The organism is Arthrobacter sp. M2012083 (assembly GCF_000281065.1).
GTDB lineage: Bacteria > Actinomycetota > Actinomycetes > Actinomycetales > Micrococcaceae > Arthrobacter.
This window is the reverse complement of record NZ_AKKK01000031.1, coordinates 1-45071: the sequence shown is the minus strand read 5'-3', so window position 1 is coordinate 45071 and position 45071 is coordinate 1. Positions and strand designations below refer to the sequence as shown.

The following is a 45071-nucleotide window of genomic DNA, read 5'->3' as shown; positions in this document are numbered from 1 at the left end:
CCCCCCTGCCATGGGTATGCCTTATTTGAAGCTGGCTCCGACCAACCCGCGGGTGGCCGCCACGAGCTTCATGGGGTCCGCAGAACCTGCCGGCGGAATGTACACAGCCACTGATTCGGCGAAGTTCAGAACCATGCCCGTAGTGGTTTCCTTACCACCGGCGAAGACTGCGGAATCGTCCTCAAGCACAAGCTTGTCGCCTGCCGCCTTGGGCGTGCCTTCGAAAGCAAAATCCAAACGTCCCACAACAACGGCGCCGCCGTCAGCTGTCCGCAACACCACAGTCTGGTTGGTGACCGGCGTATGCGTGAACTTGAAGTTTGCGCTGGTTCCGTTCTTCACAGTGTCCGCCTGGTAGGCAAGTGCCCCGGCGATGTAAGGGGAAGACTGCCCGTCGGCCAACTTGCTTCGGTTGGGCGAATCCGGGTTCGTCAGCATTTCACTCAGGATTTCCAAGGCCTCATTACCGCTGTAGGCCAGGCCTGTGCTGTCACTCGCCGGCACAGCCTCAGTTCCGTTGCGCGGAATGGGGAATGACGGGAAGTTGGTGCCGGGCTGCAGCGGCGCGCTGCCCCACAACTTGTAGTTTTCACGAGGCGAAAGCTGCACAAGGGTCAGGACCTGCGGCACCACGTTTCCTTCACCCTGGGTGAGGGCGAAGACGGTTCGGGGCCAGTCCCGCTTGGTGCTGATAACACTGCTCTGAAGCTTGGTAGCCCGCACCGGCATGCGCGGCTCGTACGCAGACACAGCGGACCGGATCTTGTAGTTCTGGGTCCGGATCTGGAGTTCCATCTTGTCCACGCGCGGCGCCAATTTAGCCGCGTCCTTGGCAGCGTCCGCCGCATCCACAGTGCTCGCTACCTGCTCAAGGATCCGCTGCAGCTGGGATTCCAGCATGACAGGCGTCCCGCCTTCGGCAGTTGCCGCAGCGGACGAGGTCGTGGTGGCCTCGGGGGTGGTCGTGGCTTGGGCGGCGACTGCCGTCCCTCCGACCAGGACGGCTGCCAGCGTAGCGGCGAGAGCCGTGACGCGGAGGGCTGGACCTTCGGTGCCGGCACCGGGGCGACGGCCTCGGTCGCCAGCAGGCGGCTGAACTGTGGGCGACTGGGTAGTGGGCGACTGGGTAGTGTGCGCCTCAACGCCCGGCGACTTAGCAGTAGAGGACTGCACCGGGAGCGTGGTGGTCTCTCCGCCATCGCGCGGCTCGTCGTCGTCGTGCTTGCGGCGGTTACTGAGCGCTTTAGCGATGAACGGCAGCGCCGCTCCGATCAGGATGATGATGATGCCCAAGACAATCAGCGGCACTGCCCAAGGGGTGGTGGCGTTGTTCGGGAACGTCATGGAAATCGACGACGGCGCAGGTTGGGTACCGTCGCCGGCAACCAGCAGGGACCACTCACCATCGGCGGGAGGGTTCCACGTGTAGTCCAGATCGCCGCTGGCGTCCTCCGTGCTGACCCACAAATCGGATCCAGCCGGGGAAGGCGCCGTGGCCTCGCCATCGGCAGAGGACACCTCCAGCGACTTCTGGTCCGCTGAGACACCGGTCAACGTATTGTGGGCAGTCTCGCCGACCCAGGCTTGGACGTCGTCCGGGCGTCCCGTGGCAACAATGAAGTTGCCTTCACCCTGGATCTTGATCTTCACCGGCCCGTCATGGAGGGCGATCAACTTTTGGTCGATCACGGTCAGCGGGGCAGCTTTGGTATCGCTGGGAACCGAAGCCGTCACGGTCTCGGAGGGGGCCCAAAAAGTCAGCTGGCCAATACCGGCCAGCATCGTCAGCAGGCCCAGCAGCACCAGCAAGGCTGCAGTCTTCAAACGCACAGGATCACCTATCATCAGCGGTCGTTGAACTTCAAGGGTAACCGTTTTGTTATCAGAGAGTCAGATCGAGGTGATCTCCCCGACATCCCCAAAAGCCCGCCACCGCGCCGCTGCAGCGCCATTCCGCGCTCCTGATAGTGTGGCGATGATCATGATATCCGGGCCTTCCAACGCCTAAGTCCACTCCGTACCACCACTGAAAAGGCAGCTAAACCGCGTGAAAGACCACATGGAGCCCCGTCCCGCCGATGAGCCCGGGGCAAGTGCGGTGGATGCCCCTTCCGAGGGCACCTCCGCAACGGTGCCGGCTGCTACGGTTCCGGTCCGTACCGGACGCCTTGCTGCTATCAGCCGCAGGCTCAGGCAACCCATCCCCGGCGCCCGGAACCGCGTACGTTTCGAGATGCCCCCGGAAGCTGAATCGGATGAAGCCCACGAAGGCTTCCGCCCCGAGGACGACCACGGCTTCGGAGCCCCCGGCCCGCGGATGTCATCCCAGCACCCTGTGTACGTCGGATTCATGGGTACGGCAGGCGTCGGCATTGCCCTTGCCGTGTTCTACATCGCCAGCAACACCACCCAGCTCATCTTGTGGATCGTCGCGGCACTCTTCATCGCCCTCGGGCTTGATCCCGTGGTCCGCTGGCTGGAAGGGCGCAAAGTGCCCCGGCCCGCCGGCATCCTCATCTCCGTCTCAGCCCTCGTGCTTGCGGTGGCCGGCTTCTTTGCAACGCTGATTCCCACCATCGTGGAGCAGGTATCGGAAATCGTCCGCCAAGCCCCGGAGTGGATCCGCAGCTTCCTGGACTCGGACTTCTTCCGCAACGCAGACAGCCAATTTGGCGTGCGTGACCGCATCACCACTGAGCTGGACAAGTTCGTCAAGGATCCCGAAGCGATGGGCGGCATCTTCGGCGGTGTGGTCGGTTTCGGTTCCACCGTGGCCAACGGCCTGTTCGGTTCCCTGATCGTCCTGGTCCTCAGCCTTTACTTCCTGGCAGCCCTGCCATCGATGAAGAAATGGGCCTATCGCCTCGCTCCCCGATCCCGCCGTCCACGTGTTGAGGCGCTTTCCGAAGCGATCACAGACTCCGTGGGCAACTACGTCATAGGCCAGGTTTGCGTTGCCCTCCTGAACGCAATTTTTGCCTTCATCCTGATGACCATCCTGGGCATCCCCTTCAGCGTCCTGCTTGCCTTCGTCGTTGCCCTGTTGGCGTTCATTCCCCTGGTAGGCGGCATGATCGCGGCAGTTGTAGTCATCCTGGTAGCACTTACCGCTGGCTGGCAGACAGCCGTGATCTACGCAATCGCCTACTTCGCCTACCTGCAGTTCGAGGCGTACTTCATTTCACCGCGCATCATGCAGCGCGCAGTAGCTGTACCGGGGGCCGTGGCGGTGATCTCGGTGATTGCCGGCGGCAGCCTGCTCGGCGTACTTGGCGCACTGATCGCGATCCCAACGGCGGCAGCAATCATGCTGCTGATCAAGGAAGTATTCATCGTCCGCCAAGATCGGCACTGAGTACCCGCGACCGGGTCAAGCACCCGCGACCGGGTCAAGCACCCGCGACCGGGTCAAGCACCCGCGACCGGGTCAAGCACTCGCGACCGGCCCCGCCCACTCGCGTGGCAGGCCGTCCACTCCGGCACCTGCCACAGTGACGTCGTCGACGATTTCATCCAGGACGCGGGCCGCGTACTTCTCGCCCACCCAAAGGTGTTTTGCACCGTCGACGCCGACAAGCCGGGCTTGCGGTACAAGACTGAACCGCTGGGCTGCTTCAGCAGGCTGCAGGTAGTCGTCGTGTTCCGGCACCAGGACCGTCAACGGCTTCCCGGCGGCTGCCCACTCCTTGAGGTGCACGTCCGTGGCGCGGTGCAAGGGCGGGGACAGTAGCACCGCTCCTTCGATTTGCGCTGCCACAGGCTCCACCGCCCCGTACATGAGGGCGAGTTCGGTGCCGAAAGACCACCCGACGAGCCAGCGGTTCGGGAGCCCGCGTTCCACAGCGAACCGGACGGCAGCTTCAACGTCGTAGCGCTCACCAATGCCTTCCTCGAACTGACCGTCGCTGGTGCCCCGCGGTGACGCCGTGCCCCGCGTGTTGAAGCGCAGGACTGCAACTCCCGCCAGCGCGGGCAGCCGGTAGGAGGCCTTGCGGTATACGTGGGAATCCATGAATCCACCGTGTGTGGGCAGCGGGTGGAGCGTGATCAGCGTTGCGGTTATTTCCCCTGATGCGGGGAGTGCGAGCTCGCCCAGCAACACCTTGCCGTCCTCGGTGGTGAACTCCACATTCTCGCGCAGGGCGGGGAGAACCGTGGAAGCACGAATTTCCGATGGTGCGTCCTGCGGGGTGAAAACGAACGAGGCGGGGTCGAAAGTCATGCAACCAAGCCTAAGGGAATCAGCGGTAGCGGTACGTCCGGGATGTCCAGCAATTGGTATGCCAGTGCCTGCGTTCGGCCAAGCCCGCGGCTTGCCCGAAGAGATGGCTGTCCGACCACACCACCAAGTGGGCTATGCCCGGCAGGATCGCGGTGGAACAACCAGGGCAGATGTATTGCTTTTCTGCCTTTTTGGCCGTCATGGTCCGCACCATCCAGTCGCCGTCCGGTGCACTCTCACGCCGTGCAATGCCGCCGCGTGCCCGCTCAAGGTCAAGCTCCGGCGTCGGTTCCGTCCATTTGCTGCCACCGGCGTTGCCGGAGCGTGTGCTGGACGCGTTGCGACGAGGACGGTTGGAGCGGGGCATGCTTCCATTCTGCCCCAGCCACCCTGTTGTAGATGGTGAGACGGTAATGTGGGGCGGGTGCGACTCGTCATAGCCCGTTGTTCTGTTGATTACGTTGGCCGCCTCAAGGCCCATCTTCCCCTCGCTACCCGGCTCCTACTGGTCAAAGCGGATGGATCGGTGTTGGTGCATTCCGACGGCGGTTCCTACAAGCCGCTGAACTGGATGAGCCCCCCTGCGACCCTTCGGGTGACCTCGCCGGAGGAAACCGAAGTAGAGGAAGGCGTGGTGGAACAGTGGACGGTTCAGTCGGCCAAAACAGATGACCGCCTCATCATCAACATCTATGAGCAACTGCACGACACCTCGCACGAACTCGGCACTGATCCCGGCCTGATCAAGGACGGCGTCGAAGCAGATCTCCAAAGGCTGCTGGCCGAGCAAATCGAGCTCCTGGGATCCGGTTACTCCCTCATACGTCGCGAGTACTTCACAGCCATCGGCCCTGTGGACATCCTGGCAAGGGATGCTGACGGCGCCACTGTTGCCATTGAGCTGAAACGCCGTGGAGACATCGACGGTGTGGAACAGCTCACGCGGTACCTTGAACTGCTCAACCGCGACCCCCTGCTGGCCCCCGTGAGGGGCATTTTCGCTGCCCAACAAATCAAGCCGCAAGCGAAGGTACTGGCCAACGACCGCGGAATCGATTGTGTCACCCTGGATTATGACGCCATGCGCGGTGTGGATGACAGCGAGTCACGGCTCTTCTGAGTTATCCCCTTCGGGAGACTGTGCCGCGGGCCACTAGAATCGGAATCATGACTGTCGCATCCGGTTTTCCCTCTTCCTCCGCTCCGAGCCATCAGATCATCCGAGGAACGCTTGTTAGCGACGGGGAGGTAGTGGAAGACGGCCTGGTTGCCGTCGACGGGGACAGAATTGCCTACGCGGGACCGGCCAAAGGCTTCGATCCCCAGGAGTTCGAGGGCTTCCAGAGCGCAGTCCGCTTAGGGATCCCCAGCGGCAGCTACATTTTCCCTGGACTCGTGGACCTTCACTGCCATGGTGGTAACGGCGGCGATTTCCCTGGCGGCGAAGAAGGCTCGGCGCGTAGGGCAGTGGAATTCCTGCATCGCTCAGGAACCACCACGTTCCTTGCCAGCATGGTCACCGCTCCCCGGGCAGATCTGCTTCGAGGCATCGAGCTTTACGTGAAGCTCGTGGACGAAGGCCTCGTGGCCGGTATTCACCTTGAAGGCCCTTTCCTATCCCATGCCCGTTGCGGGGCACAGAATCCGGACTACCTGCTGGAACCCGACCTGGAACTCATGGACGAACTGGTGGGCGCCGCTGCGGGTAAACTCGCCACCATGACTTACGCCCCGGAGCTTCCGGGCGCTGCTGCCTTGGTGGACTTGATGACTTCCCATGGAGTCACCCCTTCCTTGGGTCACACGGACTGCGACGACGCCACAGCCGCCGCGTCGCTGGCTGCGGCCCGCGAGGGACTCGAGTCAGCAGGATTCGACGGCGTCAGCTCGCTCCCCACGGTCACACACCTTTTCAATGGGATGCCGCCCCTGCATCACCGTGCTCCTGGTCCCGTCGCGGCATGCCTCCGCATGGCCCAGGAAGGGAAGGCAGTGGTTGAACTCATTGCTGACGGAACGCATTTGGACCCCAGCACCGTGGCCACCGTCTTCCAGTTGGTGGGAGCGGGCAACATCGTGCTGGTAACGGATTCCATGGCCGCGGCAGGACTGTCCGACGGCAACTACATGCTTGGCCCATCGCCGGTCACTGTCATCGATGGCGTGGCCACACTGGATGCCACCGGCTCCATCGCCGGGGGCACCTCCACGCTCTTGGAAGTCGTCAGCAAAACGGTGGCAGCCGGCGTCGCGCTTCCCGACGCAATTTGCTCGGCGACAGCGGTCCCGGCTGCTGTCTTGGGACTTTCCGACGAAATAGGCGGGCTCCGCCGGGGACTCCGGGCCGATGTCGTAGTAACAAACGAGGATCTGGAACTGACAGGCGTAATGCGCAATGGCCAGTGGTTGTCTTAGTTGAGCGACTGCCTTGGTTGTAGCGAAAAGGACTTTGGTGAATTGCAGAAGCCGACGTTACCTTCTTTTTACCGAAAATTTTCCTGAATTGCCCGAAACACCGTTGACCTCCGGCAGAGCTCATGAAAGTGTTGTAGCAGTCTTTGTGTAGGTGGTTTTCATGCTCGCAAGACCAGTTGCGAGCGTGAAGCTCCTGCGAATCAACCAAGCCCAGGCTTGTGCGGTATTCAGGTCTTCTCGCGGAGTAACAAACCCGGTACGAGGTGTATCGGACTGATGTTCCACAATGAGGAGAAATACATGGCACTGGGAACCGTCAAGTGGTTCAACGCTGAAAAGGGCTTCGGCTTCATCACCCCGGATGACGCGGATGGAGACGTTTTCGTTCACTATTCCGAGATCCAGACCGGTGGCTTCAAGACCCTCGATGAGAACCAGCGCGTTCAGTTCGAGATCGGTCAGGGAGCCAAGGGCCCCCAGGCAACCGGCGTTACGGTCGTCTAGTCTCACCCGTTGATCCCTGCTTGTCGCAGATACAACAAACACGTTGACCCCGGCTTTCGAGCCGGGGTCAACGCGTCTTAACCTAAAGAATGCCAGCCGCCATAAATGGCTTGTCAACAAGACCTGTTACTAACCATGAAGAAATACCAAATGGGTCCTTCGGATAAGTGTTGACAATTCAACCAACCAAGCTCCGGAGCAGCCGCGCGGAATGCCGGACTGACAATCCCGGAAGATAGGCCCTGCTCAGCGCACGCCCAATTGCAGGAAGATGCAGCGGGTCTTGGTAGTACATGTACAACGTTCTGTACTCGGGCTGGAACCTCGACTTAAAGGACGCCAGCGACCTGAATCCGTAAACAGGTTCCAAAGCGTGCCCCACCACCTCCAGTAGTCCTGCCAAGCCTTTGGCCCGCTGCTCGATTTCGCCCTTCTCCTGGGCTAAAGGCGACCCGGACAAGGAAATCAGCTCCACCGAATCCCGCAGGTGCAAAACGGCCGAAGCGATCAGGAACTCCATGACCCCCGGGAAGGCATCGCCCCGCCGCCGCATGAAGTCCAGTGTCCAGCTGACAACCACACCGTCCTCATAGACGGGAAGCCAACTGGTGACACCATAGACAAAACCCTTGTCGTCCAAAGCGACGCAGCACAGGACGTCGTCGTCATCCAACTCGTCCAGGCCTCCCATGGTAAAGCCCATTTCCGGGATCTTCTTCTGGGCTGCCCATTCCTCGGAAACCTCACTGACTTGGGCACGCACCCCATGCGGGAGTTCGCAGTATCGGCCCCAACTGGCCGTGATTCCCATCTTCGCGGCACGGTTGAGGGAAGTTCGGACGTTTTGCCACTCCTTGCCCTTGAACTCCAGGCCCCGGATCCGCAGTCGAGTCTCTTGGGCAACCGACACCCGGCGGAAGCCGCGCGATTGCAGCATGGGCCAGAGTTCGTCCGTGCAGGAGTAGAGGCATGGCGTCAAGGCATGCTGCGAGCAGTAGTCCAGAAACCCTTTGGCGGTTGCCGCGTGGTACTGCCGCGCGCCGAAGGGGCCGGCCAGCGTCAATGCCACATGGCTGTGCTGCTGGTACGCCACGCCCCCTGTGCCCTCTGGAGTGAACCAGTATTTGTTCGGCTCCCAAAGGGCCATCCACGACAATGAATCTCCGCCCCGCTTCACCAGGGCGCGTGCTCGCTGACGTGCCTCGCGGTCAAGTCCACCCGTGTGATGTCCGCGGATCAGCAACACCCACACGCCAATCAAAGCAACAAGCCAAAACACCGTGCCGGAGTAGGAAAAAAGGAAAACTTCCAGCACATCACGCTCGGCGAAAACCTTGCGGTAAACGCCGGGAAGCGGAACGGGGAGATACTGGCGGGCGAGCTCAGCCACCAAACCCAGCAAGCCGCCGTCGCGAACCAGTCCACCGGAAGCCAGCCACACCCCTGTATACGCAAGGCTGAGCCCTCCCCCAGTCAAGCCGACCACCCAGAACACCTTTCGGCGAAGGTGGTCGGAGGTCACCACACGGAAGTGGCCCCGATACGCGAACAGGAGAAGCGCCAAAGCCAACGGGACCAGCACCAGCGGAATGATGTGAACCACAGCCGAGTTGAGCATCCCCACATGTGGGCGTCCTGCCGGCTGCGGCAGACCGGCAAACAGGCCAAGGTAGATCGTGGACAAGACGACCACCACCAACTGCACGCCGATGGCAATGCCCAACGCGAGCCGGCGTCCGCGCCTCATGCCGTCGGCGCAAATCAACAGCAGGACAACCGGCACCACGGCCAAGGCCAGGCCGAACGGCCCTGTGTAACCCTGGCGTGCGACCTCCAGGCAAGCGACGTCGATGGAGCCCCCGCAGTTGCTTTCCAGTTGGCTCAGGGTAGGCAGCGGGTTGAGGATGACGTCCCGCAACAGGGCCAACGGCCCGGATGGACTCTTGGCTGCCGCGGTCACGATGGGCCCCACGGCAAAAATTGCCATGGTGAGTGAGAGGAGGTTCCGGATTTCACGGCTGGTTGACCTATGAAGGTGGAGATGGCCTTGGCTGCTTTGCATCCACCATCCGGTGAGCAAGCCAATCAGCGCGCCCAAGAAACCAACAACTGTCTCTGCATGTCCTACATAGAGCACCAGCAACAGGGAAATGGAGAGCACCACTGTTCGCAGGCGACGCTGCCATAACGTGGGCAGGAGCGCACTCGCGGCCAAAGCTGTAGCAAGAACCGCACCGTAGGGTCCAATCAGCTGGGTGTCGGCCATCTCTGAAAGCCACCCGTCATCGACGTACTGCGCTACCTGGGTCACCAAGAGGAAGGCCGAAATGCAGCCGAACTGGCTGCCGAAGAACACTCCAGCCGTTTTGAGGGAGCCCAACTGCCGCTCTGCCAGTCCGAGCAGGAACACGATCATGAGGACGGCAGTGGCATAGGCCAACGGGTTGGTGGTGAAGAACAGTGACGTCCAGATGGACCACCATTCCCCCGAGCGCAACCCTTCCAGGGACACACTGGCCACCGGAAGCCACGACCGGGGTGGCCCCGTCAGCAAGCTCCAAGAGACCAATGACAGGCCAACAAAAACGGCAAGCACGAGCAGAGTGAACGGCGTTGCCCGCACATGCCGGCCCGCCTGCCTCAACGCAGGCTCCGCCACACCTTTGAGGGTAAGGCTCACCGCGGCAACCCCCACCGGTTGGCCAGGAAGTCGAGGCCGCCTGGCATTCCACGAATCACTGCATCCCAAGAGTGCCCGGCCTGAGGAATGGAATGTTCTTCCGTTTCAAAACCGGCGTTCCGTGCAGCACCCGCAAGCTCATGCATGTAGTCAGTGAACTCGTGGTCATCTTCGCCCGAAACCAGATACACCCCGCTGCCGGCAAAGGTGCGCTGCTGCATCAACACCAGAGGTGTCCGGGATTCGAAGTCTTCAACGTCGCCGTCGAATGAATCCGAAATAGTCTTGCTTCGATCCTTGGCCAGGGCAGGTTCCCTTTCTGCGGCGAAAGGCAAAATGGAGGCGAAGAGATCCGGGTGCAAGGTTCCCATTTGCATGGCGCACGTGCCGCCGAAAGAGAAACCGCCAACAGCCCATTGCTTGTGATCAGGCGTGACATCCAGGTTCTGCGTGATCCAGGCTGGCACATCCTGGGAAAGATACGTGTCCACCGAGGCGATCTTGCTGTCCATGCACATAGTGTTGGCGTTGGCCGATCCGTTGGGGTCGACCACCACTGTGACAGGGGCAATCCCTTGATGATTTTCAGCGAACTGGTCCAGCAGGGAACGGAGCTGACCACCAGTCAGCCAATCCGCCGGACCACCCGGCTGACCGGCGAAGAGCACCAGCACGGGCAGCGCTGGACGGGAGTCCGCCAGATAGGCAGGAGGCAAATAAACATACGCTTCCCGTGCATTGAAGCCGGAGACCTCACCGGGAATGTCTGCTCTGCGCAGGACGCCGTTTCGGGGCATGGAGTCCGGGGCTTTCCACACGGAGGGGGCCGGACCGGGCTTCGCATCCGGCGTGCGTTTGAGGCTCGCTTCGAGTGGCTGTATTCTCGCCACTGCAGTACCCAGCAGGTCCGAGACCGTGTTATTCAGTCCGAAATAGAGATTAATCTGGACCACGCATAAGAGCACAACGCCGAGCATCGCCACCACACTGAACGAGCGGCCGCGCCAAGAGTTTCGAGGGAAGCGCGCAGCGCACAGGAGAAGGGCTGCGACGGCGGGCACAGCCCAGGCCACGGTCTGAAACGGCAGGTTCTCAGAGAATGTGGCTAAAAGGTCCACCAAGATCCAGTGAATCAGCGCTACCACGCCTACGGCCACCAGTAGGCTGCTCACGACGAGCAGCGGCCAGGAACGTCGTCGACGCCATAGAAGGTATGCCCCTCCGGCCGCGCCACAGGCGATGCTCAACCAGAGGAACGGCCCATCAACCAGACTGACGTCCGAAAGAAAGTCCATGGCGCCTAACGCCAGGTTCCGACGCCGATGACCGGCCCTGCTTCAAGCCACGACGACAATCCCGCGTAGGCATCGAAATTCATGGCGAGCATGAACTTCTTGCCTTCGTACTGCAGTTCAACCACAACCACGCCAGGCTGGATCCTGACGAGTTCTTCTTCCGTGGGCTGGCGGCGGCCAAGCAGCTCAAGTGAGCTGCGTGTGAACCTGTGCTTGGGGATGACGCTTAGGGACATCAAGCGGAACCACTCAAGCTCATTGTCCTGATAACGACAAACCCCCATCTGCCAGCTGTTTCCAGCCATGCAAATGGAGGCGTCGACCGTGCCCAGGGCGCGCCGCAGATTGAAGCGGCGCACCCCGAAAAGGCACAGTGAAATGATCAGCAACGTAAACGCTGTTGCCAGGGCGATGAACGGAATAAGGGAATCGTCCATCAAGGTCGTGCTATCGGATCCCCGCTGTAGCCGCTTCGCCCAATTTGGCGTTGTCAGCAACAATGACCACGCGATCGTTGTCGACGGAGAAGAATCCGCCGTCAACAACTACTGCAATGCGATCACCGGAAACCGGCTGGATTGCCAGCTCGCCCGCGGCCATGATGGCCAGAAGGGGCGAGTGGCCCGGCAGGATTCCGATTTCACCATCACTGGTGCGGGCCTTCACCATCTTGGCCGCGCCGGACCACACGAAGTGGTCCGCTGCGACAATCTCAACCTCGAGCTCAGCCATACTACTTGGTCTGTTCCTGGATCTTGGCCCACTGACGCTCGACGTCATCCAGGCCGCCGACGTTGAAGAACGCCTGCTCTGCAATGTGGTCCAGATCGCCGTCACAGATGGCCGTGAAGCCTTCCACAGTGTCCTTGATGGACACGGTGGAGCCCTCGACGCCGGTGAACTGCTTGGCGGTGTAGGTGTTCTGGGAGAGGAACTGCTGGATACGACGTGCACGCGACACGACGATCTTGTCCTCTTCAGACAGTTCGTCAACACCGAGAATGGCGATGATGTCCTGGAGTTCCTTGTTCTTCTGCAGGATCTGCTTAACACGAACAGCCGTGTTGTAGTGATCCTTGCCGATGTACTGGGGATCCAGGATACGGGACGTGGACGTCAGCGGGTCAACGGCCGGGTACAGACCACGGGAGGCGATTTCACGGGAAAGTTCCGTGGTCGCGTCGAGGTGTGCGAAGGTCGTTGCCGGAGCCGGGTCGGTGTAGTCATCAGCCGGCACGTAGATGGCCTGCATCGACGTGATGGAGTGACCCTTGGTGGAGGTGATGCGCTCCTGGAGCAGACCCATCTCGTCAGCAAGGTTGGGCTGGTAGCCCACAGCGGACGGCATACGGCCGAGCAGCGTGGAAACTTCCGAACCCGCCTGCGTGAAGCGGAAGATGTTGTCGATAAAGAGCAACACGTCCTGGTTCTGAACATCGCGGAAGTACTCCGCCATGGTCAGGGCAGACAGGGCCACGCGGAGACGCGTTCCCGGCGGCTCATCCATCTGGCCGAACACAAGGGCGGTGTCCTTCAGAACGCCTGCCTCTTCCATTTCAACCCAGAGGTCGTTACCTTCACGGGTACGCTCGCCAACACCGGCGAATACGGAAGTACCACCGAAGTTGCGGGCAACACGGGTGATCATTTCCTGGATCAGAACGGTCTTGCCAACGCCGGCGCCGCCGAACAGGCCGATCTTTCCACCCTTGATGTACGGGGTGAGAAGGTCGATGACCTTGATGCCGGTCTCGAGCATCTCCGTGGAGCCCTCGAGGGAAGCGAAGGACGGAGCCTTACGGTGGATCGGCCAGTAGGCGTCAGCCTTGATCTCGGACTCTTCGACGTCCAGCGGCTTGCCGAGAACGTTGAAGATGTGGCCCTTGACGCCGTCGCCGACGGGCACGGAGATGGGAGCGCCGGAGTCCCGCACAGTGGTGCCGCGGACCAGGCCGTCGGTTGCCTGCAGGGAGATGGCGCGAACGAGGTTGTCACCCAAGTGCTGGGAGGTCTCGAACGTGATGGTCTTCGTCTGGCCGTTGAGAGTGATCTCAGTGGTCAGAGCGTTGTAAATCGAGGGGATTGCGTCAGCCGGGAATTCGACGTCGACAACCGGACCAATAACACGGGCAATGCGGCCGGTAGCACCGGCCGTAGCTACGTGTTCGGTAGCAGTGGCAGTCATCTCTCTCACTTCACTCAGTAGATGGCGTGGGTTTAAGTTTATCTGTTTGGTGCAGGTGCGGCTTTTAGCCGAATCCGTTGGAGGCTAGGACGCGAGGGCGTCTGCGCCGGCCACGATTTCGGAAAGCTCCTGCGTAATCTCGGCCTGGCGGGCCGTGTTGCGAAGGCGCGTGTACTTCTTGATCAAGTCGGTAGCGTTGTCACCGGCCGACTTCATAGCGCGCTGGCGGGCTGCGAGCTCGGAAGCTGCGGCCTGCAGCATGGCTGCGAAGATGCGGGACTCGATGTAACGCGGCAGCAGTGCGTCAAGCACCTGCTCTGTTTCCGGCTCAAACTCGTACAACGGCAACAGCTCGGATTCCGAGGCTGCTTCCTCTTCGACGACCTCCAACGGGAGCAAACGGATAACCGTCGGCTCCTGCGTCACCATGGACTTGAAGCGGGTGTAGACAACGTGGATCTCGTCCACGCCGCCCTCTTCGAAGTCAGTGGAGAAGTCTTCAAGAAGTGCGGCTCCGACTTCCTGCGCGGTTTCGAATTCCGGTGCGTCCGTGCCACCAGTCCATACGCGGGCGTAGGACCGGTTGCGGAAATCGAAGTACGCCTGCGCCTTGCGGCCAACCAGGTACGCCTTGACTTCCTTGCCTTCTGCGTGAAGAAGCTCTGTGAGACCTTCAGCCTGCTTGAGCACGCTAGCGGAGTAGGATCCTGCAAGGCCGCGGTCCGATGTAATGATCAGGACTGCGGCGCGGCGGATCTGCTCCGGCTCGGTGGTCAGCGGGTGGTCGATTTCGCTCTGAGTTGCGACAGCAGAAACGGCGCGGGTAATCGCGTTCGCGTAAGGCAGTGAAGCTGCTACGCGGGCGCGGGCCTTACCGATGCGCGAGGTAGCGATCAGTTCCATCGCCTTGAAGATCTTGCGCATCGACGTCGTCGAGCTGATCTTCTGACGGTAGACCCGAATCTGGGCTCCCATACTTATCCTTTCCTATGTTCCCGATGTGCTGTCCTGCCGGGGCCCTTTCGGACCCCGGCAGGACAGGTAATCGGAACTAGCGCTTCTGCTTGACGATCTTTTCCTGGTCGACGTCGCCGCCGGAGATCGCTGCGTGCTCTTCATGGCCGGCGCCAACCAGGTGGTTGTCGCCTTCGCCGAAGAAGCCCTTCTTGAAGGAAACAATTGCTTCCTTCAGTGCTGCAGCGGTGTCGTCATCCAGGACGTTGGTCTGCGCCAGCGTGGTCAGGATGGAGGACTGGTGCTTGAGGTGCTCCAGGAACTCGGACTCGAAGCGGCTGATGTCTTCAACCGGAACATCGTCCAGGTAACCGTTGGTGCCGGCCCAGATCGAAACAACCTGGTTCTCGACCGGGAACGGTGAGTACTGGCCCTGCTTCAGCAGTTCCATCAGGCGTGCACCACGGGTCAGCTGCTGACGGGAAGCGGCATCCAGATCAGAGGCAAACATGGCGAATGCCTGCATGTCGCGGTACTGGGCCAGGTCGAGCTTCAAAGTACCGGAGACCTTCTTCATGGACTTGACCTGTGCAGCACCACCAACGCGGGAGACGGACACGCCAACGTCAACAGCGGGGCGCTGGTTGGCGTTGAAGAGATCCGACTGAAGGAAGATCTGGCCATCGGTAATGGAGATCACGTTGGTCGGGATGTAGGCAGAGACGTCGTTCGCCTTTGTCTCGACGATCGGAAGACCCGTCATCGAGCCGGCACCGAGCTCGTCGGAGAGCTTGGCACAACGCTCCAGCAGGCGGGAGTGCAAGTAGAAAACGTCACCCGGGTATGCTTCACGTCCCGGCGGACGGCGCAGCAGCAGGGACACGGCGCGGTAGGCTTCGGCCTGCTTGGACAGGTCATCGAAGATCACCAGAACGTGCTTGCCGCCATACATCCAGTGCTGGCCGATGGCCGAACCTGCGTAAGGTGCCAAGTACTTGAAGCCAGCGGGGTCAGATGCCGGGGACGCCACGATGGTGGTGTACTCCAGAGCGCCGTGATCCTCGAGGGTCTGACGGACGGCTGCGATGGTGGAAGCCTTCTGGCCAACACCCACGTAGACGCAACGTACCTGCTTGGTGACATCTCCCGAAGCCCAGTTGGCCTTCTGGTTGATGATGGTGTCCACGGCGATGGCAGTCTTGCCGGTCTGGCGGTCACCAATGATCAGCTGACGCTGGCCACGGCCGATCGGAATCATGGCGTCGATAGCCTTGAGGCCGGTCTGCATCGGTTCGTGAACCGACTTGCGTTCGGTAACGCCCGGAGCCTGGAGTTCCAGTGCACGGGTGGCTTCGGCCTTGATCTCGCCGAGGTCGTCGATGGGCTGGCCAAGGGGGTCGACAACGCGACCCAGGAAGGCATCGCCCACCGGAACGGACAGGATCTCACCGGTACGGTGAACTTCCTGGCCTTCTTCAATACCGGTGAAGTCACCGAGGATAATGACACCGATCTCGCGGACGTCAAGGTTCTGGGCAAGGCCCAGCGTGCCATCTTCGAAGCGAAGCAGCTCGTTCGCCATGACCGAGGGAAGACCCTCAACACGGGCGATGCCGTCACTTGCGGTGGTCACACGACCAACCTCTACGCGCTCTGCGTTACCGGGTTCGTAGGACGCCGCGAACTCGTTCAACGCATTACGGACGTCGTCGGCGTTGATGGTCAATTCGGCCATCTGCAGTCCCTGCTCTCCTGTTTTCGTGATCATCGTTGCTCACGATGACCGGGTTTTATATCAGTTAAGTTGTGCTTTGTCTTCGCTAGCCAGCGAGCTGGCGACGGAGTTCGGACAGACGGGCGATGACCGAAGCGTCGAGCACTTCGTCACCCACCTGGACCCGTATTCCACCGATCAGTGCAGGGTCAACATTGACGTTGACCTTCAGTTCGCGGCCGTACAGGGCATCAAGCCCGGCCTGCAGACGGCTGGCCTGCGTTTCCGTCAACGGACGGGTAACGCTGACAGTTGCAATCCAGCGCTGCTGGCGCTTGGCTGCAAGCTTGGCGAATGACTCGACGAGCTTGCTCGGCTTGACACCGCGTGGCTGCGTAACTGCCTGGCGGATGAGAACCTTTGCTTCCTCGCTGCTGCCAGGAACAAGTTTCTCGGCCAGTGCAATCTTCGCCGCAGGAGATGCCTGCGGTTCGGACAGAGCACGTTGTACTTCGTGGCTGGAGGCGACGGCCTGGTTGAAGGCAAACAGATCGTTTTCCAGCTCTTCCAGCCCCGTGATACCGGAGGCAGAAACGGCCGACTTGTTTTCAGCTACGGCAATGACAACCGTGGCGGCAAGCGTCTCGAGTGCATCGCCGATATCGCGGGCCGATGCCCAGCGCGAGCTGGCCAATCCGCCTGCAATCTCAGCAGCATCAGCGGAGACTTTTCCGCCAACCAGCTGCTTGACCAGCGCCGACTTCTCGTCACCGGAACGGGACGGGTCAGTCAGGGCGCGGCGCAAGCCAGCCGAGCTGTCCACCGTTCCCAGGATTCCGAAGAGGTCCTTAGCCAACTGCAGCGAGGCGAAGGGAAGCTTGGCTTCCAGCTGCGCCAGCGCTGTGGTCAGCGATTCGCTCGATATACCTGCCATTATTTAGCTGCACCTGCGCTCTGGGTCTCCAGATCTGCAAGGAAGCGGTCCACAACACGTGCGGCGCGCTGGTCGTCGGTGAGTGCTTCCCCAACGATGCGGCCGGCCAGCGTGGTGGCCAAAGTGCCAACCTCGGAACGAAGCGAGACAACAGCTGCCTGGCGCTCCGACTCGATGGCAGCGTGTGCCTGCTCAGTGATGCGTGCAGACTCCGCTGCAGCCTTTGCCTTCAGGTCCGCGAGGATCTGGGCGCCTTCGGCGCGTGCTTCTTCACGGATTCGGTTGGCTTCGGCACGGGCATCAGTGAGCTGCTGCTTGTACTCTTCGAGAGCAGCAGAAGCTTCTGCCTGTGCCGCTTCGGCCTTTGCAATGCCACCTTCAATTGCTTCGGCGCGCTCTGCGAAGGTCTTCTCGAACATCGGAACAATGAACTTGATCACGATGTACAGGAGGACCGCAAAGCCGACGAGGACGACGCCCATTTCCCAAACATTGGGAACGAGAGGGTTAGCGGCCTCTTCGCCTTCAGTGGCGGCTGAGATGATCAGCTGATTCATATTTCACCCGTCCTATCTACTCGGTTGCGGAATTCGCTTGTTCTGAATCCGAAGACTAGAGAACGAACGCGAAGACGAGACCGAGGATGGCGAGAGCTTCGGTCAGTGCCAGACCAAGGAACGCGATCGGCTGCAGCACACGCTGAGCTTCCGGCTGACGAGCAACACCGTTGATGTAAGCCGCGAACACGAGACCCACACCGATACCACCGCCGATTGCGGACAGACCGTAACCTACGAGGTTGAGATTGCCTTCCATTTTTTTCCTTTCAAGATGCCACCCATGTGGCAGGTTGTTTGGTTTACTTCAATCCCCACAAGGGGAAGTTTGGGAGCCTAGTGGCTGTCGGCGTGCAGCGCGCCTTCGATGTAGATCGCGGTCAACAGAGTGAACACGTAAGCCTGCAGTGCCATGATCAATGCTTCGAGCATGTACATGGCGATTGCCCCGACCAGTACCAGGACCGAGGTGCCCTTCAAGAGGACGTTCTCCTGCATCACCAGGTACTCGATACCGGAACCGGCGAGCATGACGATCAAGTGACCGGCCAGCATTGTTGCGAACAGACGGAGGCTGTGCGTGACCGGGCGGACCAGGAAGTTGGAGATGATCTCGATCGGTACGACGATCGGGAGGATGTACCAAGGAACACCGGAGGGAACGGTCGCGAGCTTGAAGTACTTCAGGCCGTTCTTCTTGATACCGATGATGATCCACGTGAAGTACACGATGCCGGCCAGCACGTAGGCGCCGCCAACGTGCGAGAAGCTCGGGAGCTGGATCACCGGGATTGCGCCGTAGATGTTGTTCACCAAGATAAAGAAGAACAGGCTGAACAACAGCGGGACGTACTTGATGAAGTCCTTGCCGCCGATGATGTCCTTGGCGATGCTGTTGCGGACGAAGCCGTAGGCCATCTCGCCTGCGAATTGCAGCTTGCCGGGAACCAGCTGCTGCTTACGAGCAGCGAGGATGAAGAATGTAGCGATAATGACGACCGAAAGGATCACCAGCAGCATCTGCTTGGAGAATCCGTCGTGTGCACCCCAAGGCAGGATTGCCGGCAGGTGCATTTCGTCGATTCCGGGTGGGGTGAATGACCCCGAATCCTGGGCGGGGAGCGCAAGCGCGATCAACGCGTTTCCTCTCTGCTGTGTCCATCATTGGGCATTGGTTGGAATCCGAACGCGTTGGACGCATTCACAATCCATGTGAAATTATTTGGCATTACTGTCCCCGTCCGTGGACGGACCGCTGTCTGCGTTGCTCTCGCCAGAAGAATTGGAGCTTTGCCTGGTGAGGCCGTGCATATGGGAAAGATAGAACCCTCCTGCGGCTCCCAGCAGAGCGCCAAGGAGCACAATCCAGCGGGTCCCCCACAGATTATCCAGACCCCAGCCTATCAAACTCCAGACAATGATCCCGCCAATGATGTAGCTGAAGACAGCGATGCCGGCGTTGTATCCGCCGTCGTTTCCGGCTTCGGCTGATTCATTGCGGTTGGCAGCTTGCCGGGCATTGGCAACCGGGCGTGAATAACGCTTACGCGGAGACATCCGGGCCACCCTTCGGTTCTGCGGGATCGTTGTAGATCTGGAGACGGGCCTTGCTGAAAGCGTAGATCTCCGCGGCCTGCCAGAAGACGACTGAGACAACCGCCCCAATGAGGAACCACCGGCCTTGGAGCCAGTCCGGCTTACCAAGTACAAACAGCACTACGGCGAATCCGATGACTTTGATGAAGTAAGTCGCAACAAAGAGTCCGATCGCGCCGGAAGGATTGTTCCGGCCAACGAAATGGCCAATCAGGAGACTGATGCCAAAGAAGAGCATCACCAGCATGGCACCGAGAGCAGCCGATAGTGCGCTCTGCCCGTCGGCCACGAGGGCCGCGATGACGCACGTAACGGCGGTGGCTGCAAGTGCAGCAAGGACGCTGAGAGAAAGCAACCGGAGCCAGAGATTGGTTGTCTCACCGGAAACTCCAACACCACGTTTACCGGACGGGCGTCCGGTTTCGGCGTTGGATGTCATGGGGATACCAATCCTCGTGGCACAGGTGCCATATTCTCAAAGTGGGGTTACGGGCGAGTGACTGTCCGCAGAAAGAATTCTACATGAGATAGAACTGTGACCATAACCGGCCGTCACAACTACTCCCCCGGACGCGTGGAGTTCCGGGTGAAGTAAGGCCATGCCGTCACCGCGGCCATGACGAGCGCTGCGGCTATGACCACGATGAGCACAATTTGCCAGGGGAACACGGCAAAGGCGACGCCGCCGAAGGCAAGAATGCACGTCCACACGTAAAGCATGACGACGGCGCTGCGGTGCGAGTATCCGAGGTCCACCAGCTTGTGGTGGAGGTGCCCGCGGTCTGCCGACCAAGGCGATTGGCCCCTGGCTGTCCTGCGGACAACGGCCATCCCCAAATCAAGAAGGGGAAGGGACAGCACCGCGAAGGGCAGCAAGATGGGAACGATGGTGGGGATACCGTTGGCACGGTCGTAGAGACCGGAGCCGATCTGCCCCGTGGCAACGACGCCGGCTGAAGCCATCAGCAAACCAATAAGCATGGCTCCGGAGTCGCCCATGAAGATCTTTGCCGGAAACCAGTTGTGTGGCAGGAAACCGATGCAGCTCCCCACGAGGATGGCCATCAAGAGTGTTGCGAGGTCAGAGTTGTCAGTGGATGGATTGTTCCTGTGCACCCAATAGGCGGTGAGGAAGAACGCTCCCCCGCCAATGATGGCTACCCCGGCAGCCAGGCCGTCCAGTCCGTCGATAAAGTTGACGGCATTCATGGTGGTGACAATGAGCCCGGCGGTGAGCAAAATCTGCACGACTTCGGACTCAAGGAAAATCGGTTCGGGAATAAAGGGCACCACAGACATCCGCACACCCCAGATAGCCACGATGAAGGCGGCTGCGGCCTGGCCCAGGAGCTTGATCCACCAACGAATGTCCAGGATGTCGTCCGCGACCCCCACCGCGACAATCACGACGGCACCAGCGAGAATCCCCCAAGGCGCATCGTTGTGCCTGAAGATGTCCTTGACGAAGAAGGAGTTGCTCGCAACCACCAACGCAGCGAAGAAGCCCACAAAGATGCCCAGTCCTCCGAGTTTGGAGATCAGGGCCGAATGCATGTCGCGGCTTCTGATGGGTTGGTACAAGCGCAGCTTGTTTCCCACGACCCGTGCACCCCACGTCCCGGCGTAGGACACCACGGCCGCCGTAAGGGCCATCAGCATGTACATGATCATGACGCGGCCCCGAACAGCGGCCTGCACACCACACCGAAAGAATGGATCATCGAATGCAGCCGACGGGTTTGATTGCCGTCTGGTTGTGGGCAGCTCAAGGTGTGGAATTCTGTCTTTGGATAAATGGAACTACTCCGTCGCCATGCCTGCACCGGCTGTGCCGAATGTTGCGGGATTACTGTGGACTCTAGTCACGATACTAATGCCAAGGGCCGTGACCACCTCGTGATGCAGCCGCCAAGCCCCAGCGTGTTTAGCTGAGGCTCAAGCCGCGTTGCTGCTACCGGACGGGCTCTTGGACGTTACGCAATTCGTAGATCCCTTCGAGCACCTGCGCGTTGGGGCGCGGAGCTTTCAGGCTGTGGCGCAGGCCCTTCACAAGCCCCGCCAGAAGCACTTTGCGATTTGGAGAAGCGGCAATTGTGCGGGTCCAGTTGCGCAGCGAAGCGCCGGTAAACAGGATCTTTTCCCACGGTGCCAGGGCGTTCGATCGGGTGTAAACCCAGAGCTTGTTACGCACTTCATAGTAGAAGCGCGGGCCGGGATCCGCTCCCGCATCACCAAAGACCTTCGTGTGGTGGTTGGCCACCGATGCGTTGGTAGTCAGGGCGATCCCGCGGCGGGAAATCCTCGCGGTATATTCAAGGTCATCGTTCCAGATGAAGTAGTCCGCAATCGGCAGGCCATGCTGCTTGATTTCTTCAGCACGTATCAGCACCGAAACGAAGGAAGCACTCCGGATCTGGGTGGCACCCAGTCGGGCAGCAACGCTGCGCTCTTCCTCGCTCGCACCCATTCGCGGCCGCATACGGTTCATCGGGTGGTCACGGCCATCAGTCCACACAACACGGCTTGCGATGAAGGCCGGAGCCTCGCCCGTTTCCTGTTGGTAGGACTCAGCGGCGTCCAATGCTTCATGAAGGGCATTCGGTTGCGGTTCCGTGTCGTCGTCCATGATCCAGACGTGGTCCGCAGCGTGGTCCAGTACGGCCCGTTCCATACCAACGACGAAGCCACCGGCACCGCCCACATTCGTGTTCAACGTGACCACATCAAGGGTCACCGGGCTTTGGTACTGCTGGAGGAACTCTGTGGTTCCGTCTGTGGAGGCGTTGTCAACGATGACCACGGCGTCCGGTACCCGGGTACCTGCAACAATGCCCTCCAGGGTCGTCTGGAGGAGTTCACGCCGGTTATAGGTCACTACAACAGCGACCACGACAGGGTGGGACGTCATTTACTTGCCTTTGGTCTTGGATGGTTGGAAACGGCGCCGAATCAGCAGGCCCGCCAGCTTCCAAGGTTCAAGGAAAACCCTGTAGGCCACACGGCCGGGATGAAGGACCAGCCGCCAGGCCCATTCGAGCCCCAAGCGCCCGAGCCAACGCGGCGCCAGTCTTTGGATGCCCGCGACTTGTTCAATGGCACCGCCGACGGCGCAATAAAGGGCAGGCGGCAACTGCGCGAGCCTACGGTGAAGGACTGTTTCCTGCAGCGGCATCCCAAGTCCGAGCAGGACCAGTTGCGGACGGAAATCGGTCAGCCAGTTCACCACCGCGTCCTCAAGGTTGCTGTCCCATCCCTCACCAGGCATTCCATCCACCGTTGCACCGGGAATGATGGAGCGCAGCCGGGCGACTGCCTTGGTATTAGCGGCCCGTCCGGCGCCGACTACGGCCACACGTTTCAGGCCGTTAACCTTGCCCAGCTCCGGGATCCAATCCATGGAACCCAGCCGGTAGGCCATGGTTCCCTCACCCAGCGCCTGGAGTTGACGCTTGTGGGCGAGTCCCCAAAGCATCGCAACGGGAGCACCATCCAGGAGGACGATCGAGCTGTCCTCGTACAAAGAACGCACATCCGGGCGCGAATGGAGCAGCGTGATGCTGTGAAGATTATGTCCAAGCGCGGTGGCGGTTGTTCCGGCAGAGATCAGCCCGCCCATTGCTTCAATCAGCTCATTGACGCGCATCGGAGTGGCGTCGACGTCAAGGACGGGGACGCGTTGGCGCTCCGGAATCATTCGGGCTTGGCTTCGCTTGGGGCCTCTGGCTTCACTGACTCTTGAGTTGAATCCACGACGGCGGACGCTTCCGTTACTTCGATCGGCGCATCACCCGGTGTTGCCATGGCGTCCTCCACACCAGGCGCCTCCGCAGGAATGGTTTCACCAATGCCCAGGATCGAAGGAACGATCTCGCGGAGTCGCTCCAGCTCGATGGCTCCTTGGCGCACTACCCGGAACGGGGTGGAAGTGGCATCAACAATAGTGGAGGGCAGGGCAGCAGTCCCCTTGACGGGACGGAAACCGCCCTCGAGGTAGACCTCTACGGACTCCGCCAGTTGGAGTCGCGCTTCGGAAGCCGTCTGTGCTGCTTCCTGGCCCGTCCGGTTGGCGGAGGAAACCGCCAACGGACCTGTGAGCCCCAGGAGTTCCAAGGCAATCTGGTCATCGGGCATCCTGAGGGCGACGGTTCCCTTGGTTTCGCCGAGGTCCCAGTCCAAGGACGGCTGCGCATGCAGGATCAATGTCAGCCCACCCGGCCAGAAGGCCTGTGCCAGCGCCCGGGCATCGGCCGGGATATCGGCGGCCAGCCCATCCAGGGCATTAACCCTGGGTATCAGGACCGGAGGGGGCATCTGCCGGCTGCGCCCCTTGGAGGCCAGCAACATGGTGACGGCCAAAGGCGAAAAGGCATCAGCTGCAATGCCGTAGACGGTGTCCGTTGGCATCACGATGCACTTCTTTTCGCTGATGGCGCGCTGGGCATGCTGAAGGCCTTCAGTCCGCTGGTCATCGGAAGTGCAGTTATAGGTTGTGGTCACAGCGCTATTCTTTCACTCATCGGGAGACGGGCTTGCCAGGAAAGCGCTGGTGGCACGTTCCTTGCCGTTCAGGTCACAGTGCGTGGTCACGTCTTTCCAACGTCCGGTTCGTTGCAACATACCGGCGATCCATCCGGCTTGGACTTCGGCATGTTCCATCACGAAGTAACCACCCGGTTTGAGCAGACGGGCCGCTGAGGCCGCTGCCGCCGTCGGAAGTTCCATGCCGTCCGCTCCCCCACCGTACAGTGCCTCCGGCGGATCGTGGAGGGCTACTTCCGGCTCTGTGGGAATCGCTTCGGCCGGGATGTACGGCGGGTTGGATACGACGGCGTCGAAAGTTCCGTTGTGCTCCGGGAGGGCATCCCGAAGATCGCCTTCAATGAGCACGACGCCCAGCGGTTCGAGGTTCCTGGCGGCCCAAGCATGGGCAAACGTACTGTATTCCACCGCATGGACCTCAGCGCCCGGAACCTCTTGGGCGATGGAACCGGCAATTGCACCGGATCCTGTTCCGAGGTCCACCACCTTGGGTTTCGGCATTCCAGCGAGGTGATCAATGACCAATTGAACTACCGATTCCGTTTCAGGACGCGGAATGAAGACGCCAGGACCGACGCGCAACACCAAGTGACGGAAATAGGCGACGCCGGTGATGTGCTGCAGGGGGACCCGTCCAGCGCGTTCCTCCACCAACTCCCGGTAGCCGTCGGGAGCGGGAGCGTCGCCGAGCAACATGGCACGCAGGCGGCCAAGGCCAACACCGAGCAGGTGTTCAGCAAGTAACTCGGCGTCGACACGTGGGCTGGGCACACCGGCGTCGGATAAGACGGCAGCAGCCTCGCGAACAGCGTCCGCGAGGCTCTGGCCTTGGTAAAACGTCATGGATGAACTCTGCTGTGGTTGTTGTCCGGCAGCGCTATTCGCCGATGGCGTCCAGGCGCGCCTGCTCGTCAGCTTCAATGGCTGACTGGATCACGGGTTCAAGATCGCCGTTCATGACGGCATCGAGGTTGTAGGCCTTGTAGCCGGTGCGGTGGTCCGCAATACGGTTTTCAGGGAAGTTGTACGTGCGGATGCGCTCCGAACGGTCCATGGTGCGGATCTGCGACTTGCGCTGTTCGGAGTTGGCAGCGTCGATCTGTTCCTGCTGGTGGGCCAGAAGGCGCGCGCGCAGAACGCGCATACCGGCTTCACGGTTCTGCAGCTGCGACTTTTCGTTCTGCATGGCCACAACGATGCCCGTAGGCAAGTGGGTAATGCGAACCGCGGAGTCGGTGGTGTTCACCGACTGGCCACCGGGACCGGATGAGCGGTAAACATCGATCTTGAGGTCGTTCTGGTTGATCTCAAGTTCTTCGGGCTCATCAACTTCGGGAAGCACCAGCACACCGGCAGCCGATGTGTGAATGCGGCCTTGCGACTCGGTCACGGGGACCCGCTGGACGCGGTGCACGCCGCCTTCAAACTTCAGACGGGCAAAAACGCCCTGTGCGGGGTCGTTCGAATTGCCCTTGATGGCCACGGCAACGTCTTTGTAGCCGCCAAGATCGGATTCGGTTGCGGAGATCATTTCAGTCTTCCACCCACGCGACTCGGCGTAACGCATGTACATCCGCAGAAGATCGCCAGCGAACAATGCAGCTTCGTCGCCACCTTCGCCGCCCTTGACTTCAAGGATCACGTTGCGGGCATCGTCCGGATCACGAGGGATCAACAAACGGCGCAGCCGCTCCTGTGCCGCAGGAATCTGCTCCTCCAGCTGCACAACCTCTGCAGCGAATTCGGGATCCTCGTCTGCCATCTCCTTGGCAGCTTCCAAATCATCATTGAGCCCGCGCCATTTGTTGTACGCCTCCACAATGCCCTGAAGCTGAGCAGACCGACGCCCCAACTTCCTGGCAGCAGACTGGTCGGCATAAACGGCAGGATCACTCAACTGTGCCTGAATAGCAGCATGCTCATCCAGCAATCCCTGTACGGACTCAAACATTTTCAAACCTCTTTCGACTCGTATCCAAGTCTAATTTGCGCCAACGATTCCGTAGGCCGCACGAATTCCCGCCCCGGGGAGGTGACGGCCGGACGCAAAGGTGACGAGTCCGCCGTCGGGTAATTTTGCCGGCCCGGGAGTGGCATCGGGCCTGTCGCAGCGTTGCTGCTGACTTACGCAGTATGTCAGCAGCAACGCGAAGGGGCGGGGCCGGCAAAATTACTCGACGGCCCCACCCCACGTAACGCTATTTGTCGTTGTCCGACTTCGCTCCAAGCGTCGTCTTCTGAACCTGCATGAGGAACTCGACGTTGCTCTGCGTCTCCCGGATCTTGTTGGTCAGCAGCTCAAGGCTCTGCTGCTGCTCCAGGCCGGAAAGGACGCGGCGCAGCTTCCACATGATCTTGACTTCTTCAGGCGAGAGCAGGTTCTCTTCGCGACGCGTGCCGGACGCGTTGACGTCCACTGCCGGGAAGATGCGCTTGTCTGCCAACTGCCGGGACAGGCGGAGCTCCATGTTGCCGGTGCCCTTGAACTCTTCGAAGATGACTTCGTCCATCTTGGAGCCGGTCTCAACGAGCGCGGTTGCAAGGATGGTGAGTGAGCCGCCGTTTTCGATGTTGCGGGCTGCACCGAAGAAGCGCTTGGGCGGGTACAGCGCTGCAGAGTCCACACCACCGGACAGGATGCGGCCTGAGGCCGGTGCTGCCAGGTTGTAGGCGCGGCCCAAGCGGGTCATGGAGTCCAGGAGGACCACCACGTCCATGCCCATTTCCACGAGGCGCTTGGCACGTTCAATGGAGAGCTCGGCAACCGTGGTGTGGTCGTCTGCGGGACGGTCGAAGGTGGAGGCGATGACCTCACCCTTGACGGTGCGCTGCATGTCCGTTACTTCTTCGGGACGTTCGTCAACCAGCACCATCATGAGGTGAACCTCAGGGTTGTTGGTGGTGATTGCGTTCGCTATGGACTGCAGGATGAGCGTCTTGCCCGCCTTCGGCGGGGAGACGATCAGGCCACGCTGGCCCTTGCCGATCGGGGCCACGAGGTCGATGACGCGCGGACCGATCTTTTTAGGATCCGTCTCGAGGCGCAGGCGCTCGGACGGGTACAGCGGTACGAGCTTGGCGAACTCGACGCGGTCCTTGAGTTCTTCCGGCGTCTTGCCGTTGACGGAGGTGACGCGGACGAGCGCGTTGAACTTCTGGCGGGCAGACTGCTGGCTGCGGTCCTCACCGTCGCGCGGTGCACGGATGGCGCCAACGACGGCGTCGCCCTTGCGGAGGTTGTACTTCTTGACCTGTGCCAGGGAAACGTAGACGTCGTTTGCACCCGGGAGGTATCCGGAGGTCCGGATGAACGCGTAGTTCTCCAGAACGTCAAGGATGCCGGCTACAGGAAGAAGGACGTCGTCCTCGGTGACCTCGACGTCGTCAACGTCCGGTCCCTGCGCGCGGCCACGGCGGCGCTCGTTGCGGTCGCGGAAGCGGTCGCTGCGGGTGTTTCCATCACGGCTGTCCTGCCCGCCACGGCGGTCGCTCCGGTCGTTCTGGTCGTTGCGGTCACGACGGTTGCGGCGATTGCGGCGATTGCCGGTGTCGTCGCCGTCGTTGTTGTCTTCACGGCGTCCGCGGGTGTTTTCGCGGCGTTCGCGCTGCTGGTCGCCCGAGTCAGACTGTTCACGCTGCTCACGCTGTTCCGTGCGGTCAGCACGCTGCTCACGCTGTTCCGTGCGCTGCTCGGCTGCTGGCGCTTCTGCTGCTTCGGCAGGAGCCGCGGCAGCTTCGCCGCGGCGGCGATTACGGGTACGCGGCTGGCGACGCTCAGTAGCGGCATCGCCGGTCTCGACAGCTGCCGGCGCCTCGACAACCGGTGCGGCTGCGGTCTCAGCAGGCGCAGCAGCAGCTTCAGCGGCTGCTACTACTCCGTCACTGGTAGCCCGACGGCTGCGGCCACGACCGCGGCCGCGGGGTGTTTCCTGAGCTGGTGCCTCGACAGCTGCATCAGCAGGTGCGCTGCTTTCAGGAGCGGCCTTCGGCTCTGCAGCCCGGGCTTCCTTGGCCGCAGATGCTTTTGCCGTACTGGCCTTGGCAGGGGCCTTGGTAGTGGAGGTGCCGGCACGGTGGGCCGAGATGGCTGTGACCAAATCCCCCTTGCGCATGCGGGATCCCCCGGAAATGCCCAGTTGGCTCGCGAGAGCCTGAAGCTGGGCGAGCTTAAGGCCTGCGAGGCCGCTGCTCTTGGTGGTTGCTGCAGTTGACGAATCAGCAGCAGAAGATGTTGTGTCCACAGCTGAAGCCAGCTCAGTGGTTTCTGTCACGAAGGATCCTTCCCCCTCGACGGCGTCCAGAGCGAGAGCTGGACGCGATGATTTGTTCTGGGCTGCAGTTCAGATCTGCAGCCGGTGATTTGGGCCGTGCCTGATGGATTGTGGCCAACAGGGCCGGATACTGATCGTCATCACTGGATCCAGTTGCCCGGACAGCCGGCGTAGGTTCAGGAAAACAGAGAGATTTCTGCGGCACCTGAGACAGGCCGGAAAGAGACGACACCACCAACGTTGGCACAGTTGACGAAAGGTACGGCAAAACACCGAGATCCAAAATCAGGGAACTGCCCGCGGCTTTACCGGCGGTGCACTTCCACTCTAGCACCTTGATCGTCCACAGCCAGCGTCATCACGCGCCAACCGACGTCGGGTGTGTTGTCCGCCGTGAATGTGCCGATGAATCCGGCGATAGTGGCAGCTTCCTCAGCGCCATTTGCCAGCACCATCACGGTGGGGCCCGCGCCGGAGACAACCGCTGCATGTCCCGCAGACCGAAGAGCAGCGATGAGGTCGGCACTGGGACGCATTGCCTGAGCGCGATAGCTCTGGTGTAGATAGTCTTCCGTGGCAGGCAGCAGCAACGTGGGATCCGCAGTGAGTGCGTGAATCAGCAAGGCTGCACGTCCGGAGTTCATCGCTGCCGCGTGATGTCCAACGGATGCCGGGAGCAATCCGCGAGCAGTCTCCGTTGACAGTTCGTAGTCCGGGACCGCCACCACGGGGATAACCGACCGTACGACGTCAGCGCGTGTGGTGCTGTACTGCTCGCTGTCCTGCCACGACAGCGCCAGTCCGCCGAAAATGGCGGGTGCGACGTTGTCCGGGTGGCCTTCCATCTCGCTGGTCAACTGCAGAATCCAATCGCGATCTTGCCGGAATTCAGCGGGGACCAATGCGTTGGCGGCAGTTACGGCAGCAACCACAGCCGAGGCTGAAGACCCCAGTCCCCGGCCATGTGGATTGACGTTGTCCGCAATGATCTTCAGACCTGAGTGCCGGAATCCAAGCCGATTCAGCGCAAGGTCAATTGCGCGGACAACCAGATGGCTGGCGTCACGTGGGAGGGAGTCAGCGCCCTCACCGGAGAGCTCGAACTCGAGCTCTCCGGTACTGAGGGTTTCCACCGTCAAGGTGTCGTAAATCGACAGGGCCAAGCCGAGGCTGTCGTAACCGGGCCCCAGGTTGGCACTCGTACCGGGGACCTTGACGGTCAGCCGCTGACCTGCCGCGACGAGTGCACGATCGGTCGCGGTGGGCTGCGTTGATTCCACTCTTAGTTTTCTTCCAGTCCCAGTTCCGCGGCAACAGTGACGACATCGTTCGGCACCTTGACGGGCTGGACATCGCTGCCGTCCTCAGTGCGGAGGGCCCACTGCGGGTCCTTGAGCCCGTGTCCGGTGACCGTGATGACGATGGTTTTGCCGGTCGGGACCTCGCCTGCAGCGTGCTTCTTGATCAATCCCGCGACACCTGCAGCGGAACCCGGTTCAACGAAGACGCCTTCCTTCGCTGAAAGCCAGCGGTGGGCGGCGAGGATCTCGTCGTCGGTGACAGCTTCAATCAATCCGCCCGATTCGTCACGGGCCGCAACTGCGGTCTCCCATGAGGCCGGGTTGCCGATGCGGATGGCAGTAGCGATCGTGTCGGGCTCGGTAATGGGGTGCCCTGCAACGAACGGCGCTGCACCTGCAGCTTGGAAGCCCCACATGACGGGTGTCTTGGTGGAAACAGCCGGGAGTGTTCCGTTAGGCGTCTCAAACGGCGCGGAATACTCCTTATAACCCTTCCAGTAGGCGCTGATGTTGCCAGCGTTGCCCACTGGAAGGACGTGGATGTCGGGGGCATCGCCCAGTGTGTCCACAACTTCGAAGGCACCGGTCTTCTGGCCCTGGATGCGCGCCGGGTTGACTGAGTTCACCAGGAACACCGGGTAAGCCTCGCCGAGCTTTCGAGCGATGTCCAGGCAGTTGTCGAAGTTACCATCAACCTGGAGCAGGGTGGCACCGTGGGCGATAGCCTGGCTCAGCTTGCCCATGGAGATCTTGCCCTCGGGCACCAGCACCGCGCACTTGAGGCCGGCGGCTGTGGCGTACGCAGCAGCTGAGGCGGAAGTGTTGCCGGTAGAGGCGCAAACCACAGCCTTGGCACCGGCCTCCACAGCGGCTGTCATGGCCATTGTCATGCCGCGGTCCTTGAACGAACCCGTGGGGTTCATGCCTTCGACCTTAAGGTAAACCTCGGAGCCGGTCAGCTCTGAAAGCTTCTGCGCATGGACCAGGGGCGTGCCGCCCTCGCCCAGGGTGATGACCTTGGTGGCTTCCGTTACAGGCAAACGATCAGCGTATTCGCGGATTACTCCGCGCCATTGGTGAGCCACTTAGACCCCTTCTACCCGGAGTACGGATGTTACAGAATTGATGACGTCCAGGCCCTTCACGGCCTCGACGGTTGCCGCGAGTGCAGCTTCGGATGCACGGTGCGTCACGATCTTCAGCTCGGCCGACTCAACGTTCGAGGCGGAGTCGCGGTGGATCGTTTGACGCATGATTTCGATGGAAACCCCGTTTTCCGCAAAGATGTGCGCGATCCTGGCCAGCACGCCGGCTTGGTCAGCGACGTCCAGGCCGATGTAGTAGCTGGTGGTGGACGCATCGATGGCCAGCGCCGGAACGTGGCCAGTGGTGGTTTCCGTTCGGCCGGGGCCGCCCAGGACCAAACGCCGGGCGGCAGATACGAGGTCACCCAGCACGGCGGATGCGGTGGGCGTCCCACCCGCACCTTGGCCATAGAACATTAGTTCGCCTGCGTTTTCCGCTTCAATGAAAACGGCGTTGAAGGCACCACGAACAGCAGCCAGCGGGTGTTCGCGCGGCAGGAGTGTGGGGTGAACGCGCACAGAAATGCCGCTGCCGTTGTCCGATGATTCGATCTTCTCGGCGATCGCGAGCAACTTGATGACAAAGCCGGCTTCCTTGGCGGAGGCGATGTCCGCAGCGCTGACCTTGGTGATGCCCTCGCAGTAGACATCATCCAGCGAGAAGCGCGTGTGGAAGGACAAGGATGCAAGGATCGCTGCCTTCGCTGCGGCGTCATGACCTTCGACATCGGCTGTGGGGTCGGCTTCGGCATACCCAAGGCGCTGGGCTTCCGCCAGGGCGTCGGAGAACTGCGCACCTGTGGTGTCCATCTGGTCAAGGATGAAGTTGGTGGTGCCGTTGACGATGCCCAGGACGCGGGTGATGCGGTCGCCGGACAGGCTGTCGCGGATAGGGCGCAGGATGGGGATCGCACCGGCGACGGCGGCCTCGTAGGACAGCTGGACGCCGGCCTTGTCTGCCTCTTCGTAGAGTGTGGGGCCGTCCTGTGCGAGCAGTGCCTTGTTCCCGGTGACAACGCATGCCCCGTTCTGGATGGCCGTCAGGATCAGCGAACGGGCAGGCTCGATGCCGCCCATGAGTTCAATGACGAGGTCCGCATCCTTCACCAAGGTATCGGCATCCGTGGTGAATAGTTCGCGCGGCAGTTCGACGTTGCGCGGGGAGTCGATATTGCGCACGGCGATGCCGGCAAGTTCCAAGCGGGCTCCGCTGCGGGCAGCGAGGGCCTCGGCGTCGTCAATCAGAATCCGCGCAACCTGGGCCCCAACGTTGCCACAGCCCAGCAGGGCCACCTTCAGGGTTTGCACTTCAGACATTCGCCACTCCCATGTCGCGGTTCAAGAGATCTTCTTCGGTTTCCCCGCGGACAATCAGCCGGGCGGCTCCGTCGCGTACAGCGACAACGCCAGGCCTGGCCAGGTAGTTGTAGTTGCTGGAGAGGGCCCAGCAGTAGGCGCCGGTACCCGGTACTGCGAGCAAATCACCGGCTGCCACGTCCGCGGGCAGATATACATCTCTAACAACTATGTCGCCGCTCTCGCAATGTTTGCCCACTACGCGGGACAGCTGAGGAGCCGCCGAAGAGTCCCGGGAAGCCAAAATTGCCGAATAATCCGCGTCGTAAAGCACCGGGCGCGCGTTGTCGCTCATCCCGCCGTCCACCGACACATAGCGGCGGGGATACGTAACGTTGTTGTCTCCTTGTTCCCCCTCAGTGACATCAACACGGACGGTCTTCAGCGTGCCAACTTCATAAAGCGTGAACGTGGTGCTGCCCACGATTGCGCGTCCGGGTTCAATCGAAATACGAGGTGGAGTGATGTCCAGCTCAGCGCACTTGGAACGCACGACGGCGGCCATCGCCTGCGCGATTTCGGCTGGCGGCCGGGGTGTATCCACCGGGGTGTAGGCGATTCCGTAACCGCCGCCCAAGTCCAGTTCGGGCATGACGATGGAGTACTTGGCCTGCATGGAGGCGAGGAAGCCCAGTAGCTTCTCCGCTGCAAGGGCAAAGCCGTCCGGCTCGAAAATCTGGGAGCCGATGTGGCAGTGGAGGCCCAAGAGCTCGATGCTTGCGTAGGAGGTTGCTGCAGCCACCGCTTCCTCGGCTGCTGACAAGCCTGCTTCATCGGTAGTGTCCCCTGCCATCGAGAGGCCAAACTTCTGGTCCTCGTGTGCCGTGGCAATGAACTCATGTGTGTGGGCGTGCACGCCGGGGGTCAGCCGGAGCATGACCTTGGCAGTTTCGCCACGGCTGGAGGCAATCTTGGCAACCCTCTCCAGTTCATCGAGGCTGTCCACCACGATGCGGCCGACTTTCATATCCAACGCGCGTTTGATCTCGGCGTCGGACTTGTTGTTGCCGTGCAGGCCAAGATTGGGTCCTTCGATTCCCGCACGGGCGGCAACAGCCAGTTCGCCGCCCGAACAGGTGTCCAAGCGAAGGCCTTCCTCGGAAACCCAGCTGGCCACTGCAGTGCACAGGAACGACTTCCCGGCGTAGTAGACGTCCACTCCCCCGCAAATGTCCGCGAAGGCGGAATCAAACGCGTCTTTGAACGCCCGAGCGCGGGACCGGAAGTCCGATTCACTCATGACGAACAGCGGAGTTCCATACTGTTCCTTGAGCTCGCTGACGGACGCTCCGTCAATGGTGACCTCGCCGGCGTCGTTCTTCTCAACCCCGGCCGCCCACATGGGCGACTGCAAGGCGTTGAGGTCTTCGGGAACAGCCAACCAATCAGGTGCGAGCGGAGAAGCGTGTGATGCGTTTGTGGTCATTTCCCTACATCCGTTCCGGCGCAGAAACGCCCAGCAGTTCGAGTCCGTTGGCCAGCACTTGGCTGGTGGCGTCGTTCAACCACAGACGCGTACGGTTGACATCCTGTACCGGCTCGTCCCCTTGCGGAGAAACGCGGCAAGCGTCGTACCAGCGGTGGTAGGCACCGGCGATGACTTCGAGGTGGCGGGCCACACGGTGGGGCTCGCGCAGTTCTGCAGCCTTCGCCACGATGGACGGGTAGCTGCCGAGGTAGGAGAGCAACTCGTTTTCCGTGGCGTGGTCCAGGAGCGATGCGTCAAAGACAGAACGCTCCACGCCGGCCTCGGCAGCATTGCGTGCTGTGCCGCGGGAGCGGGCGTGAGCATACTGCACGTAGAACACCGGGTTCTCGTTGCTGTGTTTCTTCAGCAGTTCCGGATCCAGCGTCAGCGGCGAGTCAGCCGGGAAACGGGCCAGGGAATACCTGACGGCATCCTTGCCGAGCCAGGAAATAAGGTCCTTGAGCTCGATGATGTTACCGGCGCGTTTGGAAAGCTTGGCGCCGTTCACGGACACAAGCTGGCCGATGAGGACCTCGATGTTGACCTCGGGATCATCGCCCGCGCAGGCTGCGATGGCTTTCAAACGGTTGATGTATCCGTGGTGGTCCGCACCAAGCAGGTAAATCTTCTCCGTGAAGCCGCGGTCCTTCTTTGAAAGGTAGTACGCAGCGTCCGCAGCGAAGTAGGTAGGTTCGCCATTGGCACGGATCATGACACGGTCTTTGTCGTCACCGAAGTCTGTGGTGCGCAACCAGACGGCGCCGCCGTCGTCGAAAACATGGCCTTGCTCGCGAAGGCGGGCGACGGCGGATTCGATCGCACCGGCGTCGTGCAGTTCCTTTTCCGAGAAGAAGACGTCAAACTCGACGCCAAACTCCGCCAACGTTGTCCTGATGTCTGCCATCTGTGCCTGGTAGGCAGCGGCGCGGATAACGGGCAGGGCTGCCTCGTCCGTCAGCTCGCGGATATCCGGGTGGGCCTTCAGGACTTCGTCGCCAAGCTCGCGGATGTACTCGCCCGGGTAGCCCCCCTCAGGCACGCCACGTCCATGAAGACGGGAGAGGACGGAGTTGGCGAAGACGTTCATCTGCGAGCCGGCGTCGTTGATGTAATACTCGGCGGTGACGCTGGCGCCGGAGGCACGCAGAACACGGGCAATGGCATCGCCCAAGGCGGCCCAGCGTGTGTGCCCGATGTGCAACGGACCGGTGGGATTCGCTGAAACGAACTCCATGTTGACCACACGCCCTGCGAGCGCCTGGTTGGTGCCATAGCTGGTTCCCGCCTCAACAATGGCTTTGGCGAGGGCGCCGGCTGTGGCAGCATCCACGGTGATGTTCAGGAAGCCCGGACCGGCGATTTCCACTCCGGTAACACCGGGAATGCCTTGCAGACGGTTGCTGAGGATGCCTGCGAATTCACGGGGATTCATGCCGGCCTGCTTGGAGAGTTGCAGGGCGATGTTGGTGGCCCAGTCTCCATGATCCCGGTTCTTGGGTCGCTCCACTCGTACGGCGTCGGGCACGACAGATTCCGTCAGGGCGATTTCGCCGGTGGAAACGGCGTCCCTAAGGCAGGCGGATATGGCAGCAGAGAGTTCTTCGGGAGTCACGCTCCTAGCCTACCGGGGGCCCGCAAAGTCGCGGAATTGAGGGTCCCGTATGTGGATAATGTGGTCACAGCCCACTTACAGGAACGGCTACCCGACGCCACAGACTGAACCATTACGCTGAATTCAACGTTGTGAACACGTAGGAGGTGGCCTCGTTGGTCATCCCGGTACACGCAGTATCCCTTGACGTAAGTGACCATTGACGAATTCTTGTCCAGTTGAAACGAGCAGAACCATGACTACGCCACTCCGCAAGAGCCTCTACGTTGGTTTCGCAGGCCTCTCCATCATTGGAACAGCCGCGGCATGTGCCCCCACAACCGAAGCCCCTTCGACCCAAACCCCCGCTACCCAGGATGGGGGCCAGGCCTCCACCAGCAGTCCTTCGTCACCGGGCACTTCATCGTCAACGGCTGTCGCTTCTACCGGCGCTTCCGCCTACAAGGACGGGACCTACAGCTCCGACGGCACGTACACGTCGCCCAATGGCCAGGAGACGGTGGGGGTTGAGCTGACGCTTGCAGCCGACAAGGTTTCTGCGGTCAACATCACGGTCCACCCCTCCAATCCCAATACCAAGAAGTTCCAGGGTGAGTTCGCCAGCGGGATCGCCGCACAGATCGTGGGCAAGGATATCGACGAACTCAACGTCTCCAAAGTGGCTGGCTCTTCACTGACTTCCGGTGGCTTCAACGAAGCCGTGGAACAGATCAAGTCCCAGGCCAAGTAGCAGCCATGCCGCACCCTGGCTGGAGCACCTTCCGCTTCGAAGGGATCGGTACGCAGTGGGAGATATCGACGCCGGCCGGCTTGGTTGCCGCTGTCCGGCGTGAACTGCTTGAAGTGGTCGCGGCGTACGACACGACGTGGTCACGGTTCAGGACGGATTCCTTGGTGTCCGGCCTTTCCCGTAGCGCAGGAAAAATCACCCTTCCGGGGCACGCCGTCCGCCTGCAAGAGGTCTATTCGACGCTGTATCGCCTCAGCGGTGGTGCCATGACCCCGCTCATCGGCAGCAGCCTGGAGCGGCTGGGTTATGACGCCACTTATGCCCTCAAACCATCGGGCAGTCCCCTCCCTCCGCCCCGCTGGGAAGACGTCCTTGATTGGGCAGGGACCGAGATGTCGGCAAAAGAACCGGTGGTTTTGGACACAGGAGCCGCCGGGAAGGGCCAGCTCGTGGACCTCTTGGGCGGAGTCCTGCGGGAAGCCGGGTACGCCGACTTCCTGTTGGACGGAAGTGGCGACATGCTGCACTCCGGAAACCAGCCGGTCACCGTTGCTTTGGAGCATCCCTATAACCCCCGGCAGGCCATAGGGACGGTGGAACTGCACAACTCCGCATTGTGTGCCTCGGCCTCGAACCGCCGCGTGTGGGGTGATGGTCTCCACCATGTCCTGGATGGAACAACGGGCAAACCTGTACACACCACTGTGGCTACATGGACCATGGCTGAGAGCGCCCTGGTGGCTGACGGCCTGGCCACGGCATTGTTCATGCTTGAACCTGCTCCGCTGGAGAAGGAATTCGACTTCTCATGGCTGACGGTGTCGTCGAGCGGTGCTGCCGCCTTTTCGAAAGGTTTTGAGGGGAGACTGTTCACATGATTGCCGCTAAGTCCCGCGTGGACACCTGGTTGGGCCACTTCACCATGTACCGCTTGATTCTCTGGGTGCTGGGCGTGCTAGTGGCCTACAGCATGGTCCTCAACGTCTTGGGATGGTTGACCTTTGGCCTACCCGAGATGCTGGTCCATTTGGTGCTTTGCCTGGGCGTAACCTATGCCTCCGGCCGACTCCTGGCTTGGCTCTTTGGTGTCAAGCAGCATACGGAGTCGTCACTGATCACTGGACTGCTGCTGTACTTCCTTTTCTGGCCCGCCTTTGGAGCGATGGAGATCGCGGGCGTTGCGTTGGCTTGTGTGCTGGCCAGCGTGTCCAAGTACGCCCTGGCCTTCCGCGGGCGTCATATCTTCAACCCGGCCGCCGCAGGTGCGTTCATTACGGGCCTGACGGGGCTCAATATCGCCACGTGGTGGGCTGCCACGCCGGCGATGCTGTGGCTGCTGGTTCCCGGAGTGCTGATTGTCCTGTATCGCACACGGAAAATGCTGATGGCCAGCGTTTTCCTGGTGACGGCCACTGGCATCATCACCGTCGAGCTACTTAGCCGCAATATGTCGCTGGGACAGGCTTTATGGCAGTCCTTGGCCCAACGGCCGCTGCTGTTCTTCGTCGGCTTCATGCTTTCGGAACCACTCACCCTGCCTCCCCGTCGCTGGCAGCAGTTGGCGCTTGCCGCCGTCGTGGGTGTCGTTTTCGCAGTCCCCTATAACTTCGGCTTTATTGCCAACTCCCCGGAACTCGCACTGCTGCTGGGTAACCTCATTGCGTTCTTTGTTGGACAGCGGGGCGGCGTCCACCTGACGTTCAAGGGTTCGCGCCCCCTCACCCCTGCCAGTACTGAATTCAGGTTCGAACCGCAGCGTCCAGTGCGCTTTGAGCCCGGACAGTTCATGGAGCTCAATCTGCCGCATTCCGGATCCGACGGTAGGGGCCGTCGCCGCGTCTTCAGCATTACCAGCCCTCCTGGTGCGGCTGAGGTTACCTTCGGCGTGGGTACGGCCGAGCCACTGTCTGCAGCGAAGAAGGCGCTGCTTGCGCTTCGACCCGGGGACACCGTTGCTGCAACAGCCGTGGGGGGAGACTTTGTTTTACCGCACGACGCCGGGAAGCCGGTCCTGCTGATCGCCGCAGGAATCGGCATCACGCCTTTCCTGTCGCAACTGGCCGCCGACAACGCCGCGCGCGACACGGTGGTGGTATACCTCGCGAAAGGTCGCGAGGAGCTGGCCTCCGTGGAACAGCTGCAAGCCTCCGGAGCGAAGGTCATCGCCCGCCTTGCGGACGGTTCCACTCCCCCGGAGTTCATGGTCGACGCCGGTACCTCCAGAATCGATGCAGCGCGCCTTAAGGAGCTGGTTCCGGACATTGGGGATCGGGAAGTCTTTGTCTCGGGCTCGCCGGCGAGTGTGGATTCCCTTCGAGCTGCAGCACGTGTCGCAGGGGCGCGGCGAGTCCACGTGGACTCGTTTGCGGGTTACTGATTCGAAGGGCCCGGGGCCGGGCCTGCTGCTCCTGCGCCGTGACTTTCCTCCGCTGTGCCGGGTTTTCATTTGCGGCACAGGGACTGCTAAGCTCTAGGACGTCCCACCGGCAACGGAGGGAACCCTGGATGCCCTCGTAGCTCAGGGGATAGAGCGTCTGCCTCCGGAGCAGAAGGCCGTAGGTTCGAATCCTATCGAGGGCACAACGAATACCCCGCCAGCCCTGCTGGCGGGGTATTTTGCGTGCCGGATATGGACTATCAGTTGGGGGCTTGCCGGGCTTGGACCGCAATATTGTCAGCCCCTGCTCCTAGGCTGATTTCAATTGGTCATACCGATAGCCAAAGGGGTTTTGCCGTGATGTGTTCAATCGTCCCGCCGTATATGCTGCGCAGGATCGCTGCCCGGAACGAACCACGCCTCCGGGCAGTTGCCAGGGCCGCGAAGGAGTCGTTGCTGCATATCAAGGACCTCCAGGCCATCCGGACAGCCCCCATCCCTGCTGCACCGCCGAGCGCACGTCAAGCCAAACCCGGTCCGCCCAAGCGGACAATCTTCGATGCCGAGTCCTCCGAGGCCTTGCCCGGCCGCATTGTCCGCAAGGAAGGAACACCACCCGTCGGCGACGCTGCTGCGGACGAGGCCTACGACGGCCTCGGGAGCACACACCGGCTGTACGGGGAAATCTTCGGGAGGGACTCCATTGACGATGCAGGGCTCGCCCTGGATGCAACGGTTCATTACGGGAAGCTCTACGACAACGCCTTTTGGGACGGGAGCCAAATGGTCTTCGGCGACGGCGATGGCCAAATTTTTCAGCGCTTCACCAAATCCGTGAGTGTCATCGGCCACGAACTTGCACACGGGGTCACCCAATACACAGCCAATTTGGCCTATCGGAACCAGGCCGGCGCGCTGAACGAGTCCATGTCGGATGTTTTCGGTGTCCTCGTCGAGCAGTATCTGAAGCAGGAGTCGGCCCGGGATGCCAGTTGGCTCATCGGGGAGGGCCTCTTCACAGATCAGGTCCAAGGCGCCGCCCTGCGCTCAATGAAGGCGCCGGGGACGGCTTATGACGACGATGTTTTGGGTAAAGACCCGCAACCGGATTCCATGGATACGTACGTACGGACGAGTGCTGACAATGGCGGAGTGCATATCAACTCCGGCATCCCCAATAAGGCCTTCTACGTGGTTGCCACGGAACTCGGAGGCAATGCGTGGGAGGCACCCGGCCAGATTTGGTACGACACCTTGACCAGTGGATCCCTGCCGGCAACCTGCACGTTTGGAAAGTTTGCCAAGACTACGGTCGCCACTGCTGAGGAACTTTTCGGGACCGGATCAGCTGAGCATGACGCCGTCCTGAAGGCGTGGGAGACTGTGAAGGTCAAGGTTTAGTCAGGTGGCGGGACCGGACAGTTTGCTTCGGTCCCTGCCGGCTGGCTGACAACGGAACGTCGAACGAGAAGCAGCCGGCCATGAAGATCACCGTCCAACGCAGTGGGGGAATCGCCGCGATGACACGCGTCTGGAGCGTAGATGCTGTGTCCCCCGATGAGAAGGAACGATGGGTGCCGATCGTTGAGGCCTGCCCGTGGGACGAAGCCAAGAGTCAGTCCCGGACACCTAATGAGCCGGACCGGTTCATGTACTCCATCCGTGCGGGGCAGCGGCGGGCAACCCTTCCCGACCGCGCCGTAACTGGCCCCTGGCAGGAACTGGTGGAATGTGCCAAGGCCGAAGGTGCGGAGTCACGAGGCGGCTTCGGAAGCCGCCGCTAAAAGGAGCCACGCTTACAGCCCGGAGCAGTTTCGGTCGGCATCCATGTGGCGCGATTTCAGATGGCTTCTGCCAACTGCCCCCGGAATGCCCGCCTGTAGCTTTGCGGACTTGTGTCCAACACTTTGGTGAAGTGGTGACGCAGCAGGACGGAATGCCCGAACCCTGCAACCCGGGCGATCTCGTCGATGTTCAACTCAGTGGTTTCCAACAGTTCCTGCGCACGCAGCACACGTTGAGAGTTCAGCCATGCTGCGGGCGTCGCTCCGGTTTCCGCCCGGAAACGGCGGGCAAACGTCCTGGGAGACATGTGGAGCCGTGCAGCCAACTCGTTCACGCTGTGCTCTTCGTCGAGGTGTTCAACCATCCAGCGCAGCAATGCCTCCATGGGAGCTGAACCACAGCGGGGCATAGGCCTGTCGATGAACTGGGCCTGGCCGCCGTCGCGATGCGGCGGTACCACCATGTCGCGCGCGATCGCGGCTGCTACATTCGCTCCCAACTCCTCACGAACGAGATGAAGGCATGCGTCGATTCCGGCGGCCGTGCCGGCGCTGGTGATGATGGTCCCGTCCTGAACGTAGAGGACGTTCTCGTCCACGATCGCGTCCGGGTACCGGCTGGCCAGGTCCTGCGAATAGTGCCAGTGCGTGGTGCAGCGACGCCCGTCCAGCAACCCTGCCCGGGCCAGGGCATAAGCACCGGAGCAAATGGACATCACCCACGCGCCCCTGGCATGCGCTGCGCGCAAGGCAGCCATAACGGACTCGGGGACGTCCTGGTCACGGCCGAACGGCGCCATGATGACGAGATCTGCGTCGGCGGCTGCTTCGAGGCCGAGGTTTACATGAAGGGATAAGCCGGACTTCATGCGGATATCACCCGGTTCCGGGGCAACCACGCGGAAGTCAAAAGCCGGCACCCCGGCACCACGGTCTGATCGGTCAATGCCGAAGACCTCGAAGGCTGTACCGAATTCAAAGACCGAGAAGTTGGGAACCACGATCACCGCCACTGATTTCAACATAACTCCAGTGTGGCAGAAAATTATCTAAAAGGGGCATTTCTGCCACTGTTTCTTCAACTGCCCCAGGAGCACGCTTGAGGTATGGAAATCTTCGGAATCATCCTCTTCATCGTCCTCACCACCGCCGTCGCTGCCACCGTTTCAGCCCTGTTGAAGGATGGCCGCGGGCACAACCCGCCCATCAACTCCAAGGAACCCTGGAGCGCTTTCGAGGCACCGAGCAGCCCGTATTGGAACCCCCGTATTTACTAGGGGAATGCCAAGCCACGGCAAAGGCCGGAAAGCCACATCCACACGACGCCCGTCCGTTCACGGAATTCTGCAGGATTCCCCCGAACGGCGGGCGTCCCTATTTTGCCCAACGCCCGCCAAGGACCCAATCGGATGCCCCATGGGCTAGATTCACATGCATGATCCAAACGTCTGCGCGGCTCCTCCAGCTGTTGTCACTGCTGCAGGTGCGTCGGGAGTGGACGGGACCGGCCTTGGCCCACCGCATGGGGGTGACGGAACGGACCGTGCGCCGGGACATCGACAAGCTGCGCAACCTGGGATACCCCATACACGCCTCCCCCGGAATAGCTGGCGGCTATCAGCTTGGCGCCGGCGCGCAGCTTCCCCCGCTGCTGCTGGACGACAATGAAGCGCTGGCCGTCGCTTTGGGCCTCAATTCCGTAGCCGCGGGCCCGGTGGCAGGCATTGGTGAGGCATCCGTTCGCGCCTTGGCGAAGCTGGAGCAGGTCTTACCGTCCCGCCTGCGTCCCAAGTTCGCCATGCTGAAAGCCGCCGTCACCACTCTCCCCAGCAACGCGGGCACCGTTGATCCCCAGCAACTGACCGTCGTCTCCGCCGCAATATCGGACCGGCGCCAAATCTCCTTCGACTACGTCACATCCGACGGCGAATCAGCACGCCGGCTGGTGGAGCCCTACAGGCTGGTGGACACTGGACGCCGATGGTATCTGGTGGCGTGGGACGTTGACCGGGAGGATTGGCGAACCTTCAGGGCTGATCGTCTTGCTTCCCTGCCATCGGAGCGCAAGAGGTACACGCCAAGGCCCCTGCCTGCGGAAGACCTGGCCGCTTACGTGCAGGAGTCCATCACCCGCTCGCCGTACAGGTTCGACGTCGTGGTGCGGCTCCGCGCTCCCCTGGCCGAGGTATCCGCCGTCGTTAGTTCCCAATACGCGACGCTGACGGCCGACGGCCCGAAAACCACCATCCTGCGGTCGGGATGGGACAACCTGGCCGCCCCGGCGGCGTATCTGGCAGCTATGGACATGGATTTTGAGATCCTGGAGCCTGCTGAATTCAAGGCGTACGCCATGGGACTCTCCAGCCGGCTGCGTGCTGCGGCCGGGACTGTGACGGACACAGCGGACGTGGAACCCTACTCACAGTAGACTGACAGCAGCCATGACACTTCATATTTCCTATCCCGCAGAGCTGCCCGTATCCGAGCGCCGCGAGGATCTGATGGCGGCCATCGCCGCAAACCAGGTGACCATCATTGCCGGCGAGACCGGTTCGGGTAAAACCACGCAGATCCCCAAGATGTGCCTCGAGCTTGGCCTTGGAGACAAGGGCCTGATCGGACACACCCAGCCTCGCCGGCTCGCAGCGCGCACGGTGGCCGAACGCATCGCTTCCGAACTCGACGTGGAAATTGGCCAGGAAGTTGGCTTCCAGGTCCGCTTCACCGGCGAGGTCAGTGCGTCCACCAAAATCAAGCTGATGACCGACGGCATCCTGTTGGCTGAGATTCAGCGGGACAAACTTCTGCGGAAATACAGCACCATCATCATCGACGAGGCCCATGAGCGCAGCCTCAACATCGACTTCATCCTGGGCTACCTCAAGCGCATCCTCCCCCAGCGCCCGGACCTTAAGGTCATCATCACCTCGGCCACCATCGATCCCCAACGGTTTGCCAAACACTTCGGGTCCGAGGAAGATCCGGCACCGATCATCGAGGTTTCCGGACGAACATATCCGGTGGAGATCCGGTACAGGCCTTTGTCGCAGCCGGCGGGCGGGGACGAAGACACCTCGGACGATGAACTCGAAGAGGACCGCGATCCCCTTGACGCTGTCTGCGACGCCGTGGACGAGCTCGCCAAGGAAGCACCCGGCGACATCCTCATTTTCTTCTCCGGTGAGCGCGAAATCCGCGATGCTGCCGAGGCCATCAACGGCCGCATCCAAACGAACAGGCGCCTTGCCGGGACGGAAGTCCTCCCCCTATTTGCCCGGCTGAGCCTTCAAGAGCAACACAGGGTCTTCAACCCCGGCGGAAAACGGCGCATCATCCTTGCCACCAACGTTGCCGAAACGTCGCTAACCGTACCAGGCATCAAGTACGTGATCGATACCGGAACCGCTCGTATTTCCCGATACTCACACCGGACTAAAGTCCAGCGTCTTCCCATCGAGCGAGTGTCCCAGGCATCGGCCAACCAGCGCTCGGGCCGCTGCGGGCGCGTTTCCGAGGGCATTGCCATCCGTTTGTACTCGGAAGAGGACTTCGAGTCGCGTCCGCTGTTCACGGATCCGGAGATTCTCCGGACCAACCTCGCTGCCGTCATCCTACAGATGACCGCCATGGGAGTTGCCCGCGGACCCAAAGACGTAGAGAACTTCCCGTTCGTGGAACCGCCCGACTCCCGGGCCATCAACGACGGCGTCACGCTCCTGCGCGAACTCGGCGCCTTGACGTCGCCCAAGTCCGGTAACGCAGGTGGCAACGGTCGCACCGGCAGTGGACTGACCGCCGTCGGGCAGAAATTGGCACAGCTGCCGGTGGATCCTCGGCTGGGCAGGATGATAGTGGAGGCGGGAAAGCGTGGCTGTGTCCGTGAAGTCATGATCCTGGCCGCTGCCCTCACCATCCAGGACCCCCGTGAACGGCCAACGGACAAACAACAGTTAGCTGCGGAGAAGCATGCACGGTTCCGGGACGAACTCTCGGACTTCACCGGCTTCCTCAATCTGTGGAACTACATCCAGGAAAAGCAGCGCGAGCTGTCCTCTACCCAGTTCCGCAAGCTATGCCGCAACGAATTCATCAACTACCTGCGCGTCCGCGAGTGGCAGGACCTCTTCACCCAGCTCCGACAGATGGCCAAACCCCTTGGCATCTCCCTGGACAACAAACGGGAAGCGGATCCCGTGGGCAACTACGAGGGCATCCACATCAGCCTGCTCTCGGGGCTGCTGAGCCACATCGGCCTCTTGGATGAGCGCAAGCGGGAATATGCAGGCGCCCGCGGAAGCCGTTTTGCGATCTTCCCCGGTTCAGCACTGTTCAAGAAGTCGCCCACGTTCGTGATGGCGGCGGAACTGGTGGAAACGAGCCGCCTGTGGGCCCGTGTCGCCGCAAAGTTCGATCCCTTGTGGGCCGAGCAGGTAGCTCCGGACTTGGTGAAGCGGTCCTACAGTGAACCGCATTGGTCTTCCCGGCAAGGCGCCGTCATGGCTCATGAGAAAGTGACGCTGTACGGCGTACCGATCATTCCCAACCGGCGGGTCAATTACGGGCGCGTCGATCCCGAACTTTCGCGCGAATTGTTCATCCGCCATGCCCTGGTGGAAGGTGAATGGAGGACCCATCACAAATTCTTCCACCGTAACCGCGCCCTCCTGCAGGAAATCGAAGAACTCGAAACCCGCATGCGGCGCCGGGACATCCTGGTGGACGATCAGACGCTCTTCGAGTTCTACGATGCACGCGTTGGCAAGGAAGTGGTCTCCGAGAGGCACTTTGATAAGTGGTGGAAGGACGCCCGGCAATCAGACCCCGACCTTCTGGACTTCGACCAATCGTTACTGATGAGCGAAGACGCCGAAGCCTTGGACGACTCCGCGTATCCGAAGACTTGGATGCACAAGGGATTCGAATTACCGCTGAGCTACGAGTTCCATCCTGTGGCACCTGGCTCGGCCCCCAACCCCTCCGACGGCGTCACCGCCGAAGTTCCGGTGTTGTTCCTCAACCAGCTGGACGATGCCCCCTTCCGCTGGCAAATCCCCGGCCAGCGGGTGGAGCTGGTCACTGCCCTCATCAAATCGCTGCCTAAGCAAGTTCGGAAGAACTTTGTGCCCGCCCCGGACGTTGCGAGGCAAGCAACCGCGGCACTGGAAGCGGACTTCGATCCCGCCACCGATGAGCTCGAGCCATCCTTGGAACTGGTCCTTCGCCGGCTCCGCGGGCACGTCATTCCTCCCGGATCCTGGAATTGGGATGCAGTACCGCCCCATCTACGCGTCAGCTTCAAGGTGGTGGACAGCAGTGGCAAGGTACTCGACGAAGGAAAGGACCTCGCCGAACTCCAGGAAAAACTGGCACCGGCCACACGCCGCGCCATCGCTGAATCCCTCGGAGCAACGCCTGCGACGACGTCACGCGCGAAAAGCGTCAAGGCAACCGGCGCGGCGGGGGCACCCAGCGGCGAAACGCCAGGGCCGGCT

General features: G+C 61.2%; 41 protein-coding genes and 1 tRNA gene. 13 read left to right on the top strand and 29 right to left on the bottom strand.

What is annotated here, in order from left to right; genetic code table 11:
• Positions 1-21 precede the first annotated feature (21 nt).
• Positions 22-1845 (bottom strand): DUF8094 domain-containing protein, encoded by a 1824-nt coding sequence (locus A477_RS0114830; protein ID WP_017199743.1) that lies wholly within the window; start codon positions 1843-1845, stop codon positions 22-24.
• A 202-nt stretch (positions 1846-2047) separates the two neighbouring features.
• Between A477_RS0114830 and A477_RS0114825 the strand changes: the two genes are divergently transcribed.
• On the top strand, positions 2048-3355 hold the full coding sequence (locus A477_RS0114825) for an AI-2E family transporter (protein WP_017199742.1): 1308 nt from the start codon (positions 2048-2050) through the stop codon (positions 3353-3355).
• A gap of 72 nt (positions 3356-3427) precedes the next feature.
• Here the strand turns inward: A477_RS0114825 and A477_RS0114820 are convergent, their stop codons facing one another.
• Complete coding sequence (locus A477_RS0114820) at positions 3428-4222, bottom strand: alpha/beta hydrolase (protein WP_017199741.1); 795 nt, start codon at positions 4220-4222, stop codon at positions 3428-3430.
• Positions 4223-4241: 19 nt separating this feature from the next.
• Positions 4242-4589: an Rv1322 family protein gene (locus tag A477_RS0114815; protein WP_017199740.1), complete on the bottom strand. Its 348-nt coding sequence runs from the start codon at positions 4587-4589 to the stop codon at positions 4242-4244.
• A 57-nt stretch (positions 4590-4646) separates the two neighbouring features.
• On the opposite strand from A477_RS0114815, the gene nucS reads away from it, so the two are divergent.
• From nucS to A477_RS0114800, 3 genes are all read left to right on the top strand, one after another.
• Positions 4647-5342, top strand: a complete 696-nt coding sequence (gene nucS / locus A477_RS0114810) for an endonuclease NucS (protein WP_017199739.1) — start codon at positions 4647-4649, stop codon at positions 5340-5342.
• A gap of 47 nt (positions 5343-5389) precedes the next feature.
• The gene (locus A477_RS0114805; protein WP_017199738.1) at positions 5390-6637 is read left to right on the top strand and encodes an N-acetylglucosamine-6-phosphate deacetylase; all 1248 of its coding nucleotides are present in this window, start codon (positions 5390-5392) and stop codon (positions 6635-6637) included.
• Positions 6638-6937: 300 nt separating this feature from the next.
• The gene (locus tag A477_RS0114800) at positions 6938-7141 is read left to right on the top strand and encodes a cold-shock protein (RefSeq protein ID WP_017199737.1); all 204 of its coding nucleotides are present in this window, start codon (positions 6938-6940) and stop codon (positions 7139-7141) included.
• A gap of 178 nt (positions 7142-7319) precedes the next feature.
• Here the strand turns inward: A477_RS0114800 and A477_RS0114795 are convergent, their stop codons facing one another.
• From A477_RS0114795 to argS, 25 genes are all read right to left on the bottom strand, one after another.
• Positions 7320-9836 (bottom strand): bifunctional lysylphosphatidylglycerol flippase/synthetase MprF, encoded by a 2517-nt coding sequence (locus A477_RS0114795; RefSeq protein ID WP_017199736.1) that lies wholly within the window; start codon positions 9834-9836, stop codon positions 7320-7322.
• Entirely contained in the window at positions 9818-11116 is a 1299-nt protein-coding gene (locus A477_RS0114790) for an alpha/beta hydrolase (protein WP_017199735.1), read from the bottom strand. Before A477_RS0114790 ends, A477_RS0114795 begins: the two co-directional genes overlap by 19 nt.
• A gap of 5 nt (positions 11117-11121) precedes the next feature.
• Positions 11122-11553 carry a DUF2550 domain-containing protein gene (locus A477_RS0114785; RefSeq protein ID WP_017199734.1) on the bottom strand — a complete coding sequence of 144 codons (432 nt, stop codon included), beginning with the start codon at positions 11551-11553 and terminating at the stop codon, positions 11122-11124.
• Positions 11554-11563: 10 nt separating this feature from the next.
• On the bottom strand, positions 11564-11848 hold the full coding sequence (locus A477_RS0114780; protein ID WP_014922172.1) for a F0F1 ATP synthase subunit epsilon: 285 nt from the start codon (positions 11846-11848) through the stop codon (positions 11564-11566).
• A gap of 1 nt (position 11849) precedes the next feature.
• Positions 11850-13301 carry a F0F1 ATP synthase subunit beta gene (gene atpD / locus A477_RS0114775; protein ID WP_017199733.1) on the bottom strand — a complete coding sequence of 484 codons (1452 nt, stop codon included), beginning with the start codon at positions 13299-13301 and terminating at the stop codon, positions 11850-11852.
• An 84-nt stretch (positions 13302-13385) separates the two neighbouring features.
• Positions 13386-14276 carry a F0F1 ATP synthase subunit gamma gene (locus A477_RS0114770; protein WP_011775258.1) on the bottom strand — a complete coding sequence of 297 codons (891 nt, stop codon included), beginning with the start codon at positions 14274-14276 and terminating at the stop codon, positions 13386-13388.
• Between the two features lie 76 nt (positions 14277-14352).
• Positions 14353-15990, bottom strand: coding sequence for a F0F1 ATP synthase subunit alpha (atpA, locus tag A477_RS0114765; protein WP_026005655.1), 1638 nt, complete (start codon positions 15988-15990; stop codon positions 14353-14355).
• An 85-nt stretch (positions 15991-16075) separates the two neighbouring features.
• A complete protein-coding gene (locus A477_RS0114760; protein ID WP_017199731.1) occupies positions 16076-16903 on the bottom strand; it encodes a F0F1 ATP synthase subunit delta in 828 nt (275 codons plus the stop codon).
• On the bottom strand, positions 16903-17460 hold the full coding sequence (locus tag A477_RS0114755; RefSeq protein ID WP_017199730.1) for a F0F1 ATP synthase subunit B: 558 nt from the start codon (positions 17458-17460) through the stop codon (positions 16903-16905). Before A477_RS0114755 ends, A477_RS0114760 begins: the two co-directional genes overlap by 1 nt.
• Before the next feature lie 55 nt (positions 17461-17515).
• Entirely contained in the window at positions 17516-17719 is a 204-nt protein-coding gene (gene atpE, locus A477_RS0114750; protein ID WP_009356484.1) for an ATP synthase F0 subunit C, read from the bottom strand.
• Positions 17720-17796: 77 nt separating this feature from the next.
• A complete protein-coding gene (gene atpB / locus A477_RS0114745; RefSeq protein ID WP_017199729.1) occupies positions 17797-18597 on the bottom strand; it encodes a F0F1 ATP synthase subunit A in 801 nt (266 codons plus the stop codon).
• 81 nt (positions 18598-18678) lie between these two features.
• Positions 18679-19017, bottom strand: a complete 339-nt coding sequence (locus tag A477_RS0114740; RefSeq protein ID WP_017199728.1) for a hypothetical protein — start codon at positions 19015-19017, stop codon at positions 18679-18681.
• The gene (locus A477_RS0114735; RefSeq protein WP_017199727.1) at positions 19004-19495 is read right to left on the bottom strand and encodes a Cg1360 family ATP-synthase-associated protein; all 492 of its coding nucleotides are present in this window, start codon (positions 19493-19495) and stop codon (positions 19004-19006) included. The genes A477_RS0114740 and A477_RS0114735 overlap by 14 nt, the downstream gene beginning before the upstream one ends.
• Positions 19496-19614: 119 nt before the next feature.
• Positions 19615-20727 (bottom strand): MraY family glycosyltransferase, encoded by a 1113-nt coding sequence (locus A477_RS0114730; protein WP_026005654.1) that lies wholly within the window; start codon positions 20725-20727, stop codon positions 19615-19617.
• Between the two features lie 280 nt (positions 20728-21007).
• The gene (locus A477_RS0114725; protein ID WP_017199726.1) at positions 21008-21964 is read right to left on the bottom strand and encodes a glycosyltransferase; all 957 of its coding nucleotides are present in this window, start codon (positions 21962-21964) and stop codon (positions 21008-21010) included.
• Positions 21965-22750, bottom strand: coding sequence for a WecB/TagA/CpsF family glycosyltransferase (locus A477_RS0114720; RefSeq protein WP_017199725.1), 786 nt, complete (start codon positions 22748-22750; stop codon positions 21965-21967).
• Complete coding sequence (locus tag A477_RS0114715; protein ID WP_017199724.1) at positions 22747-23553, bottom strand: L-threonylcarbamoyladenylate synthase; 807 nt, start codon at positions 23551-23553, stop codon at positions 22747-22749. The genes A477_RS0114720 and A477_RS0114715 overlap by 4 nt, the downstream gene beginning before the upstream one ends.
• A gap of 12 nt (positions 23554-23565) precedes the next feature.
• Positions 23566-24438: a peptide chain release factor N(5)-glutamine methyltransferase gene (gene prmC, locus A477_RS0114710; protein ID WP_017199723.1), complete on the bottom strand. Its 873-nt coding sequence runs from the start codon at positions 24436-24438 to the stop codon at positions 23566-23568.
• Positions 24439-24472: 34 nt separating this feature from the next.
• Positions 24473-25546: a peptide chain release factor 1 gene (gene prfA / locus A477_RS0114705; RefSeq protein ID WP_014922181.1), complete on the bottom strand. Its 1074-nt coding sequence runs from the start codon at positions 25544-25546 to the stop codon at positions 24473-24475.
• A gap of 247 nt (positions 25547-25793) precedes the next feature.
• Positions 25794-27866 (bottom strand): transcription termination factor Rho, encoded by a 2073-nt coding sequence (rho, locus tag A477_RS0114700; protein ID WP_017199722.1) that lies wholly within the window; start codon positions 27864-27866, stop codon positions 25794-25796.
• Positions 27867-28171: 305 nt separating this feature from the next.
• Positions 28172-29146 carry a homoserine kinase gene (gene thrB / locus A477_RS0114695; RefSeq protein WP_017199721.1) on the bottom strand — a complete coding sequence of 325 codons (975 nt, stop codon included), beginning with the start codon at positions 29144-29146 and terminating at the stop codon, positions 28172-28174.
• 2 nt (positions 29147-29148) lie between these two features.
• Positions 29149-30252, bottom strand: a complete 1104-nt coding sequence (gene thrC / locus A477_RS0114690; protein ID WP_017199720.1) for a threonine synthase — start codon at positions 30250-30252, stop codon at positions 29149-29151.
• Positions 30253-31569, bottom strand: a complete 1317-nt coding sequence (locus A477_RS0114685) for a homoserine dehydrogenase (RefSeq protein ID WP_017199719.1) — start codon at positions 31567-31569, stop codon at positions 30253-30255.
• Positions 31562-33034 carry a diaminopimelate decarboxylase gene (gene lysA / locus A477_RS0114680; protein ID WP_017199718.1) on the bottom strand — a complete coding sequence of 491 codons (1473 nt, stop codon included), beginning with the start codon at positions 33032-33034 and terminating at the stop codon, positions 31562-31564. Before lysA ends, A477_RS0114685 begins: the two co-directional genes overlap by 8 nt.
• A gap of 4 nt (positions 33035-33038) precedes the next feature.
• The gene (argS, locus tag A477_RS0114675; RefSeq protein WP_017199717.1) at positions 33039-34688 is read right to left on the bottom strand and encodes an arginine--tRNA ligase; all 1650 of its coding nucleotides are present in this window, start codon (positions 34686-34688) and stop codon (positions 33039-33041) included.
• 235 nt (positions 34689-34923) lie between these two features.
• On the opposite strand from argS, the gene A477_RS0114670 reads away from it, so the two are divergent.
• From A477_RS0114670 to A477_RS0114645, 6 genes are all read left to right on the top strand, one after another.
• A complete protein-coding gene (locus A477_RS0114670; RefSeq protein WP_017199716.1) occupies positions 34924-35418 on the top strand; it encodes an FMN-binding protein in 495 nt (164 codons plus the stop codon).
• A 5-nt stretch (positions 35419-35423) separates the two neighbouring features.
• Positions 35424-36296: an FAD:protein FMN transferase gene (locus A477_RS0114665; RefSeq protein ID WP_017199715.1), complete on the top strand. Its 873-nt coding sequence runs from the start codon at positions 35424-35426 to the stop codon at positions 36294-36296.
• Complete coding sequence (locus tag A477_RS0114660) at positions 36293-37795, top strand: FAD-dependent oxidoreductase (RefSeq protein ID WP_017199714.1); 1503 nt, start codon at positions 36293-36295, stop codon at positions 37793-37795. Before A477_RS0114665 ends, A477_RS0114660 begins: the two co-directional genes overlap by 4 nt.
• A gap of 130 nt (positions 37796-37925) precedes the next feature.
• Positions 37926-37998: transfer RNA gene (locus A477_RS0114655), tRNA-Arg, on the top strand.
• 157 nt (positions 37999-38155) lie between these two features.
• The gene (locus tag A477_RS0114650; RefSeq protein ID WP_237715806.1) at positions 38156-39196 is read left to right on the top strand and encodes a M4 family metallopeptidase; all 1041 of its coding nucleotides are present in this window, start codon (positions 38156-38158) and stop codon (positions 39194-39196) included.
• A gap of 80 nt (positions 39197-39276) precedes the next feature.
• A complete protein-coding gene (locus A477_RS0114645) occupies positions 39277-39579 on the top strand; it encodes a protealysin inhibitor emfourin (protein WP_017199712.1) in 303 nt (100 codons plus the stop codon).
• Positions 39580-39635: 56 nt separating this feature from the next.
• Here the strand turns inward: A477_RS0114645 and A477_RS0114640 are convergent, their stop codons facing one another.
• A complete protein-coding gene (locus A477_RS0114640; RefSeq protein ID WP_017199711.1) occupies positions 39636-40604 on the bottom strand; it encodes a GlxA family transcriptional regulator in 969 nt (322 codons plus the stop codon).
• A gap of 81 nt (positions 40605-40685) precedes the next feature.
• On the opposite strand from A477_RS0114640, the gene A477_RS23525 reads away from it, so the two are divergent.
• The 3 genes from A477_RS23525 to hrpA all read left to right on the top strand — a co-directional run.
• Positions 40686-40856, top strand: a complete 171-nt coding sequence (locus A477_RS23525) for a hypothetical protein (protein ID WP_017199710.1) — start codon at positions 40686-40688, stop codon at positions 40854-40856.
• Between the two features lie 158 nt (positions 40857-41014).
• Positions 41015-42007, top strand: coding sequence for a helix-turn-helix transcriptional regulator (locus A477_RS0114630; protein WP_017199709.1), 993 nt, complete (start codon positions 41015-41017; stop codon positions 42005-42007).
• Positions 42008-42020: 13 nt separating this feature from the next.
• Positions 42021-45071: ATP-dependent RNA helicase HrpA (gene hrpA / locus A477_RS0114625; RefSeq protein WP_017199708.1), on the top strand; the 3051-nt coding region annotated here is incomplete at its 3' end.

Coding starts and splice junctions, on each gene's coding strand:
- A477_RS0114815 (WP_017199740.1), bottom strand. CDS start 4,589: ATGCCCCGCTCCAACCGTCCTCGTCGCAACGCGTCCAGCACACGCTCC.
- A477_RS0114630 (WP_017199709.1), top strand. CDS start 41,015: ATGATCCAAACGTCTGCGCGGCTCCTCCAGCTGTTGTCACTGCTGCAG.
- prfA (WP_014922181.1), bottom strand. CDS start 25,546: ATGTTTGAGTCCGTACAGGGATTGCTGGATGAGCATGCTGCTATTCAG.
- A477_RS0114730 (WP_026005654.1), bottom strand. CDS start 20,727: ATGATCATGTACATGCTGATGGCCCTTACGGCGGCCGTGGTGTCCTAC.
- A477_RS0114820 (WP_017199741.1), bottom strand. CDS start 4,222: ATGACTTTCGACCCCGCCTCGTTCGTTTTCACCCCGCAGGACGCACCA.
- A477_RS0114735 (WP_017199727.1), bottom strand. CDS start 19,495: ATGACATCCAACGCCGAAACCGGACGCCCGTCCGGTAAACGTGGTGTT.
- A477_RS0114640 (WP_017199711.1), bottom strand. CDS start 40,604: ATGTTGAAATCAGTGGCGGTGATCGTGGTTCCCAACTTCTCGGTCTTT.
- A477_RS0114740 (WP_017199728.1), bottom strand. CDS start 19,017: ATGTCTCCGCGTAAGCGTTATTCACGCCCGGTTGCCAATGCCCGGCAA.
- A477_RS23525 (WP_017199710.1), top strand. CDS start 40,686: ATGGAAATCTTCGGAATCATCCTCTTCATCGTCCTCACCACCGCCGTC.
- A477_RS0114660 (WP_017199714.1), top strand. CDS start 36,293: ATGATTGCCGCTAAGTCCCGCGTGGACACCTGGTTGGGCCACTTCACC.
- A477_RS0114720 (WP_017199725.1), bottom strand. CDS start 22,750: ATGATTCCGGAGCGCCAACGCGTCCCCGTCCTTGACGTCGACGCCACT.
- A477_RS0114830 (WP_017199743.1), bottom strand. CDS start 1,845: ATGATAGGTGATCCTGTGCGTTTGAAGACTGCAGCCTTGCTGGTGCTG.
- prmC (WP_017199723.1), bottom strand. CDS start 24,438: ATGACGTTTTACCAAGGCCAGAGCCTCGCGGACGCTGTTCGCGAGGCT.
- A477_RS0114685 (WP_017199719.1), bottom strand. CDS start 31,569: ATGTCTGAAGTGCAAACCCTGAAGGTGGCCCTGCTGGGCTGTGGCAAC.
- atpD (WP_017199733.1), bottom strand. CDS start 13,301: ATGACTGCCACTGCTACCGAACACGTAGCTACGGCCGGTGCTACCGGC.
- A477_RS0114645 (WP_017199712.1), top strand. CDS start 39,277: ATGAAGATCACCGTCCAACGCAGTGGGGGAATCGCCGCGATGACACGC.
- A477_RS0114790 (WP_017199735.1), bottom strand. CDS start 11,116: ATGGACTTTCTTTCGGACGTCAGTCTGGTTGATGGGCCGTTCCTCTGG.
- atpE (WP_009356484.1), bottom strand. CDS start 17,719: ATGGAAGGCAATCTCAACCTCGTAGGTTACGGTCTGTCCGCAATCGGC.
- lysA (WP_017199718.1), bottom strand. CDS start 33,034: ATGACCACAAACGCATCACACGCTTCTCCGCTCGCACCTGATTGGTTG.
- A477_RS0114805 (WP_017199738.1), top strand. CDS start 5,390: ATGACTGTCGCATCCGGTTTTCCCTCTTCCTCCGCTCCGAGCCATCAG.
- A477_RS0114665 (WP_017199715.1), top strand. CDS start 35,424: ATGCCGCACCCTGGCTGGAGCACCTTCCGCTTCGAAGGGATCGGTACG.
- A477_RS0114785 (WP_017199734.1), bottom strand. CDS start 11,553: ATGGACGATTCCCTTATTCCGTTCATCGCCCTGGCAACAGCGTTTACG.
- A477_RS0114755 (WP_017199730.1), bottom strand. CDS start 17,460: ATGAATCAGCTGATCATCTCAGCCGCCACTGAAGGCGAAGAGGCCGCT.
- A477_RS0114760 (WP_017199731.1), bottom strand. CDS start 16,903: ATGGCAGGTATATCGAGCGAATCGCTGACCACAGCGCTGGCGCAGCTG.
- A477_RS0114725 (WP_017199726.1), bottom strand. CDS start 21,964: ATGACGTCCCACCCTGTCGTGGTCGCTGTTGTAGTGACCTATAACCGG.
- A477_RS0114770 (WP_011775258.1), bottom strand. CDS start 14,276: ATGGGAGCCCAGATTCGGGTCTACCGTCAGAAGATCAGCTCGACGACG.
- A477_RS0114780 (WP_014922172.1), bottom strand. CDS start 11,848: ATGGCTGAGCTCGAGGTTGAGATTGTCGCAGCGGACCACTTCGTGTGG.
- A477_RS0114670 (WP_017199716.1), top strand. CDS start 34,924: ATGACTACGCCACTCCGCAAGAGCCTCTACGTTGGTTTCGCAGGCCTC.
- atpA (WP_026005655.1), bottom strand. CDS start 15,990: ATGGCCGAATTGACCATCAACGCCGACGACGTCCGTAATGCGTTGAAC.
- A477_RS0114800 (WP_017199737.1), top strand. CDS start 6,938: ATGGCACTGGGAACCGTCAAGTGGTTCAACGCTGAAAAGGGCTTCGGC.
- A477_RS0114650 (WP_237715806.1), top strand. CDS start 38,156: ATGTGTTCAATCGTCCCGCCGTATATGCTGCGCAGGATCGCTGCCCGG.